This is a genomic window from Pseudonocardia kujensis, from assembly GCF_021283305.1.
Taxonomy (GTDB): domain Bacteria; phylum Actinomycetota; class Actinomycetes; order Mycobacteriales; family Pseudonocardiaceae; genus Pseudonocardia; species Pseudonocardia kujensis.
On the sequence record NZ_JAJSOK010000023.1, the window covers coordinates 57672 to 104997 of the forward strand.

The following is a 47326-nucleotide window of genomic DNA, read 5'->3' on the forward strand; positions in this document are numbered from 1 at the left end:
CGGCCACCTGCTCGGCGGGCGGCGCGATCGCCAAGATGCTGTCCTTCAGCGAGAAGTACGAGAACCACGCGTTCGGCCCGTCGGACGGCTCGTGGCAGCTCAACCAGTTCGGCGGGATCGACCAGCACGGCGAGCCGTTCGCGTCGATGTACATGGACTCGCTGCTGTGGGGCGGGCCCGCGTTCTCCTTCCGGGACGGCGTCGACACCGGCGGCTCCATGGTCATCCTCGGCGGCGGGGCCGGTGACGTCGAGCAGCAGGAGATGCGACACCCCCTGCTCTACCTCTGGCGACGCCAGGTCCCCGACTCCGGCGGCGCCGGCACCTTCCGCGGCGGCAACGGCATCCAGTTCGCGCTGACCCCGATCGACACGGCCGAGGTCACCGGTGTGCTGGGCACGCACGGCGTCACCCTGCCGAACCGGACCGGGCTGTTCGGCGGGCTGCCAGGCTCCTGCGCGCGGTTCGAGCGGGTCACCGGGTCCGGGGTGCTGGACCACCTCGGCGAGGGCCGCCCGGTGGGCGCGTTGACCGAGCTGGCGGGCGAGCACCAGGTGCTGCCGGGCGTCTCCCCCGCCGCACGGATCGCGCACGGGGACGTCTTCGAGTGCACCGTGCAGAACGGCGGCGGCTACGGCGACCCCCTGCTCCGCGACCCCGCCCGCGTCGCGGCCGACGTGGAGGCGGGCGCGGTCTCGCTCGACGCGGCCGCGCGCCTCTACGGCGTCGCCTTGTCCGACGGCGCGGTGGACCCGGACGGCACCGACACCCTGCGGGCGTCGATCCGCGAGGCCCGCAGGGCGCGGATGACCGCGCCCGAGCGCAGCACCGTGGCCGCGGGCGAGCCCACCGGGATCTGGGGCGCCTCGCTGCTCACCCATGAGGGCGGTATCGCCTCCTGCCGGCACTGCTCCACCGTGCTCGGCCCGATCGGCGACGGCTGGGAGGCCATCGCGGGCCGGGTGGTCCTCGGACCGGACGACCTGGGGTCCCGGGTGGAGGTCCACGCCGACCTGGCGACCGTCGCCTACGTCTGCCCGGAATGCGTCACCGCGCTGTGGGTGGACACGGAGCCCGCAGAAGGCAAGGCCTGGAAGGACTTCGTCCTGACCGCCTGATCGGGCGCCGCCCGAGCCGGTCCGGCTCACGCCGGGCCGGCCGGGTGCCGCTCTCCCGGTATCCTCGGGATGCGCCGAACTGTCGGCACTGACCATGAGAATCCCGGAAGGTGTGCGGGTGACGACCGAGGCGGACGGACGGGTTTTCCAGCGCGTCGTCGACTACGTCCAGAACGCGATCGCCTCCGGCGACCTCAAGCCCGGCGACCGTCTTCCCAGCGAGCGGGAGCTCGTGGAGAAGTTCTCGATCGGTCGGGCCTCCGTCCGGGAGGCGCTGCGGGTCCTCGAGAGCATGGAGCTCGTCCGCTCCCAGCCGCGTGATCCCCGTGGACCGTTGGTGCTGCCCGTCTCGGTCGGGCCGGTCCGGCGCTCGGTGGCCATGCTCACCTCCGCGAAGGTCTTCACCCTCGGCGAACTCGTCCAATTCCGCATGATCGCAGACGCCTCGGCGAACCTGCTGGCGGCGAACCGCCGCACCGAGGCGCAGCTCGTCGGCCTCGAACGCAACATGGCACGAATGCGGGAGTCGATGCGGAGCGGCTACCGCGAGTTCGGCAGGGCCGACGCGGAGTTCCACGAGCTCGTGGCCGCGGCGGGCGGCAACCAGCTCGTCCAGGTCTACGGCGACGTCACCCGCGAGGCGATCCAGACCCTCATCGCGCAGACGATCCTCGACGCGTCCGACCAGAACGCGCACATGCTGCAGTCGATCCGGCACCACCGGGCGGTCTTCGACGCCATCGCCGACCGCGACGGGCTGCTCGCCTCCCGGCTGGCCCGGGAGACCCTCTACGCCTACTACGCCGGCTACGTCGACGACGCGGAACGCGCCGTCATGGCGGATCTGGTCCGCGAGTGCGGCGGACGCGTGCCGACCGGCTGACTCCGCGGCGCCGGGAACTGCCGGATGTCAGGCCGCCCGGGCACGGAGAAGCCGTCGCGCACGCCGCGCCGCCGCCGACCGGTGACGGGGGTGTCCACGCGGAACTCGACACGCGCGAACGCCTGTCTCGTCCGCTGCATCGTGAGCTCGTCCTCCGCGCCCCGTCGACGAACTCGAAGACCGACCGCGGCACCCGGTGGCGAGCGGAGGCCCGCAGGTCCTCGACGGTCACCGCCCGGGCGAGTCGCCGGCGTCGTGCGCTCAGCTGCAGTGGCTCGACCCCGAGCAGCGGGCTGACCTCGGACCACCGCAGGACCCGCCGGCGTACCGGCTGTCGAGCGGGGGCCGTGGCCGACCCGGCCGGGGCCGGGCCGGGAGCAGTCGTCGTCATCGACTTCCTCGTCGTCTTCTCCGACCGAGCACGCCTGACGCCGGCTCCTGATGCGGGCGTCCTCCGGTCGAGCACCCGCCCGCCGTGGATACAGAGGGGCCGATTCCCCTACAGGACGCGTGGGGTCAAGAGCATCTCGCGATTCCCCCGGCATCGCACTGCACTACACGCAGGTGAGAGCCCTTTATGCCTCCGACGCCTTGACCCTGCGCGACCGACCAGGCATCCTCAACGCGGGCAGGCTGGTCGGACCAGCTCGGACCAGAGGCGCCCGGCAGCCCCGGCCGCGTCCAAGACTGGGGACGATGTCGTCCAGAGGAGATTTCGCTGATGAGCTCGTCGTCGAGCTTCGCACTTCCCGAAGTGCCACCCGGACTGCCGATCGGCTCCGGATGGGCGACGGACGTGGAGTCCGCGCCGATCGTGTTCCCCTACGACGGATCGGTCGTCGCCCAGGCGCCCGTCGGCTCCGTCGCTCACGCGCAGGCCGCCCTCGAGGCGGGGCTGGCGGCGGTCCGTCCGGTGGGGAAGCTCAGCTCGGCCTCCCGGCGGGCGATCCTGCTCGACGTCGAGCGTGAGCTCGCCGCGAACGAGGAGCAGTTCGTCGACCTGCTCGTCGCCGAGACGGGCAAGACCCGGTCGGACTGCGCGGTCGAGTTCTCCCGCACGCTCTTCACGTGGGCCGCGACCGCCGAGGAGGTCTCGCACCTCCACGGTGAGACGGTGCCCCTCGACCTGCAGGCCTCCGGGGCCGGGATGGTCGGCTTCTGGCAGCGGAAGCCGATCGGGCTGGTCATCGGCGTCGCAGGCTTCAACGGCCCGCTCCTGCTCGCCAGCCACAAGATCGCGCCGGCGATCGCGGCGGGCTGCCCGGTCATCTGCAAACCCGCCCCCGCCACCCCGCTGGCCACCCTGTGGCTCGCCGACATCGTGCGGCGGGCGGCGGCCACGCACGGGGCGCCGCCCGAGATCGTCCAGATCGTCACCGGTGACGCCGAGGTGGGGCGCACGCTCGTCACCGACCCGCGGGTCGGCGCGGTGTCCTTCACCGGCTCCGCCGCGGTCGGCCATCAGATCGCCCGGGACGCCGCCCCGCGCAAGACCCTGCTGGAGCTGGGGTCCAACGCGGCGCTCGTCGTGGACGTGGACGCCGACCTGGACAAGGCCGCGGACGCGGTACTGCGGGGCGGCTTCTACTTCAACGGGCAGGCCTGCATCGCCGTGCAGCGTGTGATCGTCTGCGCTCCGGTCGTCGACGACTTCGTGTCCCGGCTGAGCGCCCGCATCGGCGAGCTGACGGTGGGCGACCCACGCGAGCCCGGCACGAGGGTCGCTCCGCTGATCAACGAGGCCTCCACCCGGCGCGTCCTGACATGGATCGAGGAGGCCGAGCAGGCCGGGGCGAAGGTGCTGCACGGCGGGCGGGTCGTGGACCGCACCATCGAGCCCACGATCCTGCTGGACGTCCCCGAGAGCGCCAACGCCTGGTGCGAGGAGATCTTCGCGCCGGTCGTGGCCATCCGCTCCGTGCCGGACCTGCCGAGCGCGCTCGAGGCGGTGAACCGCTCGCGGTACGGCCTGCACGCCAGTGTGTTCACTCGCTCCCTGGCCACCGCGTTCGCCGCGATCGAGGAGCTCGAGGTGGGCGGTGTCGTGATCAACGAGGTGCCCGGCTTCCGGTCGGACATCATGCCCTACGGCGGGGTGAAGGACTCCGGGATCGGCCGCGAGGGCCCGCGGTTCGCGATCGAGGAGCTGACCGTGACCCGCATGGCCATCATCCGGCCGGAATGAGAAGGACTGCGATGACCGACAACCCCTACGCGAACCTGTTCCGCCTCGACGGGCGCCGCGCAGTCCTCATCGGCGCCGGCGGCATCGGCCGCGAGGTCGCCCTCGCGCTCGCCGCTCACGGCGCCTCCGTCGTCGCCGTCGACAAGGACTCCGACACGGCGAAGGACACCGCGTCCGCCGTGGACGGGGAGGCGGTGACCCTCGACATCACCGACGTCGAGGCCGTGCAGCGCGCGGCGGTCGACCTCGGCGACATCGACGTCCTCGTCCTCACCGCCGCGATGAACGTGCGCAAACGGATCCTCGTCTACAGCGTCGAGGAGTTCGACCGGGTCAGCGGACTCAACCTGAAGGCCACGTTCACCGTCCTGCAGGCCTTCGGGCGGGAGATGGTCCGCCGCGGCACGGGCAGCATCGTGGTCTTCTCCTCGGTGCGCGGCTTCGTCGTCGAGCCCGGACAGTCCGTCTACGCCGCCACGAAGGCCGGCGCGATCCAGCTGGTCAAGACCGCGGCAGCCGAGTTCGGCGAGGCGGGGGTCCGGGTCAACGCCGTCGCACCCGGCGTTGTCGAGACGCCGCTGACCACCCAGATCAAGGCGGACAAGGGCTGGTACGACGCCTACGCGACGAAGGGCGCCCTCGGCCGCTGGTCCCAGCCGTCGGAGCTGGCCGGCGCGGTCGTCTACCTCGCCTCGGACGCGGCCAGCTTCGTCACCGGCTCGACCATGATGGTCGACGGCGGCTGGACTGCGGTCGACGGGCGCTTCACCCCTCCCGCCTGACCGAGCCGGGCGGCCTCGTTCCGCAACCCGGCAGTGGATCGGCGCGGCCCCGTGAACCGGGGCCGCGCCGATCCCTGCTGCGCTCCGCAGCTCTCTCCATCCTGCAGACCCATTTGGGAGACGTTCATGTCGGACAACACTGCAGTTGCCGCACGACTCGAACGCAGCACCTTGCGCGCGGTGACCCTGCGCCTCGCGGTCCTGCTGTTCTTCGTCTACATCCTCAACTACCTCGACCGCACCAACATCTCGATCGCCAAGCTGCAGATGCAGCCGGACCTCGGCCTCAGCGAGGCCGCGTTCGGTCTCGGTGCCGGGCTGTTCTTCGTCGGCTACGTGCTGTTCGAGGTGCCCAGCAACATGATCCTGCACAAGGTCGGCGCGCGACTCTGGATCGCCCGCATCATGTTCACCTGGGGTCTGGTGTCCATGGCGATGTTCCTGGTGCAGGGGGAGTGGAGCTTCTACGTCCTGCGCTTCCTGCTCGGCGTCGCCGAAGCGGGCCTCGTTCCCGGGGTCGTCCTGTACCTCTCGCAGTGGGTTCCCGCCCAGCGCCGCGCGCGGTTGATCGGCATCTTCTACCTCGCCGTCCCCATCTCCACGGTCATCGGTGCCCCACTCTCGAGCTGGCTCATGGGCTTCACCCCGTGGGGACTGACCGGCTGGCAGTTCATGTTCCTGGTGGAGGGTGCGCCTTGCCTGGTCATGGCCTTCGTCGTCTTCCGCTTCCTCACCGATCGCCCGTCGCAGGCGACCTGGTTGACCGACCAGCAGCGTGCCTGGCTGCTCGGCGAGCTGGAGCGCGAGGAGGCGGCTCATGACGCCGCGGGCCACCGACCGGGCACGCTCGCGGCGGCGGCGAAGGATCTCGGTGTGCTCGGGATGTCGGCCGCGTTCTTCTGCATGATCATCCCGATCTATGCGCTGGCGTTCTTCCTGCCCACGATCGTGAAGCAACTCGGCACCTTCACGACCGGTCAGATCGGTCTGCTGACCGCGATCCCGTACCTGTTCGCCGCCCTGGTGATGTGGTTCCTCTCGCGCAACTCCGATCGAACTGGCGAGCGGACCTGGCACTACGTCATCACGACCCTCGTCGGCGTCGTCGGGCTGGTGCTCGCGGCCTCGAGCCTGAGCACGTCGCCCGTCCTGGCCCTGGTCGGCTTCACCCTCGGCGCGATCGGCTGCCTCTCGCCCCTGGCCGTGTTCTGGGCCCAGGCGCCGTACCTGCTCCGCGGGGCTGCGGCCGCAGGCGGCATCGCCCTGATCGCGGCGATCGGCAACATCGCCGGCTTCGTGTCCCCCTATATGGTGGCGCTGATCAAGGGCGAGGGCCCGGGCCTGGGCAACAGTGCGGCGGCGATCACCACCGCCGCGGTCTTCCTCGCGTTGGCCGCGTCCTCGATGTTCGGTGTGGGGCGCCGCATCGCCCGTCGCGGCGCGACGCCCGCTGAACCGCAGCACTCCGTCATCCGGGCCACGGAGACCTGAGAGGCGATCCGGCGCGGAAACGGACCCTCCCGCCGTGGGTCTGGCCGGAGCCGGCAAGGTGGGGCTCGTCCTCGCCGGGGCTCTCCGGCGCCCCGGTCACCACATCGCAGCGGTCCGGGATTCCCACGAGGCCGCGCAGGACCGTGCGGAGCAGTCGTTTCCCTCGATCCAGCGGGTGGCTATCGCGTCGGACCTGGCCCTCCACGCCGGTCTCGTCATCGTCGCGGTGCCCGACGACGGGCTCGGGGGTGTCGTCGAGACCCCCGCAGCCGGACCCGAGCCGTGGCGGGGAGTGACGGTCGTTCACGTCAGCGGTCGATACGGGTCGCAGGTGCTCCAGCCTCTCGCCGGTGACCATCGTGAGCCAGATCAGGACGGCCCGGTCCGGGTCGTCCCACGATGCGTCGAGGACGCGAGCAGCCTCCGACGTCGGCGGCTGAGGCTTGGCCGGCGGCTGCTTCGGTGGTTCCGCGTGCTCGGGGGTTCCTTCCCAGCCACTGCCAGCGCACGGCACGGCGCAGCGCTCCGCTGAGGACGACAGGGATCTTCCGGATCGTCGACCGTGCACGGGGCGTGCGGCCGGCAGCGGTGGTCACAGTCGTGCGAGGTCGTCTTCCAACCCTCGATCGCCTTCCGGCGGTTGCAGTGGGTCCGGCAACGGCGGAGCTCCGCGTGGAACGAGTCGAAGACCTGGGACGAGAGCGCGCCAGCTTGACCTTGCCGACCAGCGGCGGGATGTGGGTGTTCGCCAGGTTCCCGCACGTCGACTTCGTCGTGCGTTCGACCTCGAGGAGCGCGACAGGCTGCTCCATGAGTCGGGCCACCGAGGCCGAGGTCCGCGGGTTCAGCCTGTCGTCGACCTGCACGAGGAGCCGCAAGGTCTTCTCCGCCTCTGCGGCGGCGCCGGGGCCGTTGCGGTCGTTCTCCTGCAGGTAGGGCCGCTTCTTGCGGATCGCTCGCGACCTGCGTACACCCAGACGCGATACGAGCCGCTGGGCAGCTGCGTGATCTCACCCCGTTGGCCGATGCGACGCCGGTGCTGGCTCGGCGGCATGGCACGAGAGTAGGGCGCCTCGCGCCATAACCGGCGCCACAACACGACCGGCCGGAGAGTCGGGAGACTCATCCGGCCTGCTCAGAAAGGGTGGAGCTGAGGGGATTCGAACCCCTGACCCCTTGACTGCCAGGCACTTCAAGCGACGAGCTGAAGCGTGCGCGACGCAGCCGACCACGCGCAGCGCGTCCGCTCGTGTCCGCCCCTGTCCCCACTCCCCCACCGCGGTTGTCACTCAGTTAGTCGCTCAGACCCGACAGCACGCCGGGGCGTTGCTGCTGATCGATTAGCCTGCCGCCGTGCAAGATGACGAGAAGGTCGTGCCCTTCGAGGCGCTCGCCGACACCGACCTGATCGTCGACCAGCTCTATGACGGCGGCCAGACCGGGACGATGGCCGACGATCCACTCGCGCGGCTCCTACCGGTGGGCAACCAGGGCGGGTTTCGCTACTCCGGGTCGCCGAGGAAGGGCACGGTCCGCCTCGCCGTGCTCTACACGACCGGCGCCGAACCTGACTGGCCCGACGTGCTTGATCCACAGACAGGGGTCTTCACCTACTACGGCGACAACCGGAGCCCGGGCCACGAGCTGCACGACACCCGCCGCTGGGGCAACCTGCTGCTTCGCGACGCATTCGACTGGAGCCACGAGTCCGCCGACGCACGGCAGCGCATCCCACCCTTCCTGCTCTTCGAGAAGGCCGCACCTGGGCGCAGGATCATGTTCCGCGGCCTACTCGCTCCCGGCGGCGCCGGACTCTCCTCCGATGATGAGCTGCAGGCGATCTGGCGCAGCACAGGTGGACGGCGATTCCAGAACTACCGTGCCCGCTTCACCGTGCTCGATGTCGCCCGCATCGAGCGAGCATGGATAGCGGACATCCTCGACGGCCAAGCTGCCGAGAGCCCCCTTTGCCCGCCAGAGTGGTCAGCATGGGTGGAGGGCCGGAAGTACACACCGATGCTGGCCCCGTCCACGACGGTCGTCCGCAGCCGAACCGAGCAACTTCCCTCCGACGCAGCCGGCCGAGCCATCCTCACCGAGATCCGGGAAGCCTTCCGGGGTCGCGAGCACGACTTTGAGCCCTGCGCGGTCGAGCTGTGGCGACTGATCGCACCCGCGACAGGCCGATGCGACGTGACCCAAGCCAGCCGCGACGGGGGCCGCGATGCAGTCGGCGAGTACGTCGTGGGCCCGGCGTCAGACCCGATCACGATCGACTTCGCCCTCGAAGCCAAGTGCTACAGCGAGACCAACTCCATTGGGGTCCGAGAGGTTGCACGCCTCATCTCCAGACTCCGCCACCGCCACTTCGGCGTCTTCGTCACCACGTCGCACTTCAACCAACAGGTCTACTCCGAGGTGCGCGCCGACGGACACCCCATTGCACTGATCTGCGGCCGGGACATCGTCGAGGCTCTTCGCGCCGCCGGACACTCAGACGTGCTGGCCGTCAAGGCGTGGCTCCGTCAGTTCGAATCGACCGCCGCGGAAAGGCTGATGGATCGACCCGAGTAGGATGCTCCCATGGAGGCGGATGCGAGTGCTGGCGAGGTCGATCCCGGTGGCGGATTTCGCTTTGCCATTGGGTCCGCATCTGGTCCTCATTCAACCGTTTACAGGATCTGGTCGTCGAAGAACAGCTCCGACTTCTACCTGACAGCTGTACCGCTAGGCAGGACCCAGAAGATCAGTCTGCATGAGTCCGGCCAGTGGTCGCACTCCTTCCTCTCCGAAGTCGCAATGCAGTACGTTCAGCGGAACGCCGATAGACACCTCGAGCGCTGGGAGCGTCCCAATCCTGCCATTCCGGGCTTCACCCGGGTCTACTCGATCACTGTGCCTCGAACGGAACTCCGGTTGACCACCCAGGACCTCTCAGATGTCCGGTGGTCACCAGACCCGGGCCACGGGTACTGGGTGCGTGTCGAGGTGATCTTGATGGACTCCGCAGGCGCAGGCACCGAAGCGGCCTGGGACGACGCGTACATCCTGGGAAAATTGCGGCTGCACAACGGCGAACGCGTCGTCGTTGTCTCGCAGCGATTCAAGCCGGCTCCCGAGATGGCGCAGCGACTCGGCGCATATCGCGACATGTTTCTTGCTAACGAGTCGGTGAACGACATGGCCAGCGCCGAATTCCCGGTGGTCGGGCTCCATGGTCACCAGGACGACGGTGCGCGGACGCTGATTGAACTCGCCATGTCTGAGCTACCGAGCGCTATTCGGATCATATGCACCGGACGACCCCAGGCCTCGCCCGCGCAGATGGACGTGCGCTTCCGTAACCCGGCGATTTACGCGAGCGGACCGATCTCCGAATCCCCGCATGAAACGCCAGACGATGCACCGGCGGGATAGGCGGATGGACGAATCGCGACGGATGCGCTGACGCGCCTGCCGTTCCGTAGTGTCGTGGTCACAGTGGCGGGGGCGTCGCTGCCGCACCCCGGCTCCTGAGTGCCATCCCGTCGACCTGGCGCAGCCCGACCGCGCGGGCGCCCGTGGGCGGCCCTCGACGCAACCGCCAGCCGAGCTACGCCAGCTTCGCCCATGGGTGTCCGCGTGGTAGCCCTCCGGGAGGTCGTCGGGATCGCACGGGCCGCCATCCTGTTGGTCTGCCCGCCCGGCGAGGGCTCCTAAAACCCAACGATCACGTTGACAGTGAAGCGGTGGCCACGCTTTTCGCGAGGACCATCCAAGTCGGTCACGAATTGCTCCGAGTCGACGATAAGCCGTTTGGGATCGAACACGTAGGCATACAGGTGTCTGCACCCCGGGTAGTCGTGGTACGTCTCGAAGTCCACGCGCAATTCGTCGGCCACTTGTCGCGCATGCTGCTTGGATCGCACGATCTTGCACTCTATGACCGCCCCAAGACTCGGGACTACCAAATCAATGCGCTTCGCCGATCCTGCACGCTTTGGCGTCCATTCTTCGCGCACGAGATCGGAGAACATTGGCCTGAGGACGACCTCGACGAGGTCTTGCACGTCATACTCGTTCTCGATAACCCACGCAGGACGACCATGGCTACGATCTCCGAGCCTCCTAGCTGCCAGAGCAACCACACCAAGAGCATTGAGGAGCAGCTCACTGGGCGGATCTACAGCAAGACGCTCAAGTTGTTCCACATCAGGCAACGCATCGACCAGTTGATAGCGCTCCGGCCGCAGGCCGCAGGTGAGCGCCTCTAACTCATCTCCGATGAAGCTCGCCAAGCATCCCCGGTTATCAATCCGGCCGCCATCCTTCAGTCGACCATTCCCGTAATCGCCATACTCAACAACTCGTCGCTGATACTTCGGGTTTGAAATCGCCAGCACGGCTGCCGCGAAATCCCCTGTGCGCTCGTACTCTTCGCTATATTGCTGGTAGGCGAGATGCGCCTCTACATACTGGAAGATCTCTGCAGGATAAAACTCTATGCGATACCGCGCAAATTCTCCACTGAATTCACCATCCTCGTCGCGGATGGCGAAGTTCGAGTAGATGGCACCCTCGCGCTCCAGTGAGATTAGGTCGTCAGCCAAGCCCGTCAAGATGTTACGGAAGGTGTGTCCGAAGGCGGACACTGTCGTCGTTCCAGGCAGATCGCGAGAATTCGTCAAGTTCGCTCCGGCGGTGGGCCCAAGATCGCTGGTTGATCATACAGGCGCGGCCGTTCCAGCAGCCGCGCGCCGGACGGGGACCGGCCGGAGGCCGCACGCCCCGGCCGGCGGGAAGCGGCGCGGCGGCGGAGCACGCCGCCTTGAACAAGTAGAGAAAGTTTGAACCCGCAGCCCGCGGCTGGTCGGCGTCTAGATCTCGTAGGGGCTCGATGGCAGCGTGGCGTCCGGGGTGGCAGCAGGTCGACGCCGTTGTGGGCTCTGCTGGCAAACGCCCAGGCGAATGGCCTCCTCAATGCGGATGCCGAGGGCCGGCATGAATCGCTCGCGAAGCTAGTCGAGCGTCAGCCACTCGGCGCGCTTGGACTCCTCGGCCCTTGTGGCTGTGTCCGCGATCAGGCGGCAGCGGAACACGAGTGCGATCATGTCGCGGACGACGTTCTGTAGAGGCCGACGAGTCGCCCGACCTCGACCTAGCCTAGACTAGACTGACTCCGGCGGTGCTTGGAAGCCGTCTTGGGTCCAGGTGATCTCGAATGGGACATCTGGGTCGAGGTTGTTGATGCGCGCGGATACATCGCGACCAGCGACGACCATCTTGATTACGAAAGTGTCAGGCAACTCGAGGCCGCGACGCGCGGCGAACGCGCGCGGGTCAACTGCCGCTTCGCGTGCGAGTTCCGGGTCGTCGGCGACGGCTTGCAGGACCTCTCCGACGCGTTCGTCACGGCCGAGTCGGATGAGTCGTTCGTGTGTGGAGATCGATCGTTCGACGCTTTTGAGGTCGCTTTCTAATATCGACGGTGAAAGCGGCGATTTAGGTGCGTCTGCGGGCGGCGGACGGCGCAGCATCTCCCGGAGCACGTCGGCCTGCTCACGCAGGTCGGCGATATCCGCCTTGTGAAGTTCGAGATACGGCTGGAGCGAGGCCAGATGCGGGTTGTCGGGCATGGACGGGTCTCCGTGACGCGCTGTTAGAGGACGGTGCCGGCATTGCCGGGCTGGTAGGCCATGACGGTGGTGACGGTCAGCTGCCCTTGCGCATCGATGGTGAACCGCATCACATTCCATAGCCGGTCGGGGGTGCCGGGGACGTCGGCGACTACCCAGCGGCCGCGTTGCGTGGGCACCGAGGTTGCGTCCAGACTGAGTAGCGTCACCGATGCGCCGGAGTTGGCGAAGGTCTGTTCGCCCGAGAAGTTGTGGACCCAGCAATGGTAGTCGCCTGCAACGAACGCGCCGGCGACTTGAGTGACGGTGATGCGTTCGGGGCCGGTGGCGTCGCGGTCATCGACATCGAGGCGAACGTACGGTACGGGCTGCATATTGCTGAACAGGCAGTGGAATCGCCCGCCCGCGTTATCCGGGCCGGAGCAGTGCAGGTCGAGGTCTCGTGGTGTAGCTCCCCAGTCGAGCTGCATCACAAACGCGGTCGGGGTCTGCACGGCGACGTCCCGGCGCAACCGGACAGTGATTGTGACGGTCCCAGATGCTGGGATCGTCGCGGGGACAGTGTTCGGCAGATACCCCGTCATCGTCGCGCGTACAGTCGCGGCGCCAGCGGGGGTGACGGCGGCGAAGGCCGCCTGCGGCGGGGCTCCGCTAGTGGTGCTGGTGCGCACCACGCCATCGCTGGTAGTGAGGCGGACGTTGGCGCCGTCGAGCGGCTGGTCATTGTTGTCCGCGTCGACGACCCGGACGATGACGGTGGCGGACGTGAGCTGCACGACCAGTTCTATATTCGCGCCTGTGGGGCCGATGGTCACGATCCGGTCGGCGCTGGGGTCTCGGTCGGTCGATAGCTTGATCTCCCCATGCGGCACGCAAGCGAACTGGAAGCGCCCGTTCAGGTCGGTCTTGGTCTGGTACGGGTTGCCGTTGGGGTCCAGCAGTGGGTTGCCTTGACGGTCGGTGAGGAACACCCACTCGCCGGGCATAGGGCTGCCGGCGGAGTCGAGGACGCGGCCGGTGACCACAGTGCAGTCCATGGGGATCGGCACATCGACGGCACCCTGGCCAGGGACTTGAGCAGTGACGGTTGCGGTTTGGAAGCGGTTCGCGGTGGCTTGCAGCGTGATCGGCCCGGCGGGCACGCAATCGCGAACGGCGTCGTCCACGGTCGCGGTCAGGCCGGCGCGGCCGTCGGATGGGCGGGCCGGCGGAGTGTGGGCCGGCGGCGTGTCGCCGGCAAACGGCACGCTCGGTGCCAGAGCGATGACGTGCGCGTCGGCGATCGGATCGCCGCTGTCGCGGCGCCTGACCACAGCGGTGACGCGCGCGCATTGGCGGCAGGGAGCATCCACCGGCGGGCGCCAGCCGAGGTCGGGTTGGACTTCGTTGAGCTCGACAGTGAACACGGTGGCCGTCGGGCCGCCGGGCGCAGCGTCGCCGTCGACGCGGGGCGGATTGGTGTCGTCGCGGAGCCGCCAGGATCGTTCCGGCTGGGCCGGGTTCTCGCTGAGGAAGCTGAAGGTCACGCCGTCCCCGGTGTTGATCGGCGTGCCGGCGGCGGCGGGGCTGCCGCCCTCAATCTTGGTGATTGTGAACGTCCACTCGTTCGGGTCGTCGCCGGTGTAGGCCGGGTAGCCAGGCGAGAATGGCGATGACACGGCCAGGGGAACGTCGGGGCCCCCGAACTGGTAGGTGACTAGCTGTGGGTCCCTCCTGTGCTTCTTTGGAAGTTTCAGGACGCCATGATCGACGCGGACGTAGACTGGGCCACGCAGGATGTGCAGCCCATAAGAAATGACGTCGTCTGTCAGTGGCCGCCAGGTGTCATCAACGGCGCGCAGTACTATTCGATCTCCGCTGCGGAGTGGCCAGGTCTCCGGTTCTTCGATCAGGAACGTGTCCCACGCTCCTGGCGTCTCGGAAGTCGGACCGAGGTACCCGTAGTAGGACGTCGGGCCGTTGATCGCCCGCAGGAAGCGGCCGTCGCCGGTGCGGATGCGGACTGCGTTGGGCTTGAACGGCGCTGGCACGCACTGGTCGTTAATGCACTCACACCACCCGGTGCAGGGAGGCCAGCAACTCATGAGGACACCGTTTCAGTGGGGCAGTGTCGGCTCCTACTGCGGATACAGGCACGCCTACGTGTCACGAAGGCCTCTTCTCGATTAGAGGGCCAGTTAGGCAGCTGCCCCTCTTCTTCTTGCATGGCGGACTGGGCTCGATAGGCGCGGAACGTGTACTGCATCTTCCTCGCGACACGAGTCGTGACCAGTACGTAGTTGTACGTATCTCCCGCTCAAGTAGCCACGGGTGAAGCCAACGGCGCCACGGGTGAAGCCAACGCGGCGCGACTGTGCTGGAACACCTGTGCGCGAAGGCTAGCTGTAGGGCACATGACTAACGTGGTCGAGAGTGAGACCTAGGGCTATGCCTGTGTGGGACGGTGTACAAGTGATGACACAACAATCCAGCATGAGCGGAGACAGTTGCATCGTGATGCACTCCAGCGTACGCAGGTTCACGTATTGAACTCCCCTGGTGTGGAGTGGTAGGGATTTAGCTCGGCGGCCTGACGGTGACGACCGAGGAGTGAGAGTGAATGACTGAGAACATCGACTTTAGCCTGGTTTACCTGCAGGATACGGCTGCTGGCAGTACGAATAGCTGTGTCACAATTGATAGTGATACCAACGATAATGGTTATCTCGCCGGTGCGCGAGGCGCTTATCCTGGATACATGTCCCATGGGAAGACGGCCGAGGCGGTCGACAACCTCCTTTCATGTCTCGCACCACACATCGTTGGAGGTTCATCGGGCAGCACTCCCGGGCTCCCCATCATCGTTGGCCATGGGAACATCGGCATCTTCGCGACTGGCGGCGGTCAAAATCCCTTCACCGACTCGAATAATCACCTGCTCGCGACGTTCAACCAGTCTGCTTGGCAAGCAGATATTGGCCGGTTGAGCGCGAGCCCATCGGCGATGCTCTCACTCATCAGTTGTGACACTGGTGCGGGCGAGGACGGCGCAGATTTGTTGTTTGAGATGGCGAAGCTCATCAACTATCCAGTCAGGGCGCGAACTGGCTTAACATACGCAGGCAATGGCCAGATAACGTTCCAAGCGGGCTCAACTTGGCAAACTGCAACCCCTCAGTCACGGCCAACAGCGATACAGCCTCCAGTAACTCCACTCCTCGGGGATAGGACCTTGATAATTCGACTGATCAATGATGATGGAAGCGAGCGTGAAGTCGATTTAGGTGCTGTCGACAGCGTTGAGATCTATCTCCCGAGTCAGACGGCGCCGGAGCAGGTAGGCCCCAATGCGCGTCTACAAGGAAGTGCCGCTCGGGATATCCTCAGCCTGGTGAACTTCGCGGCGCCCGCCCGACCAGGGGGAGCGCTGGGAGCGATCGTGACCGGACGGTTGCGCGTCAACTTCTACGAACGTGAGGGAGGCGCCTTGCAGAGCCGAGAATTCGTCATTTACAACGACCGAGTGCTTGAGGACGCATCAACGCCTGGCGTCCTCTACTGGGCCTCCCCTGGTATTCGAGCTGCTTTCGACAGCTTGCGTTAGGCTGGGTTTCTTCAATGAGCGAGTGGCGGTGTGAGTGACGCCGAAAGAAGAAGGGGCCTCCTGATCAGGAGGATATGGCTTGCTTCACGGCCGAGGCCGCCGAACGGCCGGGCAAGACGGCGATCGAGCTCAACGCTTCGCTGGGGCGGCACGCGTGTTCGGCGGTACGCGGTTGCCGCTGGGCAGCGCGGGCTACAAGCGCCAGTATGCGGAGCGCTACCCGCATGTTCCGCTGGGGCCGAGACGTGCGCTTATGCAGGGCCGGGTCAGCCTAACGGCTTCAGGCCAGGATCGGCCTTGGACAACATTCGATAGGCGGTGGCCCGCGACACCTTGAACGACGCGCACAGGTCAGCGACCGACTCCCCGCCGGCATGCAAGGCCCGCAGCTGGCGCCAGCAGGCCTATCGAATCGATGGCTGGCAACTGCTCGTCATGCATCCACTCGTCGAACAGCTCGAGCGACGACCGTCCCCCACCTTCGCGAGCATCTTGGCTCAGCCATGCCGCCTGATCGCCGCCCTCGCACTCGCCCCAGTCACCTGCCTGACACCCGACGGACGCCGTCGTCGATGATCTCCCCAAGCTCCAGTACACCGCCGGGGGCTCCCAGTGGCCGTGGTCGCGGTGCTGCACGTCCAGGGCACGGGTCTGGTCGTCGACGACCACTCCGACCACGGCCACCGAGTGCTTCGGCAGCTCGCTCATGCCGGCGCCCGCCACACCGCGATCGTCTTGTCGTCGTGTGGCTTGGACCGGGGCAGGCGCTGGCCGTCAGGGTCCTCCGCGCTTTCCCACTCTTGGGCATCCGCCAGCAGTGCGGACAGCTCGGCGGAGTCGCGAGAGGCGGCGTCGGTCCATGCGTCGAGCCGGTCAAGGTGCTTCTGGATGCCGTCGGTCGCCAGCACGACCCACGACACCGCCGACGTCGGGAAGGTGCGCACGACCAGTTCGTCGGCTGCTGCCGGGTCGGCCTCGGCGATCCAGTACCCATCGGGCCGGTTGCGGTGCGGTCGTTCGCTGCGCTGTAGCTCGCGCATCCGCGCCCGGTGGGCCTCGCCGAACCCCTCGCCCTGGCCGAGGGCGTCGCGGTAGGCGCAGCGTTGGTCGGCACCGACGTGCTGCAGGCGGTCGTCGGTGACTCGACTGGTGGTGCCGTCCGGGTGGCCGACGAGAGCGGTGCTGTCGCCGAGCGCCGCGACCTCCACCAGCTCCTCCCCCACCCGCAGGATCAGCACCGTGGACGACGGCGCCTCCCCCGCGGTCAGGTCCAGCCGGGCGGTGACGTCGACCAGAGCGTCGCGGAGCTGCTCGCGGAGATCTCCGTCGTCGACCCGGGCCAGCAGCGCCGGCAACAGGGCGTCGACGTACTCGTCGGCCGGGGGCGCCTCGGAGCTGTGCGAGCTGGCGCCGTCGAGGATCACCACGGCCCGGTCGTTGGTCCCCCACCTGTCCTGCCCGGGCGATGTCCCGGCTGGGAGTGAGGCGGCGGCGACGGTCAGGCCCATGCGCGTGGAGGGATGAGGACGTCGATGCTTTTCGGTGTCAGGGCGTCGAACTCGGCGGAGACGGCCATGCTGAACGACTCGTCAGGGTGCGCGGCGTACAGATCGGCCAGGTGGTCGGTCAGGTACTGCGCCGCGCCGATGGAGCCCAGCGCGTGGATACCCGCGATGTGGGTGATGACCTGGCCCTCGCGGACGTGCCGGGCGAGGTAGGCCACGCACGCCCGTCGGGGCTCGGGATCGTCCATCGGGGAGCCGAACCGCTCGCCGGTGGTCTTGTCCACGATGTACCAGCGGCCCCCGTCGGCGATGGTCATCCCGAGCACCGGGTCCACGCTGATGAGGGCGTTGCCGATGTGCGCCGACGCGGGCCCGCACACCACGATCGCGTCCCTGGCCGGTTCCCACTCCTCGCGCGGGTCGATCACCAGCCGCTCCGCGGTGAACGCGAGCTGCTCGACCTCGGCCAGCAGGTGGGTGCCGGTTACGTCGTCCTCGGCGGCGATGACCATGTCCTCGCGCTCGAAGATCCGCCGCCCTACCAAGGCCACGTCCAGGGGCCCGACGCCGAAGAACGCTCGGTGCGCCGGCGGGGCGCTGTTGCGTATCTGGGTGATCCGGCCCTTCGTCAGCCCGAAGGCCTTGGCGACCTTGGTGTAGCTGCCGCCGAGCTGGTCGCGGGCCTCCTCGATCGCCGTCCGCCGCAACCGGGCCAGCTCCACCGATCGCTGCTGGTAGGTGGCCAGGAGCTCGGTCGCCCTGCGCCCACGGCGCACCGGGTCAGGCTCCCGGCGCAGGCGTTCGAACTCCTCATCCACGACCGCGAGTTTAGGCCCCTTGACAAGGGGCGCGCCGCACGGGACCATCGGTTTAGGGCCCTCAACGGCGTCGCAGTGACCGTGTTTAGGGGCCTACACATTCGATGAAGGAGAGCGCAGTGCGAGACATCCCTGTGAACCTCGGCGGCTACAAGCTGACCGTGGTCGAGCCGCCCGCCCCGAAGATGCGCGAGGACGCCAACGGCGCCCAGATCCCGGTGACCGACCGGGACGGGGCCACGCAGTTCACGGTGTCGCTGTTCGCGAAGCTGCGGGTCAAGCCCGGTGAGAAGGCACCGAAGGGCGAAGAGATCAAAGTGACGCTCGGGACCGACCCCGGCCCCGACTTCGGGGAGGACGCCCGCGTGGAGCTGATCGACGCCCGGGTCACCCCGTACCAGATGGAGACCGCCGGGCGCGTGAACGCCGGCCTGGCCTGGCGGGCGATGGGCCTCAAGCACGCCCCCGCCCCCGCACCGCGCCCGCAGGGCGACAAGTAGCACCACCCGGGCCCGTGCGGCCTGGCTTCCCGGCGGCCTGACGGCCGGTCTCGGGCACGGGGCAGCCGACCCCCCTCTGGATCGGCGAAATCGCAGCAATCCGCAGTGGCTGCCCCCTGCCCGAAAACAGACCCCGCACCACCAGGAGACCCGCGTGATCACCACGACCACCTGCCCAGACTGCACCGGCTCCGGGGCCTGCGACACCTGCGACGGCTACGGCACCACCCCCGACACCCACCCCGGCGCCGACGACAGCCGGGAGTGCCCGGCCTGCCCCGGCGACGGCCTGTGCCCCGGGTGTCACGGCACCGGAACCCCCTGCACCGCAACCACTACCACGGAGACGTCATGCCTCTGACCAGCACCAGCACCAGCACCCGCGCTCAGCACGGCCGCCGACCCACGCACAGGGTAGGGCGTCTCGTCCGCCGTCTCGACCGCGAACGCCGCCGCTTCCTGCACGCCACCGCCCCGGAGGTCCCTACCGAGCAGGCGTGGCGGGCCGGGATCGCCGAGGGCCTGCGGCTCGCGCAGCTCGCCATCCGGAAGGGAGTCTGACCATGAACCGCCCGACCAACCGCCCGTCCCTGCGCCACTACACCAGCCATCGCGAGGTGGTGCGGCACTCGTCCCGGCCGGTCGGTGGGGAGTTCCGCGCCCTGGCCTGGCTCGTCCGTCATCCGCTGTTCGCGCTCGTCCCGACCGGCATCATCGCCGCCGCAGTGATGATCGGGGCGATACCGAGCGCGGCGGCTCTCGGTCTGCTCGTGCTGACTGCGGTGGTGTGGGGGCGTTTGCATCCGCCCTCGTTCGACCGCTGGGCCGCCCCGACACTTCGGGCGTTCTGGCGGCGCTGGACCACCTACCGCGGCCGCCGCTGGGCCACAGTCCTGGCCGAATGCGGACTCGCCAGGGAGAACCCGCACACCGGCCGGATCGACGCACCCCGCGTCCTGCGGGTTCGCTCGGCCACCCGCTCGATCGACACCCTGCGCGTGCGCCTGACCCGCGGCCAGGACCTCACCGTATGGGCCGGACGCACCGAGACCCTCGCCGACGCCCTCCGAGCCCACCGGGTCGCGGTCGCCCGCCACCGCCCCGGAGTCCTCACCGTGGTGGTCGAGCGACAGATGCCCTTCACCCTGCCGATCCCCGCACCCGCCATCCCCACCGACGTCCAATCCGTCGACCTCGCCGCCCTGCATGTCGGGGAGGACGAGTACGGCCGCCCCTTCCACCTCGCGGTCCCCGGCCGTCACGTCCTGGTCGCCGGCGCCACCGGCTCCGGGAAGGGCTCGCTGATCTGGGCACCCCTGCGCGCGATGGGACCCGCGATCCGCGACCGGCTGGTGCGGCTGCACGTGATCGACCTCAAGGGCGGCGCCGAGACCCAGCGCGGCCGCCGGCTCTTCCACCGCCACGCCACCACCCCGGCTGAGGCCATCGCCCTGCTCACCGACCTGCGCGACGAGATGAAGTCCCGCCAGCAGTACATGGCCGAGCACGGATTGCGGCGCCTCGACCTGAGCCCAGACACCCCGCTCGACCTCGTCATGATCGACGAGTTAGCGATGCTCACCGCCTACGGCGAACGCGCCGACGTCCGCGAAGCCCTCCGCCTGCTGGCCGAGATCCTCACCCAAGGCCGAGCGTGCCTGACCTCAGTCATGGGCTACGTGCAAGAGCCGTCCAAGGACGTCGTCGACGTCCGCGAGCTGTTCCCCACTCGGATCTGCCTCGGGGTGACCGCCTCTTCGCACGTGGACATGGTCCTCGGGGACGGAGCCCGGGAGCGCGGTGCGCTGGCCGACGAGATCCCGGGCGACCTCGCCCATGCCGGGATCGGGTACGTCATCGACCAGGCTTCCCGGCTGCCGATCCGCTTCCGCGCCGCCCTGGTCACCGACGACGAGATCGACGAGCTCGTCAGCCGCTGCGCCCCGTCCACCCGCCCGACCCTGCGCGCGATCGGGGAGGTGGCCTGAATGTGGGCCGTCACCGGATGGGCCGCCGCGACCTGGCTGCGCGTCACCCTCGCCCTCGCCATCACCCTCGGAGTGCTTTGGCTGCTGCTCGGCACTGGCTCCGGATGGTTCTGGGCCGCCGTCCTCGGCGCCGGCCTCGTCGAGTACCGGATGACCCGCGCGCTGGCCGCTGAGTGGGGCACCGAAGCCCGCTACTCGTGGTGGTGGACTCGATGACCCGCGTGCCCCGGCAGCGACGGGAGATCGACGGCCAAGGCCTTCTGTTCGACGACGACACCACCGACCGCGTCATCCGCGACGCCCACGACCCCGGCTATCTCCTGGTCGGCGTCTCAGAGGCGGTGCACACCCGCCACATCGGCACCCGCGCGGCCAAGCACGCCATCCCCGTCCGGCCCGACGTCGCCACCACCGTCCACCAGCTGATCGCCGCCGGGCGCCTCGTGCACGGGCCGCGGATCTCGGTGACCGTCGATGGGCGCGCCGAACCCGAACCCGCCACCACGGTCGACGTCTCCGCCACCGCCACCGGCCCGCAGCCCGGAGACGCGGTGCGGGTGTTCGTTGACGTCGTCCGCCCCGGGCACGGCCTGGTCACCGCCAACGCATTCACCGGAGCCATCGTCCGCGAGAACGGTACCTACCTCGTCGAAACCGACACCGGCCACGTCATCGGCCGCGCCCGCTCCTTCCGCGCCGGCGCCGAACGCCTCGCCCGCCACCACGGCCTACGCGCGGAATTCGTCGAGATCGACCACGAACACAAGCACCACGCACGATGAGCGACCTCGACCTGTCCACCCGGCTGCGCAGCTTCGACTACCCGACCTGGCGGGCCCGGATGGAAGCCACCGGCGGCTGCGCCCACCCCGTGCGGCTGCGCGGCTCCTCGACCATCACCACCACCAGCGGACAGGTGCTCGCGCAGCGGTCGGGGGAGGTGTGGGCGCCGTGCGGGAACCGGCGAGAGACCGTGTGCCCGGCCTGCTCGGACCGCTACGCCGCCGACGCCTTCCACCTCATCCGCGCCGGACTCGCCGGACAAGAACGCGGCATCCCCGCCTCAGTCACCGACCGGCCTCGCGCGTTCCTCACCCTCACCGCCCCCTCGTTCGGGCCGGTCCACACTCGACGGCTCACCACCCGCGGCCGCGTCATCCCCTGCCAGTGTGGGGAGTACCACCGCGAGCCTGACCCGCGCCTGGGTGGGGCGATCGACCACGACACCTACGACTACACCGGCGCGGTGCTCTGGCAGGCCCACGCCGGCAAGCTCTGGCACCGGTTCACCATCGCCCTGCGCCGCGCCCTCGCCGCCCGGCTCGGGATCTCGGGACGGCAGTTTGGGAAGGTCGCCCGGCTGTCCTACGCCAAGGTCGCCGAGTACCAGCGCCGCGGGCTCGTCCACTTCCACGCCGCCATCCGCCTCGACGGGCCCGACGGCCCGGCCGATCCGCCACCCGCCGGGCTCACCGCCGAGGCCCTACGTGACGCGGTGCGCGAGGCAGCAGCCGCGACCGTCCTCGACGTCGCCCAGCCCGACGGCACCACCCTGGCGCTGCGCTGGGGCACCCAGCTCGACCTGCGCGAGATCACCCCCACCGCCCACGACGCCGTCACCGACGAACACGGCGAGATCACCGACTCACGGTTGGCCGGCTACATCGCCAAGTACGCGACCAAGGGCACCGGCAAGACCGACGGCCACCCCGACCGACCCATCCGGTCACTCGCCCACCTCGAGCAACTGGACCTGGCCGAGCACCACCGGCGGCTCATCGAGACCGCCTGGCACCTCGGCGGCCTCGACGGCTACAGGGATCTCAACCTGCGCAAGTGGGCCCACATGCTCGGGTTCCGCGGCCACTTCCTCACCAAGAGCCGCGCCTACTCCACCACCTTCCGCACCATCCTCGGCGAGCGCCGGGCCTGGCGGCTCACCGAGCAGCTCACCGAGCTCGGCCACCCCGCAGACGACCCGGTGATCGTCGTCAACACCTGGGCGCTGGTCGGCATCGGCCACCACACCGACACCGACCGCGAACTCGCCATCGCCCACGCCGAACGCATCCGCGACGACCGCCGAGCCGCCAGGAGGACGACATGAGCCCCAAGGAGCTGTACCGCGTCCCCGACGTCATGGCGTTACTCTCCCTGGGCCGCAGCACCCTCTACGAGGAGCTGCGCAGCGGTCGGCTGCGCTCTGTCCGCGTCGGCCGCGTCCGGCTCATTTCCGCTTCCGCCATCGCCGACTACATCGCGCTCCTGGAGCGGGAGGCCGACGACTTCGGGATCGCCTCGTGACCACCCGTCGCAGCCGCGGGGAGGGCGGGCTGCACTGGGACGAGCGTCGACAGCGGTGGATCGCCACGGCCACCCTCGGCTTCGACGGACGCGGGAAGCGGATCACGAAGAAGGCTAGCGGGACGACCAAGACCGCTGCGAAGGACAAGCTCAAGCGGATCCTGCGGGACCACGAGGACGGGCTGACCTCGCGGACGCCGCGCTACACCGTCGGCGAGGCGGTCACCTACTGGCTCGACTACGCCCTGTCGGGCCGCTCCCCCGCTACCGTCTCGAACTACCGGACGGTCACCGAACACCACATCATCCCGTCGCTCGGCCGTCGACGGCTCGCGGACCTGTCGGCCGAGGACGTTGACCGTTGGCTCCGCGCGGAGTCGTCCCAGGTCAGCACTCGCACGCTCCGACTCATGCACTCGATCTTGAATCGCGCCGTGAACTACGCGATGGCGCGCGACAAGGTCCGGCGCAACGTCGTCGGGCTGTGCGAGATCCCCACCGGCAAGGGCGGCCGACCGTCGAAGTCGCTCACCTTCGCCCAGGCCGAGAAGCTGCTCGCCGCCGCCGAGGGCTCGCCGCTGCGGGCCTACATCGTGCTCTCGCTGCTGGTCGGCGGCCGGACCGAGGAACTGCGCGCGCTCCGATGGGCTGACGTCGACCTCGAAGGCAGGCCGGATGCCGAGCCGCCGATTCCGCCCTCGATCTCCGTCCTCCGCTCGGTTCGGCTCGGCGGCGACACCAAGACCCGCAAGTCACGGCGACGCATCGCCATGCCCCTCCGCTGCGTCGAGGCACTCCGGCGGCACAGAATCGGCCGCACCGTCGACCCCGACGACCTCGTATTCGCGACAGCCAACGGAACGGGGATGGACGCCCACAACGTCCGCCGCACCTTCCGGAGGGTGGTCGAGGCGGCCGGGCTCGATCCGAAGGCGTGGACTCCGCGGGAGCTGCGGCACAGCTTCGTCTCTCTGCTGTCGGAGTCCGGTGTGCCGTTGGAGCAGATCTCCCGGCTCGTCGGGCACAGCGGGACGGCGGTCACCGAGGCCGTCTACCGAAAGCAACTCAAGCCCGTCCTCGACGAGGGTGCGACCGCGATGGACGACCTGTTCCCGCTCGCCGCTAGTCACTCAGATAGTCACTCAGCGGACAACGACCCCGAGAACGAGAAAAGCCCGGACCACTGTCCGGGCTGATCAGGAAGGGTGGAGCTGAGGGGATTCGAACCCCTGACCCCTTGACTGCCAGTCAAGTGCGCTACCAGCTGCGCCACAGCCCCTTGCGATGAGGAAACACTACAACACCCCGCGGGGACCCTTTCGAGGGGGGTCCCCACGGGGGTCGGCCCTCAGCCCTGGATGGCCTTCTGCAGCCAGTCCGAGGCGTTGACGTCGACCTTCGTGCCGTTGACGGCGATGGTCGGGGTGCCGAACTGGCCGTTGCTCTGCAGCGCCGGGGTGGCGGCCGCGGTGTTCGTGGCGTTCTCGATCAGCCCGGTGTTCGCCTGGGCCGCCACGCACTGGCCGAAGCCCGGGCCGGCGCCGAGGGCGGTGCCCTTGGCCGTCAGCTCGTCGTTGCTGAAGCCGGCACTGCCCTCCGCAGGCTGCTCGGCGTAGAGCTGGGCGTGGTAGGCCGGGAAGATACCGGCGTCGGCGGCACAGATGGCCGCGTTGGCGGCGCGGGTCGAGTAGCCGACGGGGTTGCTGGCGCGGTCCAGGATCGAGATCGCGTGGTAGTTGACCTTGATCTGGCCGGCGTTGAGCGCGGTCGTCAGCTGGTCCTTGTAGGTCGTCTCGAAGCGCTCGCAGTACGGGCAGAGGTAGTCCTCGTAGACGTCCACCGTCACCGGCGCCGCGGCCTGCCCTGCGGTGATGACCGCGCCGTCGCGCGCGACCGGGTAGTTCGCCGCCGGGGCGGCCGTCTCGGCCGCCTTGTTCTTCATCGTCACGACGACCCCGACGACGATCGCCGCGATCACGACGACGGCCACGATCGTCAGCACCAGGCTCGTGCCGCTCAGCCCGCCCGGCCCCCGCCGCTTCGGGGTGATCCCCGCCGCACGCAGCCGGGCCTCGGCCGCGGCCTGCCGCCGCTTCCGGTCGCTGCGATCCGCTCCGCCCACGTCAGTTCCTCTCCGCACCCGAACCCGACGTGACGAGGGGGCCGGCCAGCCTGTTCTCCACGGCGAGCAGCGTCCGCGGCCGCACGATCAGCCAGGCCGCCAGCAGCAGGAACCCGGTGTCGCGGAGGACCTCCTGGACGTACTGCGTCTGCCCGGGCGCCACCGCTCCGCCGCCCCCGAAGCAGCCGCAGTCGATGTTCAGCCCGCGCGCCCAGGCCTGGCTCACGCCGGCGACGAACACCAGCAGCAGCGCGGCCGAGAGGACCGCGACCACCCGGGTGCCGATCCCGAGCAGGAGCAGCAGGCCGAGCGCCAGCTCGAACCAGGGCAGCACCCCGGCGACGACCGCGACGGCCTCCCGGGGCAGCACGTCGTAGGCCCGCACGGCGACGTACGTCTGCGCCGGGTCCACGGCCTTGAGCAGCCCCGACACGAGCCAGACGGCCGCGAGCCCGAGCCGCGCGAGCGTGCCGACCCCGTCGAGAACACGGCCCCTCGTCACGCCGCGACCGTATCCGGGTCACCTGAGACCCGGGTGAGCGACTCTCAGAACTGCTCGCGCGCCGACTCCTGCTCGAGCACCGCGCCGAGGTCCTTCAGCCGGTTCATGCCCGCCACGGCCCGGGCGGTGCGGTTGTTGTCGGCCAGCAGGCCCTGGTGCCGGTGCACCCACTGCCAGTAGCCGGCGGTGAAGGGGCAGGCGTCGTCGCCGAGCCGCTTCCTCGGGTCGAACGCGCAGCCGCGGCAGTGGTCGCTCATCCGGTCGAGGTAGGCGCCGCCCGACGAGTACGGCTTCGTCGCCATCTTCCCGCCGTCGGCGTGTTGGCTCATCCCGATGACGTTGGCGGGCATGACCCACTCGAAGCCGTCGACGAACGCGCTGCGGAACCACTCGTTGAGCTCGGCCGGCCGGTAGCCGCGCTGCAGAGCGTGGTTGCCCAGGACCATCAGCCGCGGGATGTGGTGCACCCAGCCGCGGTCCCGGACGCCCTGGAGCGCGCTGCGCAGGCAGGCCGCGGTGACGGCGTCGGCGTCGAGCTCGGCCCACCAGTCCGGCAGCGGGGTCCGGGCCCGCAGCGCGTTGCGCCGGGTGTAGCCCTTGCCGAAGTGCCAGTAGAGGTGCCAGACGTACTCGCGCCAGCCGAGGATCTGCCGGACGAACCCCTCGACGCTCGGCAGGTCGACGTCCCCGTCACGGTAGGCCTGCTCGGCGGCGTGCACGGCCTCGAGCGGGTGCAGCACGCCGTGGTTCATCGGCACGGACAGCAGGGAGTGCGACATCGCCCAGTCCTGCTCGAGGATCGCGTCCTCGTAGGGCCCGAAGGTGCCGAGCCGGTGCCGGACGAAGTGCCGCAGGGCCTCGACGGCCTCGTCGCGGGTGATGGCGAACCAGCGCGGCCCGTCCCGCCCGACGGTCGGGTACCCGGCCTCGTCGAGGTCACGGCGGACCTCGTCGTCGATCCGGTCCTCCTTCGGCTGCCACGGTCCCTTCACCCGCAGCGTGCGCTCCCCCCTCGGCGGCGGCTCGCGGTTCTCGGGGTCGTGGTTCCAGCGCCCGCCGACCGGCTGGTCCCCGTCCATCAGCACGTCGAACCGCTCGCGCTGGGCGCGGTAGAAGTCCTCCATCCGGAACCGGCCGCGCTCGCCCGCCCACTCCTCGAACTCCGCACGCGGGAGGGCGAAGGTCGGGGTGGGCAGGACGTCGGCGACGAGCCCGTCCTTGCGCAGCCGCTCGACGAGCTCGGCCGCGGCGAACGACGTCGGCGCGTGGACGACCACCGGCTCGCCCACCTGCTCGAGGGCCTCGCGGTAGGTGTCGGCGCGCACGTACCGGGCGCGGTCCCCCAGATCCGCGGCCAGGTGCCGCATCCCGGACAGTACGAGGTGCAGCTTCTGCCGGTGGAACCGCTTGCGGCGCAGCGCCCGGCCGGACTCGACGAGCACCACCTCGCGGTCGCGCATCCCCTCCGTGCCGTGCACGTGGGGGCCGAGCTGGTCGGCGAAGAGCCAGAGCGGTTCCCGTCCCATCCGATCAGTGTCGGTTCGCCGCGGGGCGGTCGCGAGTCGACGGATTAGGCTTCGCGGCGTGAGCGATCCGGCTTTCGAGGCCGAGCTGGCCGAGCACCGGCAGGACCACCGGCACCGCGACGTCTCCGGCGGCTGGTTGCGCGCGGCGACGTTCGGCGCGATGGACGGCCTCGTCACCAACATCGCGCTGATCGCGGGCGTCGGCGGTGGCGGCGCGGACCGGCAGGTGATCGTGCTGACCGGCATCGCCGGCCTGGTCGCCGGCGCCTTCTCGATGGCGCTCGGCGAGTTCGCCTCGGTGGGCACCCAGAACGAGGCGATCGACGCCGAGGCGGAGGTCGAGCGTCGCGAGCTGGCCCGGCACCCGCGCGCCGAGCAGGCCGAGCTCGTCGACGAGTACCGCAAGCTCGGGCTGTCCGAGGAGACCGCCCGCCGCGTCGCCGAGGAGATCAGCGCGAACCCCGACATCGCGCTGCGCGTGCACGTCAGCCAGGAGCTGGGCGTCAGCATCGACGACAAGCCGTCGCCCTGGGTGGCGGCCGGGTCGTCGTTCCTCTGCTTCGCGATCGGCGGGATCATCCCGCTGCTGTCGTTCCTGTTCGGCTCCCCGTCGCTGCTGCTCGGGCTGGGCATCGGGGCGGTCGGGCTCTTCGTCGCCGGCGCCCTGTCCTCCCGCTTCACGGTGCGCACGTGGTGGGGCGGCGGCCTGCGGCAGTTGATGTTCGGCGCGATCGCCGCCGGCGCCACCTACCTCGTGGGCATGCTGATCGGTGTGACGGCCGGCTGACCCGCGGGTGTGACAGGCTGGTCGCCGGCATGCCCGCACCGCACGTCAGGAGAACGCCGTGACCGCTGAGGTCCCGCTCGAGGGGCTCGGCGCGCAAAGCCTGGTCGAGCTCGCCCTCGACCGGATCCGCGGCGACATCCTGCGCGGGGCCATCGGGCCCGGCGAGCGGCTGGTGGAGGAGCAGCTGACCCGGCGGTTCGGGATCAGCCGCGCCCCGGTGCGCGAGGCGTTGCGGCTGCTCGGCCAGCAGGGCCTCGTCGAGCACCTTCCCCGCCGCGGGGTCCGGGTGGCGGAGCTGTCGGCGCGCGACATGACCGAGCTGTTCGGGCTCCGGGACGCCCTCGAGCGCTACGCCGTGGAGACCGCGCTCGGCGGGGGCGCCCGGCCCGACCCGGAGAAGCTCGCGGTGCTCGAGCGGGCGGTCGAGCGGATCGAGCGGGCGGCGAGCTCCGACGAACACGGCGAGCACGACGACCACGCCGCCGTCGACCGCGCCGAGGCGCACCGCGAGTTCCACCTCGCCCTGGTCGCGCTCGCGGGTCATCGGCACCTGCTCCGGGTCTACGAGCCGGTGATCATGCAGCTGCAGCTCTACATGGCCGCCAACATGCGCCGCGAGGCCGAGCAGCGCTCCCCCGCCGAGGGCGCACACCGGCACCGGCACCTGTACGAGGCCGTGGCCTCGGGCGACGCCCAGGCGGTTCTCACCGCACTGGCGAGCCACGGCGCCCGGACCTACCTCCGCCCCGAGCTCGAACCCTGACCGTCAGGGCCTCAGCTCGTCGATCAGGTTGAAGGGGTCGCGGCCGCCACCCGGCCGCGCCGAAGCCGGCCTCGCGCGCGAGCGCACACGTCGGCGCCGGTCCGGCCTGGTTGCCCAGCCACGCCTGCGGCGGACCCGACAGGCCGCTCGACAGGCAGACGTACACCGAGGCGGCGGCGAACACCTTCCCGAGCGGGTTGAGCCCCTCCGCGACGGTGTCCCACGCCATCGGCTCCACGAGCATCACGATGCCCCCGTCGGCCAGCGCGGCCCGGACGGCCCGCAGGGCGCCGACCGGATCGGGCATGTCGTGCAGGCAGTCGAAGAAGGCGATGAAGTCGTGAGAAATGCGTACGGACGGCAGGCCTAACACAGCCGTAACGCACGACACCTTCCCCTGACACCAAACTGTCGACAATCGACCGGGTGCAGACAGCGACTGCGGCCTCCTCGACGGGGGTGCTCGGCCTCCGAACGGCCTACCGCGCGGGCACGTTCCGTCCACGCGAGGTGGTCGACGCCGTGCTGGGGAGGATCGCCGAGCGGGGCGACGACGCGGTGTGGATCAGCGTCACGCCGGCCGCCGAACTGCGGGAACGCGCCGCCGAGCTGGAGGACCTCGACCCGGCGGCGCTGCCGCTCTACGGCGTCCCGGTCGCGGTCAAGGACAACATCGACGTCGCCGGCCTCCCCACCACGGCCGCCTGCCCGGCCTTCTCCCGGACCCCGACCGTCGACGCCGGCGCGGTGCGCCGGCTGCGCGAGGCCGGCGCGGTCGTCGTCGGGAAGACGAACCTCGACCAGTTCGCCACCGGGCTCAACGGGGGCCGCTCCCCCTACGGCGCGCCGGAGAGCGTGTTCGGCGGGGACCTGATCTCCGGCGGGTCCAGCTCGGGCAGCGCGGTGGCGGTCGCGGCCGGGATCGTGCCGGTCGCCCTGGGCACGGACACCGCCGGGTCCGGGCGGGTGCCCGCGGCGCTCAACGGCGTCGTCGGGCTCAAGCCGACCCGCGGGCTCGTCGGGGCCTCCGGGGTGGTGCCGGCCTGCCGGTCGCTCGACTGCGTCAGCGTCTTCACCCGGGACACGGCCGACGCGGCCGCCGTGCTGCGGGTCCTCGCCGGCCCGGATCCCGACGACCCGTGGTCCCGCACCGGCACCCCCCTGCCGCGCGGCCTGACCCTCGCGGTCCCCGAGGACCTCGACTTCGAGGGCGACGCGGGCATGCGCACGGCGTTCGAGGCCGCGGCCGATGCCGCCGTGGCCCGGTCGACCGGGTTCGTCCGGACGTCCGTGGGCCCGCTGCGCGAGGCCGGGGACCTGCTCTACGGCGGGCCATGGGTGGCCGAGCGGCTCGCCGTCCTGCAGGACTTCCTCGCCGCCCACCCCGACGGCGTCCTGCCCGTCACCCGCGCGGTGATCGAGCGGGGTGCCGGGTTCTCCGCGGTCGACGCCTTCCGTGCGCAGTACCGGCTGCAGGAGCTGAAGGCCTGGACCGACCGGCTGTTCGCGACCGCCGACCTCCTGCTGCTGCCCACCGTGCCGACGACGTTCACCCGCGCCGAGCTGGCCGCGGAGCCGGTCGCCCGCAACCTCGTCCTCGGCCGCTACACGCAGTTCACGAACCTGCTCGATCTCGCCGCCCTCGCCGTCCCCGCCGGCACGACGGCGGACGGCCGCCCCTGTGGGGTCACGCTCGTCGGTCCCGCCTTCTCGGAGGACCGGCTGCTCGCCGCGGCCGCAGCGCTCGTGCCCACCCCTGTCCCGTCCACTCCGGAGGTCCCGTGACAACCGACATGCACGCACGTCCCGACCGGACCGCTCCACCGCGGACCGCCGTGCTCGGACCCGTGGCCGCCCGGCCCTACGCCTGGCCGTACGACGGCGCGGTCCCCGCGTCGAGGACGGCCCTGATCTGCATCGACTGGCAGGTCGACTTCTGCGGGCCGGGCGGCTACGTGGACCGGATGGGCTACGACATCGCCCTGACGAGGAAGGGTCTCGGGCCCACCGCGCGGCTGCTGCAGCACGCCCGCGAGACCGGCATGCTCGTGATCCACACCCGCGAGGGCCACGCACCCGACCTCTCCGACCTGCCCGCCAACAAGCGCTGGCGGTCGAAGCAGATCGGGGCGGAGATCGGCTCCCCCGGACCGGCCGGCCGCATCCTGGTCCGGGGCGAACCGGGGTGGGAGATCGTCCCGGAGGTCGCGCCGGCCCCCGGCGAGGTGCTGATCGACAAGCCGGGCAAGGGCGCGTTCTACGCGACGCAGCTCGACCTCGTCCTCCGGTCCAACGGCATCACGCACCTCCTGCTGACCGGCATCACCACGGACGTCTGCGTGCACACCACCATGCGCGAGGCGAACGACCGCGGCTACGAGTGCCTGGTCCTCTCCGACTGCACCGGCGCCACCGACCCGTCCAACCACGACGCCGCCCTGCACATGGTGACCATGCAGGGCGGGGTCTTCGGCGCCGTCGGGACCGCCGACGCCGTCGTCGAGGCGACCACCTGGAGCACCCCGTGATCCCCGCAACGATCTCGGTCGACGCCGCACCCGGCGCCTTCACCTTCGAGCCCGCCAGCACCGCCCTGGTGATCATCGACATGCAGCGGGACTTCTGCGAGCCCGGCGGGTTCGGTGAGACCCTGGGCAACGACGTGTCGCTGCTCCGCAGCGTGATCCCGCCCCTGCAGCAGGTCCTCGCCACCGCCCGGGCACTGGGAATGACCGTGATCCACACGCGGGAGGGGCACGTCCCGGACCTGTCCGACTGCCCGCCCGCCAAGCTGAACCGCGGCAACCCGACGCTGCGGATCGGCGACCCCGGGCCCAAGGGCCGGATCCTGGTCCGCGGCGAGTACGGCCACGACATCATCGACGAACTGGCCCCGCTGCCCGGCGAGCCCGTCGTCGACAAGCCGGGGAAGGGCTCCTTCCACGGCACGGAGTTCGGCGCCCTGCTGCGCGACAGGGGCATCACCAGCCTGGTCGTCGCGGGCGTGACCACCGAGGTCTGCGTGCACACCACCGTCCGGGAGGCCAACGACCGCGGCTACGAGTGCCTCGTGCTCTCCGACTGCACCGGTTCGTACTTCCCGGAGTTCCACCGCGTCGCGCTGGAGATGGTCGCCGCCCAGGGCGGGATCTTCGGCTGGGTCGCGGACTCCACCGCCCTGCTCGAAGCCCTCACGCGGGAGGCCGTCGCATGACCACGACCGAAGCAGCCCCACAGCCGATGAAGCTCTCCTGGTGGGCGTCCGGTGACACCAACGCCTTCTTCGGCCTCGGCTTCAACACCCTGGTCAACGTCCTGACCCTGTCCGGCCTCTGCCTCGGTGTGGTCAAGATCCCGGGCGCCGACGTGTTCGGGGTGATCCTGCCGGCGCTGGGCGTCCAGCTGCTGATCGGCAACGTCTACTACACCTACCTCGCCCGCCGGCTCGCGCGCCGCGAGGGCCGCACCGACGTCTGCGCGATGCCCTACGGCCCCTCCGTGCCGCACATGTTCATCGTCGTCTTCGTGATCATGCTGCCGATCTACCTGCAGACGAAGGACCCGCTCACGGCCTGGGCCGCCGGCCTGGCCTGGTCGTTCATCATCGGGCTCATCGTGCTGCTCGGGGCGTTCGTCGGGCCGTGGATCCGGAAGTACACGCCGCAGGCGGCGATGCTGGGCACCCTCGCCGGCGTCTCGATCGCGTTCATCTCGATGCGGCCGGCGGCGCAGATGTTCGAGGCGCTGTGGATCGCGCTGCCGGTCATGGTGATCATCCTGATCGGCTTCTTCACCGACCTGAAGCTGCCCGGGAACATCCCGGTCGGGCTCGCCGCCCTGCTCGTCGGCACCGCGATCGGATGGATCGGCGGGTACATGTCGGCGCCCGACGTCGGCGCGGCCGCGCAGAACATCGCCCTGTCCCTGCCCACCGGCAGCTTCACGCGGCTCGGCGAGGGCCTGACCGACGTCGCCCCGCTGCTCGCCACCGCGATCCCGCTGGGCATCTACAACTTCACCGAGGGCATGACCAACGTCGAGTCCGCGGCGGTCGCGGGCGACGAGTACAACCTGCGCGCGATCCTCGCCGCGGACGGCGTCGGTGCGGTCGTCGGCTCGGTCCTCGGCTGCCCCTTCCCGCCCGCCGTGTACATCGGCCACCCCGGCTGGAAGGCCGCCGGCGGCCGCACGACGTACTCGCTGGCGTCGGGCGTCGTGATCGCGCTGATGTGCTTCCTCGGCCTGTTCTCGCTGCTCGGCGCGCTGTTGCCGACTCCGGCGATCGTGCCGATCCTGCTCTACATCGGGCTGCTGATCGGCGCGCAGGCCTTCCAGGAGACCCCGCGTCGGCACGCCGTCGCGGTCGTCATCGCGATCATCCCGAACATCGCGTCGTGGGCGGCCGGGCTGATGAACAACGCCCTGTCCGCGGCCGGGACGACCGCGCAACAGGTCGGTGAGGAGGCCCTGACCGGGGCCGGGCTCGTCTACCACGGCACCGTGCTGCTGGGCGGCGGCGCGATCCTCGCCGGGATGGTGCTGGGCTCCATCACGGTGTTCGTCATCGACAAGAACTTCTTCGCCGCGGCCGTCTACTCCGCGATCGGCGCGGTGCTCGGCTTCATCGGGCTCATCCACGCCGAGCAGGTCGGCTGGGACGTGGGCGGGCAGATCGCGCTCGGGTACCTGTTCGCCGCGGTGCTGCTGGCCGGGTTCGGGCTGGCCATGCGCCGGCGCGGGGCCGTCGGCGACGGGGTGCGCGAGGACCAGCCGGTCGCTGCGGACCTCGTCGGCGCCGAGCCCGGCGAGGGCGTCCCGGCCCCGCGCGAGGGCGAGCCTGCCCCGGCCGGCACCGCCCCCGCCGACTCGGGGCCCGACGGCCGCGGACGCCCGGCGTCGGCGTGACCGGGCTGCTGCCCGGGTTCTCCGGACCGTCCGCCGCAGGGGCGGGGGCACACGCCCCCGCGGCGGGCACCTCCGGCGCCGCGGATCCGCGGGTCGACCAGCCGGAGGTGGTGGCCGGTGTCCGCACCGTGTTCGAGCGCTACGAGCGGGCCCTGCGGGAGGCCGACGTCGCCACCCTGACCGAGCTGTTCTGGGCCGACCCGCGCTGCGTCCGCTACGGGGTGGCCGACCGGCAGCACGGCGCGGAGGAGATCGCGGCGTGGCGCCGGGCGCACCCCGGCGTCCCGCCCGGCCGGACCCTGTCGGAGACCGTGGTGCTCGCCGTCGGCGAGGCGACGGCGGTGGTCAGCACGCTGTTCGGCTACCCCGGCCGAGCGACCGAGGGCCGCCAGACGCAGACCTGGGTGCGGTTCCCCGGGCTCGAGGGCCACGGCGGCTGGCGAATCGTCGCGGCGCACGTGTCCGAGGTGCCTCGGTGAGCACGGTCCTGCTCGCGGTCGTGGCCGCCCACCGGCGCGGCCAGCCGTTGCACCCCGAGCTGCTGGCTCTCGGGGCCCGGTTCGCGGGGATCGGCCGGACCGCCCCGGTGTACCGGCTGCTGGCGCTGACCGGGGACGACGTCCTGCGCGGCGGGCTGGTCCGGGTGACCGACGGGGGCGCGGAGGTGGAGGTCGAGCTGTTCCGGCTGCTCGTCCCGGCGGTCGGCCGGCTCGCCGTCGCCCTGCCAGCACCGCTGGCCGTCGGCACGCTCGTGCTGGCCGACGGCCGGTCCGTGGTCGGCATCGTCTGTGAGGGCTGGGCCGCGGGAACGGCCCGGGACGTCACGGCGCACGGCAGCTGGCCGGCCTATCTCGCGGCCCGGTGAGCTACTCCGCCCCGACCGCCCGCTCGCCCGCGACCGTCTCGGCCGTGGCGTCGCAGTGGTCGTGCGGGCGCGGCAGCGTCTCCGGCGCGCGCAGCCAGAAACCGAGCGCGACCACCGAGACCACGCCGGTGAGGGCGAAGGCGGGGCCGAACCCCGCGACCTGGGCCACGGCGCCGGCGGCCAGCGGCCCGACGATGGCACCGACGTCGGCGGCCATCTGGAAGCCCGCCAGCACGGTACCCCCGCGGGCCGGGTTGCCGATCACGTCGGCGACCGCGGCCGTCATCGGCGGGTTGACGAGCCCGCTGCCGACCCCCGCGACCAGCGACAACGCCAGGAACAGGCCGGACGAGGGCGCGAACCCGAGCAGGCCGGTCGCCACCGCGGACACCGTGAGGCCGGCCAGCACCGGGGGCTTGCGGCCACGCCGGTCGGCGAGCCGGCCGGACACCAGGAGGGTCGCGGCGTTGCCGGCCGCGAAGACGGCGAGCGCGAACCCGGCCCACGTCTCGCTCTGGCGCAGCGCCTCGACCACGAACAGCGGCACCAGGGCGACCCGGACCCCGAACACGGTCCACCCGTTGGCGAAGCTCGCCACCAGGGCGGCGCGATAGGCGGGGTGCCGGAACGCCGTCGGGAAGGTGGCCGCGGGCTCGGCGGCGCCGCTCCCGGGAGGAGCGCCCGTCCGGCCGCGCAACAGCGGGACCGAGACCAGCATCGCGCAGAGCAGCGCTGCCGCGTACACGAGGAACGGTGCGCGCAGGCTCACCGCGATCAGGCCGCCGCCCGCCAGCGGCCCGGCGATGTTGCCCAGCAGGAAGCCCGTGGCCCACATGCCCGACGCCCGCCCGCGCGCCCCGGCCGGGGCCAGCCGCACCAACAGCGAGATCGCCGAGACCGTGAACATCGTGGACCCGATCCCGCCGACGCCGCGGAACACCAGCAGCTGCCAGTAGCTCTGCGCCGTCGCCGTGGCCCCCACCGACGCCGCGGCGATCACCAGCCCGACGGTGTAGACGCGCAGCTCGCCGAACCGGGCGACCAGCCGGCCGCTCACGGGGGCGAAGGCGAGCCGGAAGGCCGCGAACAGGCTGATCACCGCGGACGCGGCCGCGACCCCGACGTCGAACGTCCGGGCGAACGCCGGCAGCGCCGGCGCCACGATCCCGAACCCGATGGCGACCACGAAGGCCGCCACGACCAGCACCCAGATCTCCCGCGGCATGCGCACCCGCGTGCGCGCCGGCACGGCGTCCCCCGTCGTGGCCACGTCGTCCCTTCCGTCCCGATCGTTGGCAACGCTACGCGATCGGGGGAAGGGTCGGGATCGTCACCAGGTGACGGGAAGGGCCTCCACACCGTGGACGACCCTCTCGTCGCGGAACGCGGTCTCCTCGATCGGGGACGCGACGGCGAGACCCGGGAACCGGCGCAGCAGCGCCGGGTAGGCGATCCGCATCTCCAACCGGGCCAGCGGCTGGCCGAGGCACTGGTGGATCACGCCCTCCCCGGCCCGGATCCGCACGCCCGCCAGCTCGACGTCCTCGCGCGCGACCCGCCGCCGCCCGGTGTGCACCACCGTGAGCAGCCGCAGCAGCTCCTCGACCGCCGGCGCGACGGTGGCCGGGTCGCCGTCGCGGACCTGCGCGGCCTGGTCGGGATGCCGCAGGAGGGTGAGTGTGCCGAGGGAGAGCAAGTTCGCCGTGGTCTCGTGCCCGCGACCAGCGGCAGCGTGCCCGTCGACGCCGCCTCGGCGCGGGCGGCGAGCCGCCCGAGCAGGTCGTCGGCGGGCTCGCGCTCCTTGCGGGCCATGAGGTCCTGCAGGTACTCGCGCAGGTCCGCGTCGGCGCGCAGCCCGCGGTCGCGGTAGCGTTCCTTCACGACGTCAGCTCTGCTAATCATTACCTGCCGCAACGGACCGTGACCTCCACGGATCGGACCAGCGCAGCGACACACGGTGATCGTCGGTAGCCTCTCCCGGCGGTGGACACGGACGAGGAACTGGCTCACCTGCACGAGCTGGCGGGGCCGACGGGCACGGAGCTCTTCGCGGCGATCGCGGCCGGGCTCGACGGCCGGCCGCTCAGCGACGACGCCGCCCTCCGGATCGGCACCGCGCTGCGCCGGACGTACCCGGCGCCGCTCGTCGCCGAAGCCCTCACCCAGGCGCAGCTGCGGGAGCGGGCCGCGGGCAAGTTCGACCGGGCCGGGTCGATGTTCCTGACCCGCGCCGGCTGGGAACAGGCGTCGCCGGAGGTCGTGGCGCGGCACCGGGCGCCCCGCTTCGCCGGCGCGCGCCGGCTCGCCGACCTCTGCTGCGGGATCGGCGGCGACCTGCTCGCCCTCGCCCCCGGCCGGGAGGTCCTGGCCGTCGACCGCGATCCGGTGCACCTGTGGATGGCCCGGCACAACGCCGCGGTCTACGACAGTGACGTGCACACCCTGCTGGCCGACGTCCGGGAGGCCGACCTGACCGGCGTCGACGCGGTGTTCGTGGACCCCGCCCGGCGCTCGGCGCGCGGCCGGATGCGGACGGGCGACAGCGAGCCGCCGTTCGCCTGGTGCTTCGGCCTGCCGGTGCCCGCGATCGGGGTCAAGGCGGCCCCGGGGCTCGACCACGACGTCGTTCCCGAGGGGTGGGAGCTGGAGTTCGTGGCGGTGGACCGGGACCTCAAGGAGGCCGTGGCCTGGTCCCCCGCCCTGGCCACGACGCGGACCCGGGCGACCGTCCTGCCCGCCGGGGACACGATCGTCGCCACGGAGGGCGATGCCGTCGCGGTGCGCGACCCCGGCCGGTACCTGCTCGACCCGAGCCCGGCGGTGACCCGGGCCGGCGCGGTGGAGGAGCTCGCCCGCCGCACCGGGACGTGGAAGATCGACGAGCGGATCGCCTTCCTGTCCGCCGACGAGCCGGTGGCGACGCCGTTCGCCCGCACCCTCGAGGTGATCGACTCGGGGCCGTGGGACCAGAAGAGCCTTCCCCGCCGGCTCCGCGAGCTCGACATCGGCGCCGTGGACATCCGCAGGCGCGGCCTGGCCGGGGACGTCGACGCCCTGCACAAGCGGCTCAAGCTGCGCGGATCCCGCCGCGCGACGCTGGTGATGACGCGAGTCCGGGACCGGCCGTGGGGCCTCGTCTGCGTCTGAGATCGGCCCCGAGAACGGGCAGGGCCCCGACCCGTGGTGGGTCGGGGCCCTGAACTCCAGGGGTGGAGGTGCCGGGAATCGAACCCGGGTCCTCCTTCGCATTGCGAGGGCTTCTCCGTGCGCAGTCCGCTGTGTCTCTACTCGGATCCACCGGTCTCACGGACGAGCCGGTGTGACGATCCCAGTCGCTGTTTGGTGTCCCGTCCGACCCCGGCGACCGGGCCGGACGGTGGAGTCCCCTAGCTGATGCCGGGCACCGGGGCGGGAACACCCCCGGGCCGACAGTCCCTTACTGGATCAGGCAGCGAGCGCGAGCTCGGACTGAGCCGGGACAGTGCGACTCTCGTCGGCACTTATTTTGTTACGACGCATGGTTAACGAGGTCATCGTCGTCTTCCTCGGCACGCTTCCCCTCGGTCCGCTTCAGGAGTCGAGACCGTTCACCCCCTTGTCACGACCCGCCTCTCGGGCCGTCACACCAGTCTAACGCGAGCGCCTCGACGGATCATCCCGAATCGGTGTCGGACCAGGAGTCGTACCGGTCACGGGCCGCCAGGACCTCCTCGACGTGCGCCTCCGCCCACGTCTCGACGTGCAGCACGGCCTCGTGCAGGCCCGCTCCGAGCCGGGCCGACGCCCGCCACCCGCCGAGCGAGCTCGGAGTACCGCTCCGGACCGTCGGCAGCGCGGCGAGCGCTATCCGCGCCGGGCGCTGCGCCGCGGGCGGCCGGTCCTGCTCCCCCGACCCCGCGGATCAGAGGCGCAGCAGGCGGGTCCCGGCGTCGTGCAGGACGTCCCGGAGGAACGGCTCGCCGAGCCGCCCGTCGGCGGCCGCCCAGCCCGCGATCGCGCGGAGCTGCTCGGCGTACGGGTACGGGATGTTTGGGAAGTCGCTGCCCAGGACGACCCGGCCGGGGATCTCGGCGAGCCGGGCGGGCCAGTCCGGCGGCAGCGGCGCGAACGCCTCGGCGTAGGGCGTGCCGACCATGGTGGTGTCGAGGTGGACGTTCGGGTAGCGGTGGACCAGGTCCAGCGCGGCGAGGAAGTCCGGCATGCCGGCGTGGGCGAGGACCGCCGTCAGCCGCGGGTGACGGGCCAGGACCTCGCCGAACACGTCGAGCCCGGTGTGCGCCCCGGGAATGGGCCCGTGCCCGCAGTGCACGATCGCCGGGACGCCCGCCTCGGCCAGCAGGCCCCACGCGCCGTCGAGCAGGGGGTCGCGGGGATCGAACGCACCCACCTGGACGTGCACCTTCACCGCCCGCGCGCCGCCCGCGACGGCGGCGCCGAGGTACTCCTCGACGCCGGGCTCCGCGTACAGGGTGGCCGTGCGGACCGCGGCCGGGGTGGCGGCGGCGAACTCCGCCGCCCACTCCGTCAGCCACGCGCCCATGCCGGGCTTGTGCGGGTACACCAGCGGTGCGAACCGCAGCACGCCGAGCTTCTCGAGCGTGGCGATCCGGTCGGCCTCTGGCGTGCGGTACTGGATCGGCCAGTCCATGCCGTAGTGCGTGCGGGCGTCGTCGAAGTAGGCCCACACCTTGCGCAGGACCCGCTCGGGCAGGAAGTGGACGTGGACGTCCACCAGCCCGGGCAGGCCGAGGTCGGCGATCCAGCGGGGGACGTCGTCGTCCGACGTCGGGGGTCCGGGCGGGGCGGGCAGGGTCACGAGAGCGACCTCGCCCGGCCCTTCGCGGCACGGCCGATGGCACGCGCCATGTCCCGCTCGGCGTCCTTCTTCGCCAGGTCCTGCCGCTTGTCGTAGGTCTTCTTGCCGCGGGCGAGCGCGATCTCGCACTTGACCTTGCCGTCGCTGAAGTACAGCGACATCGGGACCAGTGTCAGCCCGCCCTCGCGGATCTTGCCGATCAGCCGCTCGATCTCGTACTTGTGCAGCAGCAGCTTGCGTGTGCGCCGCGGCTCGTGGTTCGTCCAGCTGCCATGGGTGTACTCGGGGATGTGCAGGCCGCGCAGCCACACCTCGCCGTCGTCGACCGTGGCGTACGCGTCGACCAGCGAGGCCCGGCCCAGCCGCAGGCTCTTCACCTCGGTGCCCATGAGCGCCACACCGGCCTCGAACTCCTCGAGCACCGCGTAGTCGTGACGCGCGCGCCGGTTCTGCGCGATCACCTTGCGGCCTTTCTCCTTCACCCCTCCAGCCTACGCGGAGACGGTCATCTCACACCTTCACATAGAGACGGAGCGTGACGTAGCCGGTGATGCCCGCGATCACCGCGCCGATCGGGACCAGATAGGCCGAGACCGTCAGGACGTCGGCGAGCGTGACGGGCGGGATCACGCCGTTCTGCGCGATCCCGGCCAGCAGGGAGTCGATGAAGGCGATCTTCCCGACCAGCAGCCCGGCGCCCGCGAGCACTGCGCCGACCACACCGGTGATCACGGCCTCGACGAGGAACGGCAGCTGCGTGTACCAGCGCGTCGCACCGACCAGGCGCATCACGCCGACCTCCGTGCGGCGGGTGTAGGCCGAGACCTGGACGGTGTTCGAGATCAGCAACAGCGCCGCGACGGCCTGGACCAGCGCCAGCGCGAACGTCACGTTCCGCACGCCGCCGAGGAAGTCGAAGAGCTTCGAGACGACGTCGCGCTGGTCGATCACGGTGCGCACGCCGACCTGGTTGTCCATGGCCTGCTTCACCGCGGCCGCGGCCGCCTCGGTCGACCCGTCCCGGTCGACGAGCTTGACCCGCAGCGTGGCCGGCAGCGACTGCGGCCGGGCGAGCTCGGCGACCGACTGCCCGGCGAACAGCTCCTGGAAGCGCTGGTACGCCTCCTGCTGGTTCTCGTAGGTCACGCCCGCCACCAGCGGCGAGTTCTCCAGCGTGGACCGCAGGCCCGCACAGATCGGCTGCGTGCAGTCGGCGTCCGCGGTGGACACGTCCTGAGTGAGTGCGACCCGGATCTCCAGGCGGTCGGAGTAGATGGCCTCGGTCGCGTCGATCGTCTTCACCGCGAGCAGGCCGGTGCCGACCATGACCAGCGAGATCGCGGTGGTCAGCACCATCGCCACGGTCATCGTGACGTTGCGGCGCAGGCCGGTGGCGACCTCCCGGACGACGAAGTCCGTTCTCATGCCGTCTCCGCGGAGAGGAGGACGTCGACGGGGCGCACTACCGGCCCACCCCGTACACCGCGTGGGCCTCGTCCCGGACGACCCGGCCCATGTCCAGCTCGACCACCCGCCGCCGCATGGAGTCGACGATGGAGTGGTCGTGCGTCGCCATGACCACGGTGGTGCCAGTTCGGTTGATCCGCTCCAGCAGCAGCATGATGTCCTGGCTGGTGTCCGGGTCGAGGTTGCCGGTGGGCTCGTCGGCCAGCAGGACCAGCGGGCGGTTCACGAACGCCCGGGCGATCGCGACGCGCTGCTGCTCACCGCCGGAGAGCTCGTGCGGCATCCGCTCGGCCTTGCCCTCCAGCCCGACGAGCTCGAGCACCTCGGGCACGACCTTGCGGATCGTCGACGGCGACTTGCCGATCACCTCGAGCGCGAACGCGACGTTCTCGCCCACGGTCTTGTTCGGGAGCAGCCGGAAGTCCTGGAACACCACGCCGATGCGCTGCCGCAGCCGAGGGACCTTCCGCCGCGGGAGCTTCGCGACGTCCAGGTCGGTCACCCAGATCTTGCCGCGGGTCGGGACGTCCTCGCGCAGCAGCAGCCGCAGGAAGGTCGACTTCCCCGAACCCGACGGCCCGATGAGGAAGACGAACTCGCCCTTGCCCACCTCGACCGAGACGCGGTCCAGCGCGGGCCGCGTCGAGGTCTTGTACATCTTGGTGACGCGTTCCAGCCGGATCACGGCCGGGACGTTACCGCTGGATCATGACCGGGCCCTGCCGCGACAGGCCCCCTCGGCGCAGGGGCGGTACCGCTCGGCCGACTGCACCGGGGAGAGCGGTGCTCGGGCACCGCCCCTCCCCCACGGCGGGGCCCTCAGGCGTCGGCCTCCTGCGCCTGGTTGCGCCGCCAGCGGATGCCGGCCTCGATGAACCCGTCGATGTCGCCGTCGAGCACCGCGCCGGGGTTGCCGACCTCGAAGTCCGTGCGCAGGTCCTTGACCATCTGGTACGGGTGCAGCACGTAGGAGCGCATCTGGTTGCCCCAGGACGAGCCGGAGTCCTTGAGCGAGTCCATCAGGGCCCGCTCCTCCTCGTGCTTGCGCGCGAGCAGCTTGGCCTGCAGGACCACCATGGCGGTGGCCTTGTTCTGGATCTGGCTGCGCTCGTTCTGGCAGGACACGACGATGCCGGTGGGGATGTGGGTCAGCCGCACGGCGGAGTCGGTCGTGTTGACGCCCTGCCCGCCGGGGCCGGAGGAGCGGTAGACGTCGACCCGCAGGTCCTTCTCGTCGATCTCGACGTGGTCGGTCGACTCCACGACCGGGGTGACCTCGACGCCGGCGAACGACGTCTGGCGGCGGCCCTGGTTGTCGAACGGCGAGATCCGGACGAGCCGGTGGGTGCCCTGCTCCACCGAGAGCGTGCCGTAGGCGTACGGGGCGTGGACCTGGAAGGTCGCGGACTTGATGCCCGCCTCCTCGGCGTACGAGGTGTCGTAGACGTCCACCCCGTAGCCGTGCCGCTCGGCCCAGCGCAGGTACATGCGCATGAGCATCTCGGCGAAGTCCGCGGCGTCGACGCCGCCCGCCTCGGAGCGGATCGTCACGAGCGCCTCGCGCTCGTCGTACTCCCCGGACAGCAGGGTGCGGACCTCCAGCGAGGCGATCTCCTCCCGGAGCTTGGCCCGGTCCCGGTCCGCGTCGGCGATGGCCGACTGGTCCCCTTCGTCCTCGGCGAGCTCGTAGAGCACGGGCAGGTCGTCGAGCCGGCGGCGCAGGTCCTCGACCCGGCGCAGCTCGGCCTGGGCGTGCGAGAGCCGGCTGGTGACCTTCTGCGCGGCCTCGGTGTCGTTCCACAGGTCCGGGGCGCCGGCCTGCTCCTCCAGGTCCGCGATCTCCGCCTTGAGCGCGGGGACGTCGGTGACCGCCTCGATGCCCTCCAGGGTGGTTGCGAGGTCCTTCAGGTCGGCTGCCACGTCGGGGTTCACAACGCTCCAGGCTACGCGGGCGGGCGAGGGCGGTGCTGGAGGGTTCGCGCCCTGCGGCCTCAGTCGAGCGGGACAGCGTCGAGCAGCTTCACCATCGCCCGCGTGTGCGCGACGGTGAAGTCCGCGACCGCCTTTCGGTAGGGATCCTCCTCGCCCCGGGCCGCGGCGCGGGCGTCGGCGAGCCGGGCCGTGTAGACCTCGCGCGAGCTGCTGACCAACTCGGCGCGCTGCTTCACGGTGAGCTGGCCCGCGTGCAGCAGCCGGAGCACCAGCGGGCTGCGCAGCGCGTCGCCGCCGCTGCCGTGGTGCAGCCAGGCCTTGAACGCCCGCTTGCCGGCCGCCGTGATCACGTACTGCTGCGACGCCCGCGGGCCCTGCTTGCCCAGCCGCAGCAGCCCGGCCTCCGCCATCACCGGCAGCTCGCGGTAGACCTGGCTGCGGGTCACGGTGAAGAACGAGCCGAAACGCTCCCCCGCGGCGGCGACGAGCTGGCCGCCCGTCATCGGGCCGCTGTGGAGCAGTCCGAGCAGAGCCGCGGCGGTGGCGTTGACTGCGGGTGGGGCCGGCATCCCCCAACGGTCCCACGAGCGACGGGGTTCCGCATTCCACAGTGGCCCCCGACCTGCGAGTTCGGACGTTCGCGGGCACAGCGCAACCGAGCGGCGTACCCGGCGGAAGAGGGTCCACACCTCACCCGCGCGAGGTGGGTCGGAAGCCGTCGACCCGGCCCGCCCGGTTCAGGCCCGGTTCAGAGCTGGAGGGCGCTCTCCGGGAGCACGTGGACGGCAGGCCGGCGCACGCGGCACCGGCGCCCCGGGCCGGCGAGGATCGCGGCCGCTCCCGCCGGGCCCGCGGGCAGCCGGTAGGGCTCCGCGGCGTCGAGGTCCACGACGTACCCGAGATCGCCGAGGCTCCCGACGGTGACGCGGGAGAGCGGGTTGCCGGATTCGGCGACGAAGCCGGTCATCAGCTCGTTGCCGAGCACCGACTCGCGCCAGTGCCCCTCGCGCGTGCCGGGGCCGCCGGTGTTCTCCACCGGCACCCCGCCACCGGCTCGGCCGTCGGCGAGCGCGGCCCACTCGGCGACGGCGCCGGCGCCGGTGAAGACAGGGTCGTCCGTGCCCGCGCCCGACAGCAGCCCGAGCCGGGACCAGAGCGTGCCGATGCCGAGGACGTGGCCCATCTCGTGGGCGACGACGTCGTCGAGCGTGCCGTCGGCCTCCATCTGCGCGAGGTCGGCGGCGTCGAACTGCATCTGCCCGACGGCCGGCAGCAGTCCGGCCGAGGCCGGGCGCAGCCGGGTCGGGCCGGCCTGGCCGAGGACCTGCCCGGGACCGTCGATGTCCGCACCCGAGGCGAGGATCAGCACGTCGTCGATGGTCTCGCCGTCGACGACGACGGGCGGCAGGTCGCCGACGATCATCCGCGCCCAGCGGTCCGCGGCCCTGGCGAAGGCCTCCTGCTGGCGCGGGCTGAGCCCGCCGGTGAAGCGGACGTCGATCGTGAACGGCGACCCGGCCGTCGCGGCGACGGCCTCGGCGCGCGCCACGTCGGCGACCGCCCGGTAGCTCTGCATCCCGTGATCGTGCCGGGGGCCGGCGGCGGCCGCCACGGGACGCGCCGCCGGCCCCGGGCCGTCACAGGGTGAGGGCCGCAATCTTCTCGCGGTGCTGGTCCACCCCGCCGTACAGCCCGGCGAGGCGCTTGGCGCGCTTGTAGAAGAAGTGCGCCTCGTGCTCCCAGGTGTAGCCGATGCCGCCGTGGTACTGGATCATCGCGGCCGTCGCCTGCAGCGCGACCTCGCTCGCCTTCGCCTTGGCGACGGCGACGGCCAGCTCGGCGTCGTCGAGCCCGACGTCGACGGCGTGGGCGGCATAGAGCGCGGCGTGCTCGGCCATCGTGACGCCGACGTGGATGTCGGCCAGGGCGTGCTTGAGCGCCTGGAACGAGCCGACCGGTACGCCGAACTGCTCGCGCTCGCGGTCGTAGGCGACCGTGCGGCTCACCGCCTCGCGGGCGATCCCGACGAGATCGGCCGCGACGAGCACGGTGGCCCGGGCCTGCAGCGACGACGCGTCGCCGGGCAGCGCCTCCACGTCGGACACGTCGAGCGAGGCCAGCCGGGTGGTGCGGTCGTAGGACCCGACCGGAGTGGCCCGGGCGCCGGTGGCGAGGCCGAGCCCCTGCGCGGTCCGCACGACCACGACGTCGGCGATCACTCCGTACTCCACCGCGGGGACGACGCCCGGCGCGGCGCCGCGCAGCCCGACGGCGCCGATCGCCTCGCCCGAGGCGAGCCGCGGCAGCCAGGCCGCCTTCTGCTCGTCCGACCCGCCGAGGCGGATCGCCTCGGCGGCGAGCACGGTCCCGCGCCACGGCCCGGGCGCGACGCCCGCGCCGAGTGCCCGCGCGATCACCTGGGCCTCGACCAGGCCGAGGCCCAGCCCGTCGTGCTCCTCGGGGACGGTGACGGCGAGCCAGCCCTGCTCGGCCGCCGCCTTCCACAGCGACCCCGGGTTGCCGTCCCCGTCGGCGTCCTCGAAGACGCCCCGCACGGCATCGGTGTCGAACCGCTCGGCGAGATAGGTCGTGACCGCCGCGCCGAACTCCTGCTGGTCCTCGGTGAGGGCGAAGAACATGCCGGGCTCCTACCGGGGCAGGCCGAGCACGCGCTCGGCGGTGACGTTGCGCTGGACCTGCGACGAGCCGCCCCAGATCGTGACCGACCGGGACCACATCGCCTGCGCGTTGAGCGGGCGCAGGTCGAGGTCGCCGAGCTGCTCGAGGGTGTCGTCCTCGCCGAGGACGTCGTCGTAGACCTCCCACAGGTCCTGGAAGGTCTCCGACCACTGCAGCTTGGTCATCGACGCCTCGAAGCCCAGGTCGCGGCCCCGCTCGGTCTGGGTGAGCACGTGCATCGAGTGCAGCCGCAGGCACTCCAGCTCGGTGAGCACGCGGGCGAGCTTGTTGCGGATCACCGGGTCGGTGTCGCGGCCGAGCTTCTTCGCGACGGCGGCGATCTCGTCGTACTGCCGGCGGAACTCGGTGTACTGCGAGATGCCCGAGGCGCCGCGCTCGAAGGACAGCAGCAGCATCGCGGTGCGCCAGCCCTCGCCGATCTCGCCGAGGACGTCCGTGGCCGGGACCCGGGCGTCGTCGAAGAAGACCTCGCCGAACTCGCTGGCACCCGACATCTGCTTCAGCGGTCGGGCGTCGACGCCGGCCTGGTGCATGTCGATGAGCAGCATCGAGATGCCGCGGTGCTTCTGGCTGCCCGGCTCGGTGCGGACCAGCGTGAAGATCTTGTCGCCGTGCACGGCGTTCGTGGTCCACACCTTCTGTCCGTTGACCACGAAGTCGTCGCCGTCGCGGACGCCGCGGGTGGACAGCGCCGCGAGGTCCGACCCGGCGCCGGGCTCCGAGAAGCCCTGGCACCAGATCACCTCGTTGCGCAGCATCGGGCCGATGATCTCCTTGCGCTGCGCGTCCGTGCCGATCGCCATCACGGTGGGCGCGAGGAAGGTGAGGCCGAGCGGGTTGACCGTGCGCGGGGCGTCGGCCAGCACCATCTCGACGTCGTAGATCGCCTTCATGCCGGGCGTGCCGCCGCGGCCGCCGAACTCGGTCGGCCACTGGATGCCCGCGAAGCCGGCGAGCGCCTTGTCCCGCTCCCAGTCACGACGGAGCCGGAAGCTCTCGTCGTCGGGCAGCGACTCCCAGAAGCCCGGGCGGCGCCACTCGTCCGGGATGTTCGCCGAGAGCCAGGAGCGCAGCTCGCTGCGGAACTCCTCCTCGGCGGGGGTGAAGGTGAGGTCCATCGTCGAGACCTTCCTGCGTGCGGGTTGCGGGTGCGGCGAGCGGTCGGCGTCGGCCGCCGCGCCGGCGCCCAGCCTGGCATACCGGTGGGTAACCTGCATCGGCCGAGGTATGTGCCCCTGCGGTGATGGGGCTCGTGGTCGACGCCCCGGTATGCACCAAGTAGCCTGGCGGTATGCGCAGCGAGAGGGTGACCGTCACCCTGCCGGCCGAACTGGTCGCGGAGGCTCGGGAGGCGGTCCGCAACGGGAGTGCGGCGAGCCTGTCGGCGTACGTGGCCGAGGCGGTCCAGGCACGGCAGACCCGCGATCGCTCGCTCGCTACTCTGGCCGACCTGTACGGAGGTCCCCCACCGGCGGACGAGCTCGACGCGGCGCGCAGGTCGCTCCGGCTCGTTCCTCCCGTGGCCGTCGGCTGAAGGGCGCGCACATGATCGGCGGAAGAGTGCTGGACGCCAGCGCGCTCCGGGCGTTCGCGACCGGCCGGCCCGTCTACATGCGCGCCCTCGTGTGGGCGGCGGTGGAGGAGAACCTCGTGCTGGCGGTGCCCTCCGCGGCGCTCGGCCGCGCGTGGTCGCAGCTCGAGCCCGAGCACCACGCCGCGCTGCAGGTGCTGCTCGGGCTGCCCAACACCGTGATCCACGACCTGTCCCCGGCGATGGCCCAGGAGTCCGGGCTGCTGCTCGCCGCGACGGGACAGGACGACATCGTGGCCGGGCAGGTCGTCACCACCGCCCGGCGCCGGGGCTGGCCCGCCGTCACCGGCGACCCCGGCGCACTGCGCAAGCTGGACTGCGCGGTGCCGATCGAGGAGCTCCCCTAGCGGTCGTGGTAGGGAACCACGGTGCGGTTTCGGGAGGGGTTTTCGCGCATTATGGAGCCATAGTGCGCTCCTGGGGCGGGTTTACGCGCGTTATGGAACCATAATGAGCCTTTCTCAGTAGGCCGTTGATCATGTTGTGCGGTCGTGTTCGTGGTGCAGGACGACGAGCGCAGCGGCGGTGATGGCGCCGATGCGGCGGGGGCAGAGGCTGACCCGGCGCAGGGCTTTGAA

The 47326-nt window shown here is 71.0% G+C and carries 50 protein-coding genes, 1 tRNA gene, 1 other RNA gene and 1 pseudogene (1 of these 53 running past the window's edge); 28 read left to right on the plus strand and 25 right to left on the minus strand.

Going from position 1 to position 47326, the window contains the following annotated elements; genetic code table 11:
• The 8 genes from LWC35_RS17895 to LWC35_RS17925 form a co-directional block, all read left to right on the plus strand.
• Nucleotides 1–1118, plus strand: the 3' portion of a protein-coding gene (locus tag LWC35_RS17895; protein WP_232871290.1) for a hydantoinase B/oxoprolinase family protein. Its footprint begins 1045 nt before the window's first position; only the last 1118 of its 2163 coding nucleotides appear in the window; the start codon falls outside the window, past its left edge; its stop codon occupies nt 1116–1118.
• A 118-nt stretch (nt 1119–1236) separates the two neighbouring features.
• Nucleotides 1237–2001, plus strand: coding sequence for a FadR/GntR family transcriptional regulator (locus LWC35_RS17900; RefSeq protein WP_232871291.1), 765 nt, complete (start codon nt 1237–1239; stop codon nt 1999–2001).
• A gap of 721 nt (nt 2002–2722) precedes the next feature.
• Nucleotides 2723–4186 carry an aldehyde dehydrogenase family protein gene (locus LWC35_RS17905; protein WP_232871292.1) on the plus strand — a complete coding sequence of 488 codons (1464 nt, stop codon included), beginning with the start codon at nt 2723–2725 and terminating at the stop codon, nt 4184–4186.
• Between the two features lie 11 nt (nt 4187–4197).
• Nucleotides 4198–4968: an SDR family NAD(P)-dependent oxidoreductase gene (locus LWC35_RS17910; RefSeq protein WP_372463060.1), complete on the plus strand. Its 771-nt coding sequence runs from the start codon at nt 4198–4200 to the stop codon at nt 4966–4968.
• A 180-nt stretch (nt 4969–5148) separates the two neighbouring features.
• Nucleotides 5149–6459: an MFS transporter gene (locus tag LWC35_RS17915; protein WP_232871294.1), complete on the plus strand. Its 1311-nt coding sequence runs from the start codon at nt 5149–5151 to the stop codon at nt 6457–6459.
• The gene (locus LWC35_RS40965) at nt 6380–6991 is read left to right on the plus strand and encodes a hypothetical protein (protein WP_372463061.1); all 612 of its coding nucleotides are present in this window, start codon (nt 6380–6382) and stop codon (nt 6989–6991) included. Before LWC35_RS17915 ends, LWC35_RS40965 begins: the two co-directional genes overlap by 80 nt.
• 821 nt (nt 6992–7812) lie before the next feature.
• On the plus strand, nt 7813–9033 hold the full coding sequence (locus LWC35_RS17920; protein WP_232871295.1) for a restriction endonuclease: 1221 nt from the start codon (nt 7813–7815) through the stop codon (nt 9031–9033).
• A gap of 9 nt (nt 9034–9042) precedes the next feature.
• The gene (locus tag LWC35_RS17925) at nt 9043–9876 is read left to right on the plus strand and encodes a hypothetical protein (protein WP_232871296.1); all 834 of its coding nucleotides are present in this window, start codon (nt 9043–9045) and stop codon (nt 9874–9876) included.
• Nucleotides 9877–10154: 278 nt separating this feature from the next.
• Here the strand turns inward: LWC35_RS17925 and LWC35_RS40340 are convergent, their stop codons facing one another.
• The 3 genes from LWC35_RS40340 to LWC35_RS40345 form a co-directional block, all read right to left on the minus strand.
• Entirely contained in the window at nt 10155–11090 is a 936-nt protein-coding gene (locus tag LWC35_RS40340) for a PD-(D/E)XK nuclease domain-containing protein (protein ID WP_232871297.1), read from the minus strand.
• A 516-nt stretch (nt 11091–11606) separates the two neighbouring features.
• Entirely contained in the window at nt 11607–12074 is a 468-nt protein-coding gene (locus LWC35_RS17935; protein ID WP_232871298.1) for a hypothetical protein, read from the minus strand.
• Between the two features lie 23 nt (nt 12075–12097).
• Nucleotides 12098–14104: a carboxypeptidase regulatory-like domain-containing protein gene (locus LWC35_RS40345; RefSeq protein ID WP_232871299.1), complete on the minus strand. Its 2007-nt coding sequence runs from the start codon at nt 14102–14104 to the stop codon at nt 12098–12100.
• Nucleotides 14105–14673: 569 nt separating this feature from the next.
• Between LWC35_RS40345 and LWC35_RS17945 the strand changes: the two genes are divergently transcribed.
• Nucleotides 14674–15657, plus strand: coding sequence for a hypothetical protein (locus LWC35_RS17945; protein WP_232871300.1), 984 nt, complete (start codon nt 14674–14676; stop codon nt 15655–15657).
• A 266-nt stretch (nt 15658–15923) separates the two neighbouring features.
• Here the strand turns inward: LWC35_RS17945 and LWC35_RS40970 are convergent, their stop codons facing one another.
• From LWC35_RS40970 to LWC35_RS17960, 4 genes are read right to left on the minus strand one after another with little or no spacing between them, the layout of a single operon-like run.
• Nucleotides 15924–16037 (minus strand): helix-turn-helix domain-containing protein, encoded by a 114-nt coding sequence (locus LWC35_RS40970; RefSeq protein WP_372463062.1) that lies wholly within the window; start codon nt 16035–16037, stop codon nt 15924–15926.
• Entirely contained in the window at nt 16009–16365 is a 357-nt protein-coding gene (locus LWC35_RS17950) for a hypothetical protein (protein WP_232871301.1), read from the minus strand. Before LWC35_RS17950 ends, LWC35_RS40970 begins: the two co-directional genes overlap by 29 nt.
• Complete coding sequence (locus tag LWC35_RS17955) at nt 16362–17165, minus strand: protein phosphatase 2C domain-containing protein (RefSeq protein ID WP_269804351.1); 804 nt, start codon at nt 17163–17165, stop codon at nt 16362–16364. The genes LWC35_RS17950 and LWC35_RS17955 overlap by 4 nt, the downstream gene beginning before the upstream one ends.
• Complete coding sequence (locus tag LWC35_RS17960) at nt 17156–17980, minus strand: hypothetical protein (RefSeq protein ID WP_232871303.1); 825 nt, start codon at nt 17978–17980, stop codon at nt 17156–17158. The genes LWC35_RS17955 and LWC35_RS17960 overlap by 10 nt, the downstream gene beginning before the upstream one ends.
• Nucleotides 17981–18099: 119 nt before the next feature.
• Between LWC35_RS17960 and LWC35_RS17965 the strand changes: the two genes are divergently transcribed.
• The 8 genes from LWC35_RS17965 (at nt 18100) to LWC35_RS18000 (ending at nt 23968) form a co-directional block, all read left to right on the plus strand.
• Entirely contained in the window at nt 18100–18480 is a 381-nt protein-coding gene (locus tag LWC35_RS17965; RefSeq protein WP_232871304.1) for a hypothetical protein, read from the plus strand.
• A gap of 351 nt (nt 18481–18831) precedes the next feature.
• Nucleotides 18832–19041, plus strand: coding sequence for a hypothetical protein (locus LWC35_RS17970; RefSeq protein ID WP_232871305.1), 210 nt, complete (start codon nt 18832–18834; stop codon nt 19039–19041).
• 2 nt (nt 19042–19043) lie between these two features.
• The gene (locus tag LWC35_RS17975) at nt 19044–20468 is read left to right on the plus strand and encodes an FtsK/SpoIIIE domain-containing protein (protein WP_232871306.1); all 1425 of its coding nucleotides are present in this window, start codon (nt 19044–19046) and stop codon (nt 20466–20468) included.
• Nucleotides 20469–20684, plus strand: a complete 216-nt coding sequence (locus LWC35_RS17980; protein ID WP_232871307.1) for a hypothetical protein — start codon at nt 20469–20471, stop codon at nt 20682–20684. It abuts the gene before it with no gap.
• Nucleotides 20681–21250, plus strand: coding sequence for a hypothetical protein (locus LWC35_RS17985; RefSeq protein ID WP_232871308.1), 570 nt, complete (start codon nt 20681–20683; stop codon nt 21248–21250). The genes LWC35_RS17980 and LWC35_RS17985 overlap by 4 nt, the downstream gene beginning before the upstream one ends.
• Nucleotides 21247–22575, plus strand: coding sequence for a replication initiator (locus LWC35_RS17990; RefSeq protein ID WP_232871309.1), 1329 nt, complete (start codon nt 21247–21249; stop codon nt 22573–22575). The genes LWC35_RS17985 and LWC35_RS17990 overlap by 4 nt, the downstream gene beginning before the upstream one ends.
• Nucleotides 22572–22772, plus strand: a complete 201-nt coding sequence (locus LWC35_RS17995; RefSeq protein ID WP_232871310.1) for a helix-turn-helix domain-containing protein — start codon at nt 22572–22574, stop codon at nt 22770–22772. The genes LWC35_RS17990 and LWC35_RS17995 overlap by 4 nt, the downstream gene beginning before the upstream one ends.
• On the plus strand, nt 22769–23968 hold the full coding sequence (locus LWC35_RS18000) for a tyrosine-type recombinase/integrase (protein ID WP_232871311.1): 1200 nt from the start codon (nt 22769–22771) through the stop codon (nt 23966–23968). Before LWC35_RS17995 ends, LWC35_RS18000 begins: the two co-directional genes overlap by 4 nt.
• Before the next feature lie 10 nt (nt 23969–23978).
• Here LWC35_RS18000 and LWC35_RS18005 read toward each other — a convergent pair.
• The 4 genes from LWC35_RS18005 to LWC35_RS18020 form a co-directional block, all read right to left on the minus strand.
• Nucleotides 23979–24051: transfer RNA gene (locus LWC35_RS18005), tRNA-Ala, on the minus strand.
• 69 nt (nt 24052–24120) lie between these two features.
• Nucleotides 24121–24894 carry a DsbA family protein gene (locus LWC35_RS18010; RefSeq protein WP_232871312.1) on the minus strand — a complete coding sequence of 258 codons (774 nt, stop codon included), beginning with the start codon at nt 24892–24894 and terminating at the stop codon, nt 24121–24123.
• 1 nt (nt 24895) lies between these two features.
• Nucleotides 24896–25396: a MauE/DoxX family redox-associated membrane protein gene (locus tag LWC35_RS18015; protein ID WP_232871313.1), complete on the minus strand. Its 501-nt coding sequence runs from the start codon at nt 25394–25396 to the stop codon at nt 24896–24898.
• 44 nt (nt 25397–25440) lie between these two features.
• The gene (locus LWC35_RS18020) at nt 25441–26922 is read right to left on the minus strand and encodes a cryptochrome/photolyase family protein (protein ID WP_232871314.1); all 1482 of its coding nucleotides are present in this window, start codon (nt 26920–26922) and stop codon (nt 25441–25443) included.
• Nucleotides 26923–26980: 58 nt separating this feature from the next.
• Between LWC35_RS18020 and LWC35_RS18025 the strand changes: the two genes are divergently transcribed.
• Together LWC35_RS18025 and LWC35_RS18030 are read left to right on the plus strand one after the other, a co-directional pair.
• The gene (locus LWC35_RS18025; RefSeq protein WP_232871315.1) at nt 26981–27709 is read left to right on the plus strand and encodes a VIT1/CCC1 transporter family protein; all 729 of its coding nucleotides are present in this window, start codon (nt 26981–26983) and stop codon (nt 27707–27709) included.
• A gap of 58 nt (nt 27710–27767) precedes the next feature.
• On the plus strand, nt 27768–28472 hold the full coding sequence (locus LWC35_RS18030) for a GntR family transcriptional regulator (RefSeq protein WP_232871316.1): 705 nt from the start codon (nt 27768–27770) through the stop codon (nt 28470–28472).
• On the opposite strand, the gene LWC35_RS18035 is transcribed toward LWC35_RS18030, so the two are convergent.
• A complete protein-coding gene (locus LWC35_RS18035; RefSeq protein WP_232871317.1) occupies nt 28414–28845 on the minus strand; it encodes a hypothetical protein in 432 nt (143 codons plus the stop codon). The two genes, LWC35_RS18030 and LWC35_RS18035, sit on opposite strands and share 59 nt — an antisense overlap.
• Before the next feature lie 53 nt (nt 28846–28898).
• Here LWC35_RS18035 and atzF point away from each other — a divergent pair, with 53 nt between their 5' ends.
• From atzF to LWC35_RS18065, 6 genes are read left to right on the plus strand one after another with little or no spacing between them, the layout of a single operon-like run.
• A complete protein-coding gene (gene atzF, locus LWC35_RS18040) occupies nt 28899–30257 on the plus strand; it encodes an allophanate hydrolase (RefSeq protein ID WP_232871318.1) in 1359 nt (452 codons plus the stop codon).
• Nucleotides 30258–30265: 8 nt separating this feature from the next.
• Nucleotides 30266–31000 (plus strand): biuret amidohydrolase, encoded by a 735-nt coding sequence (gene biuH / locus LWC35_RS18045; protein WP_232871319.1) that lies wholly within the window; start codon nt 30266–30268, stop codon nt 30998–31000.
• Nucleotides 30997–31686, plus strand: a complete 690-nt coding sequence (locus tag LWC35_RS18050; protein WP_232871320.1) for a cysteine hydrolase family protein — start codon at nt 30997–30999, stop codon at nt 31684–31686. Before biuH ends, LWC35_RS18050 begins: the two co-directional genes overlap by 4 nt.
• The gene (locus tag LWC35_RS18055; protein WP_232871321.1) at nt 31683–33377 is read left to right on the plus strand and encodes a regulator; all 1695 of its coding nucleotides are present in this window, start codon (nt 31683–31685) and stop codon (nt 33375–33377) included. The genes LWC35_RS18050 and LWC35_RS18055 overlap by 4 nt, the downstream gene beginning before the upstream one ends.
• Entirely contained in the window at nt 33374–33856 is a 483-nt protein-coding gene (locus LWC35_RS18060; protein ID WP_232871322.1) for an AtzH-like domain-containing protein, read from the plus strand. The genes LWC35_RS18055 and LWC35_RS18060 overlap by 4 nt, the downstream gene beginning before the upstream one ends.
• A complete protein-coding gene (locus LWC35_RS18065; protein WP_232871323.1) occupies nt 33853–34242 on the plus strand; it encodes an allophanate hydrolase-related protein in 390 nt (129 codons plus the stop codon). The genes LWC35_RS18060 and LWC35_RS18065 overlap by 4 nt, the downstream gene beginning before the upstream one ends.
• 1 nt (nt 34243) lies before the next feature.
• Here LWC35_RS18065 and LWC35_RS18070 read toward each other — a convergent pair whose 3' ends face one another.
• Both LWC35_RS18070 and LWC35_RS18075 read right to left on the minus strand, forming a co-directional pair.
• Nucleotides 34244–35512: an MFS transporter gene (locus LWC35_RS18070; protein ID WP_308194578.1), complete on the minus strand. Its 1269-nt coding sequence runs from the start codon at nt 35510–35512 to the stop codon at nt 34244–34246.
• A gap of 60 nt (nt 35513–35572) precedes the next feature.
• Nucleotides 35573–35938, minus strand: coding sequence for a cytochrome P450 family protein (locus LWC35_RS18075; protein ID WP_232871324.1), 366 nt, complete (start codon nt 35936–35938; stop codon nt 35573–35575).
• Between the two features lie 287 nt (nt 35939–36225).
• On the opposite strand from LWC35_RS18075, the gene LWC35_RS18080 reads away from it, so the two are divergent.
• Complete coding sequence (locus tag LWC35_RS18080) at nt 36226–37389, plus strand: class I SAM-dependent methyltransferase (protein ID WP_232871325.1); 1164 nt, start codon at nt 36226–36228, stop codon at nt 37387–37389.
• Nucleotides 37390–37449: 60 nt separating this feature from the next.
• Here LWC35_RS18080 and ssrA read toward each other — a convergent pair.
• The 10 genes from ssrA to LWC35_RS18130 all read right to left on the minus strand — a co-directional run bounded on the left by ssrA (nt 37450) and on the right by LWC35_RS18130 (nt 46275).
• Nucleotides 37450–37837: a transfer-messenger RNA gene (gene ssrA, locus LWC35_RS18085) on the minus strand.
• 306 nt (nt 37838–38143) lie between these two features.
• Nucleotides 38144–39058, minus strand: a complete 915-nt coding sequence (locus tag LWC35_RS18090; protein ID WP_232871326.1) for an amidohydrolase family protein — start codon at nt 39056–39058, stop codon at nt 38144–38146.
• On the minus strand, nt 39055–39540 hold the full coding sequence (gene smpB / locus LWC35_RS18095; protein WP_232871327.1) for an SsrA-binding protein SmpB: 486 nt from the start codon (nt 39538–39540) through the stop codon (nt 39055–39057). Before smpB ends, LWC35_RS18090 begins: the two co-directional genes overlap by 4 nt.
• A gap of 28 nt (nt 39541–39568) precedes the next feature.
• A complete protein-coding gene (ftsX, locus tag LWC35_RS18100; RefSeq protein WP_232871328.1) occupies nt 39569–40483 on the minus strand; it encodes a permease-like cell division protein FtsX in 915 nt (304 codons plus the stop codon).
• A gap of 37 nt (nt 40484–40520) precedes the next feature.
• A complete protein-coding gene (ftsE, locus tag LWC35_RS18105; protein ID WP_232871329.1) occupies nt 40521–41210 on the minus strand; it encodes a cell division ATP-binding protein FtsE in 690 nt (229 codons plus the stop codon).
• 134 nt (nt 41211–41344) lie between these two features.
• Nucleotides 41345–42457: a peptide chain release factor 2 gene (gene prfB, locus LWC35_RS18110; protein WP_232871330.1), complete on the minus strand. Its 1113-nt coding sequence runs from the start codon at nt 42455–42457 to the stop codon at nt 41345–41347.
• A 59-nt stretch (nt 42458–42516) separates the two neighbouring features.
• The gene (locus tag LWC35_RS18115) at nt 42517–43026 is read right to left on the minus strand and encodes a PadR family transcriptional regulator (protein ID WP_232871331.1); all 510 of its coding nucleotides are present in this window, start codon (nt 43024–43026) and stop codon (nt 42517–42519) included.
• Nucleotides 43027–43205: 179 nt separating this feature from the next.
• Nucleotides 43206–44033 carry a leishmanolysin-related zinc metalloendopeptidase gene (locus LWC35_RS18120; protein WP_232871332.1) on the minus strand — a complete coding sequence of 276 codons (828 nt, stop codon included), beginning with the start codon at nt 44031–44033 and terminating at the stop codon, nt 43206–43208.
• 61 nt (nt 44034–44094) lie between these two features.
• Nucleotides 44095–45096, minus strand: coding sequence for an acyl-CoA dehydrogenase family protein (locus LWC35_RS18125; RefSeq protein WP_232871333.1), 1002 nt, complete (start codon nt 45094–45096; stop codon nt 44095–44097).
• Between the two features lie 9 nt (nt 45097–45105).
• Entirely contained in the window at nt 45106–46275 is a 1170-nt protein-coding gene (locus tag LWC35_RS18130; protein ID WP_232871334.1) for an acyl-CoA dehydrogenase family protein, read from the minus strand.
• A 173-nt stretch (nt 46276–46448) separates the two neighbouring features.
• Here LWC35_RS18130 and LWC35_RS18135 point away from each other — a divergent pair, with 173 nt between their 5' ends.
• Nucleotides 46449–46691 (plus strand): ribbon-helix-helix domain-containing protein, encoded by a 243-nt coding sequence (locus tag LWC35_RS18135; protein WP_232871335.1) that lies wholly within the window; start codon nt 46449–46451, stop codon nt 46689–46691.
• A gap of 11 nt (nt 46692–46702) precedes the next feature.
• Complete coding sequence (locus tag LWC35_RS18140) at nt 46703–47095, plus strand: hypothetical protein (protein ID WP_232871336.1); 393 nt, start codon at nt 46703–46705, stop codon at nt 47093–47095.
• A gap of 129 nt (nt 47096–47224) precedes the next feature.
• On the opposite strand, the pseudogene LWC35_RS18145 reads toward LWC35_RS18140, so the two are convergent.
• A pseudogene (locus LWC35_RS18145) lies at nt 47225–47326 on the minus strand (IS5/IS1182 family transposase); the annotation flags it as partial.

Excerpts from the sequence above, each read along its gene's own strand:
- LWC35_RS17995 (WP_232871310.1), top strand. The coding sequence starts at position 22,572 with ATGAGCCCCAAGGAGCTGTACCGCGTCCCCGACGTCATGGCGTTACTC.
- LWC35_RS18115 (WP_232871331.1), bottom strand. The coding sequence starts at position 43,026 with ATGCCGGCCCCACCCGCAGTCAACGCCACCGCCGCGGCTCTGCTCGGA.
- LWC35_RS17905 (WP_232871292.1), top strand. The coding sequence starts at position 2,723 with ATGAGCTCGTCGTCGAGCTTCGCACTTCCCGAAGTGCCACCCGGACTG.
- LWC35_RS17980 (WP_232871307.1), top strand. The coding sequence starts at position 20,469 with ATGTGGGCCGTCACCGGATGGGCCGCCGCGACCTGGCTGCGCGTCACC.
- LWC35_RS18135 (WP_232871335.1), top strand. The coding sequence starts at position 46,449 with ATGCGCAGCGAGAGGGTGACCGTCACCCTGCCGGCCGAACTGGTCGCG.
- LWC35_RS18140 (WP_232871336.1), top strand. The coding sequence starts at position 46,703 with ATGATCGGCGGAAGAGTGCTGGACGCCAGCGCGCTCCGGGCGTTCGCG.
- LWC35_RS17910 (WP_372463060.1), top strand. The coding sequence starts at position 4,198 with ATGACCGACAACCCCTACGCGAACCTGTTCCGCCTCGACGGGCGCCGC.
- biuH (WP_232871319.1), top strand. The coding sequence starts at position 30,266 with ATGCACGCACGTCCCGACCGGACCGCTCCACCGCGGACCGCCGTGCTC.
- LWC35_RS17975 (WP_232871306.1), top strand. The coding sequence starts at position 19,044 with ATGAACCGCCCGACCAACCGCCCGTCCCTGCGCCACTACACCAGCCAT.
- LWC35_RS18055 (WP_232871321.1), top strand. The coding sequence starts at position 31,683 with ATGACCACGACCGAAGCAGCCCCACAGCCGATGAAGCTCTCCTGGTGG.
- LWC35_RS18125 (WP_232871333.1), bottom strand. The coding sequence starts at position 45,096 with ATGTTCTTCGCCCTCACCGAGGACCAGCAGGAGTTCGGCGCGGCGGTC.
- LWC35_RS18130 (WP_232871334.1), bottom strand. The coding sequence starts at position 46,275 with ATGGACCTCACCTTCACCCCCGCCGAGGAGGAGTTCCGCAGCGAGCTG.
- LWC35_RS18020 (WP_232871314.1), bottom strand. The coding sequence starts at position 26,922 with ATGGGACGGGAACCGCTCTGGCTCTTCGCCGACCAGCTCGGCCCCCAC.
- LWC35_RS17925 (WP_232871296.1), top strand. The coding sequence starts at position 9,043 with ATGGAGGCGGATGCGAGTGCTGGCGAGGTCGATCCCGGTGGCGGATTT.
- LWC35_RS17955 (WP_269804351.1), bottom strand. The coding sequence starts at position 17,165 with ATGGGCCTGACCGTCGCCGCCGCCTCACTCCCAGCCGGGACATCGCCC.
- LWC35_RS17985 (WP_232871308.1), top strand. The coding sequence starts at position 20,681 with ATGACCCGCGTGCCCCGGCAGCGACGGGAGATCGACGGCCAAGGCCTT.
- LWC35_RS17970 (WP_232871305.1), top strand. The coding sequence starts at position 18,832 with ATGCCTCTGACCAGCACCAGCACCAGCACCCGCGCTCAGCACGGCCGC.
- LWC35_RS17935 (WP_232871298.1), bottom strand. The coding sequence starts at position 12,074 with ATGCCCGACAACCCGCATCTGGCCTCGCTCCAGCCGTATCTCGAACTT.
- ftsX (WP_232871328.1), bottom strand. The coding sequence starts at position 40,483 with ATGAGAACGGACTTCGTCGTCCGGGAGGTCGCCACCGGCCTGCGCCGC.
- LWC35_RS17950 (WP_232871301.1), bottom strand. The coding sequence starts at position 16,365 with ATGAGCGAGCTGCCGAAGCACTCGGTGGCCGTGGTCGGAGTGGTCGTC.
- LWC35_RS17990 (WP_232871309.1), top strand. The coding sequence starts at position 21,247 with ATGAGCGACCTCGACCTGTCCACCCGGCTGCGCAGCTTCGACTACCCG.
- LWC35_RS17945 (WP_232871300.1), top strand. The coding sequence starts at position 14,674 with ATGACTGAGAACATCGACTTTAGCCTGGTTTACCTGCAGGATACGGCT.
- LWC35_RS18120 (WP_232871332.1), bottom strand. The coding sequence starts at position 44,033 with ATGCAGAGCTACCGGGCGGTCGCCGACGTGGCGCGCGCCGAGGCCGTC.